Raw genomic sequence first — 57,671 nt, forward strand, 5'->3', positions numbered from 1 at the left:
CAGCTCAGCCGCGGTTGGTGCCGCCGCCACCACCCCCACCACCGCCGCGCGGGCCGCCGTAACCACCACCGCCACCGCCGCGGCTGCCGCCGCCGCCGCCACCACCGCCGCCGCTGAAGTCGCCGTAGTCGCCGCCGCCGCCACCACCGCCGCGCGCGGGCGGGCCGGAGAAGTCGGCGGGCGGGCCCATGTCATCACCGGCGGGCGCGCCGCGACCACGGCCGGCGAGGATCACGTTGTTCGCGATGACCTCGGTCTTGTAGCGCTTGTTGCCGTCGCGATCGTCGTAGCTCGACGTGCGCAGCGAGCCCTCGATGAAGAGCGACGAACCTTTGCCGAGGATCTTCGCCAGCGCCTCGCCGCGCTTGCCCCACACGACGACGTTGTGCCAGTCGGTGCGCTCGCGGCGGACCTTGTCTTTGTCGAGGTAGCTCTCGGTCGTGGCGAGGCGGAGGTTGAGCACGGCTTGGCCACCCTGGGTGAACCGAAGCTCGGGATCTGAGCCCAGATTTCCGAGCAACATGACGCGATTGAAGCCTTCCGCCATCGACTTGTCCTTCCTTACAACCCTTGCGACACAGACCGCGCGCGGACTCCGGTCTCCCTTGTTCCGCGTCGAGCGTCAAGGGAGAGGCGTCCCTCTTCAGATTGTTCGTTTTTCGGCTCCCGTTCGGCTCGTTCGTCCGCGCGGCGTTCGTCAGTGCACGGTCTTCGCGGCTTGCGCGATCACCTCGGCGAGCAGGAGCTTCGCGACGTTCAGATAGATCAGGATCCCGAGCACGTCGATCAGCGTGGCGATGAACGGCGTCGAGCTCGTCGCCGGATCGAGGCCGAGCTTGCGCAGGAGCAGCGGCAGCATCGAGCCCACGGTGCAGCCCATGATCACGATGAAGAACAACGTGAAGCCGACGGTGAACATCAACGGAAAGCCGTCGCCCCAGAGGTAGATGCGCGTCATGCCGATGGTCGCGAGCATCAGGCCGAGCACCACGCCCTGGCCGACCTCGCGCACCATGACGCGCTTCCAGTCGATCGGCTTCACGTCGCCCACGGCGAGGCCGCGGATGATGAGCGACGACGACTGCGAGCCGGTGTTGCCGCCCGTCGAGATGAGCATCGGCACGTAGTAGGCGAGCTTCGAGACGGCCTCGATGATCTCGTCGTAGTGCCGCAGCACCGTGCCCGTGATGAACTCGCTCACGAGCAGCGCCGCGAGCCACGGCGCTCGCTTCTGGATGAACGTCCAGAACCCCGTCTGGAAGTAGCCCTCCGCCATCGGCTCGACGGCGGCGAGGCGCTGCAAGTCTTCGTTCTGCTCCTGCGTGAGCACGTCCATCACGTCGTCGACCGTGATCACGCCGAGCAGCTTTCGATCCGGGCCGACCACGGGCATCGCCGCGAAGTCGTACTTCGCCATCTTCCGCGCGACCTCTTCCTGATCGGTCTCGGGGCTGAGCGCGAAGATGTTCTCCGTCATCACGTCCGTGATCCGGTCCGTGGGCGCGGCGAGCAAAAGGTCACGCAAGGACACGATGCCGAGAAGGCGATCCTCGTCCGAAAGTACGTAGACGTAATAAATCGTCTCGGCATCCTGGGAGGATTGGCGGATGCGCTCGATCGCCTCGGCGACCGTGATCGTGGGCGGCACCGAGACGTAGTCGGTGGTCATCAGGCCGCCGGCGCTGTCCTCGGGCCACTTCGCGAGCTCTTCGACCTCGGCGGCGGCCTCGGGATCGACCTTCTCCAGCGTCTCGAGCAGGTTGTCGCCGACCTCCTCGGGCAGGGCTTCGATGAGGTCGGTCCGCTCGTCGGCGGCCATCTCCGAGACGATCGGCGCGGCGTTCTCGACGCCGAGCTCCTCGACGAGCGCCTCCTGCTGATCCTCGTCGAGGCGCTCGAAGATCGGCGCGGCCTCCTCGGGCTTCAGCGTCTTGAGGATGAGGGCCGCCTCGTGCTCTTCGAGCATGCCGAGCAGGTCGGCGAGGTCCTCGTCGTGGATCTCCTCGAGCAAGGCGCCGATCTGCGCGGGATCCTCGGCGAGGAGCTCTCGCACCTCGGGCAGCATCGCGACGGCGACTCGCATCATCGGGCGCCAATCAGCCAGAGGAGCCGCGCGCCCGCAAGCAGGATCGCGGGGGGCGCGGCGATGCGCAGGGGCGCCCGGTTCGGGCCCCCTCCGGGCCTCCCGTCCCCGGCCCTGGACCGGCTCGCCCGTTGTCCATGATGCCAACTAAGTTGGCAAATGGGAGAGCAGGATCTCCACGGAGGACGAGGGCTCGGGTCGGCACGCCTGTTGCGTGGCACATGCCTTGATCGCGGACTTTTCTGCAAATGGGCCGTTCCCAGGCCGGATCTCGAATTGACAGCCTTCCCGGGAGGTCCCTAGCATCGAGGCCATCGATCACGGACGGTCCCGGCAGCATGGGTCCCGTTCGTCGCGGCAACTCCGTTTCTGGGACGAGCCCAGCGTAAGGTCGGCTAAGGAGCTCAGCATGAAAGGCTTACAGCGTCAGAAAAGCTTCCTGGGGAAGCGCGCGGCCAAAGCGGCCCTCTCGATGGTCGTAGCCACCACGGCGGCTGGCGCCGCAGGCTGCCTCGATCGGCCCGTCGAGACCGTCGAGCCCCGTATCACGGCGACGATCGTCGAGCGGCTCACCCAGAGCTCGGTCGACAAGATCGACATCCTGCTCGCCATCGACAACTCGCGGTCGATGGCCGACAAGCAGAACATCCTCGCGCTCGCGGTCCCCGACCTCGTCGCGGGCCTCGTGAACCCGCGCTGCATCGACGACAACGGCGCTCCTGCGATGACGCAGCCGAGCTACCCGACCGATGACTGCCCGGCCGGCACGAAGCGCGAATTCCAGCCGGTGTACGACATTCACATCGGCGTCACCAGCTCCAGCATCGGCGGCCACGGCGCGGACTCGTGCCCGAACTCCGACGCGAACAGCAAGGAGTGCTCGCCGCAGCCGAACACGACGAACAACGACAAGGGTCACCTGCTTTCGCGCCTCGACCAGTGCGGCGGCGCCTCGGTCGACACCTATCCGTACGGCACGGGCAGCACGGACAAGGGCTTCCTCGCGTGGGATCCGGAGCAGAAGCTCTCGCCGCTCGGTGAGAAGGACATCCCGAACCTGCAGGCGAACCTGCGCGACATGGTCATCGGCACGGGCCAGATCGGCTGCGGGTACGAGTCCCAGCTCGAGAGCATCTACCGCTTCCTCGCGGACCCCGAGCCCTACGACACGATCTCCGTCGTCAACAACCGCGCGACGCCCGACGGCACGGACACGATCCTCCTGCAGCAGCGCGCCGAGTTCATGCGGCCCGACTCGCTGCTCGCGATCGTCATGCTCACCGACGAGAACGACTGCTCCATCAAGGAGTACGGCCAGTTCTACTACGTCGGCCAGCTCCGCATCGGCGCGACGAACGTCCGCATGCCGCGCGCGCGTCAGGAGTGCGCCACCAATCCGGACGACCCGTGCTGCAAGTCGTGCGGCCAGGATCCGGGGAGCTGCCCCGCCGACGCGAGCTGCACGAACCCGCAGGGCGGCCCGGCGCTGCTCAACGTCGAAGAGGACGACATCAACCTGCGCTGCTGGGATCAGAAGCGCCGCTTCGGCATCGACTTCCTCTACCCGACGGATCGTTACGTCCAGGCGTTCTCGGCCGCGGAGATTCAGAACCGCGCGGGTGAGCTCGTCCCGAACCCGATCTTCTCGGACCTGAACCCCCAGGACAACATCACGAACATCCGCGACGCCGGCCTCGTGTTCTTCGCCGGCATCGTCGGCGTGCCCTGGCAGGACATCGCCCGCGACAAGACCGACCTGTCGAAGGGCTTCAAGAACGCGAACGAGATGAACGCGCCGATCGACGCGAGCGGCTTCTCGACCTGGGACGTCATCCTCGGCAGCTCGAAGACGCAGGACGGCAAGCCCCTCGATCCGCTCATGATCGAGTCGGTCCAGAAGCGCACGGGTACGAACCCGATCACGGGCGACGTGCTCGTCGACTCCTCGACGCCGAACGCGAACCCGCTGAACGGCCACGAGTGGACGATCGCGAACGACGACCTCCAGTACGCGTGCGTCTTCCCGCTGCCCGTCGCGGATCAGCGCGACTGCACGAACACGAACCTCACGGCCTGCGACTGCTTCGAGGTGGGCAACGACAACCCGCTCTGCCAGCAGGACCCTAACAACGGCAACCAGCCGACGCTCCAGGTCCGCGCGAAGGCGTACCCCGGCGTCCGCCCGCTCGAGGTCATGCGTGACCTCGGCGATCAGGGCATCGTCGCCTCCGTGTGCCCGTCGAAGATCGAGGCCGGCGACTTCGACAAGCCGGACTTCGGGTATCGCCCGGCCATCGGCTCGATCATCGACCGCCTGAAGAGCGCGCTCAAGGGCCAGTGCCTGCCCCGCACGCTCACGCCCGACGGCTCGGGCAACATCCCGTGCCTCATCCTCGAGGCGCGCAACACGCAGGGCGCCGGCTGCGTCTGCGACCCGGCCAAGGCCCGCGCCGAGATCCCGGCCGAGGGTCCGAAGGCGAAGGCGGTTCAGCTCGCGAAGGAGGATCCGGCGGCGGCGAAGGCTGGCTGGGACTGCTTCTGCGAGATCACGCAGTCGAAGGACGCGGAGCGTACGGCCTGCCAGGACGACTCGAGCGCGGAGCCGCAGCTCAACGGCCAGCCGGTCAACGGCTGGTGCTACGTCGACGGCACGACCACGCCGCCGACCGGCAACGTCGAGATCGTCAAGGACTGCCCGGCGAACGAGCAGCGCATCATCCGCTTCGTCGGCGCGGGCGAGGCGCAGCCGGGTTCGACGCTGTTCATCACCTGCTCGGGTGACACCGGCGGCTGAGCTCGATCGTAGCTGACCTCCTGAGATAGAAACGTGACGAGGCCCGACATCGGGCCTCGTCGCGTTTTGTGGTAAGACGGCGCCCCGAGGTGACGTCGAAAAAGAAGATCCTGATCATCGAGGACGAGCCGCACATCGTCCTCGGCCTGACCGACGCGCTCGAGTTCGAGGGTTTTTCCGTCGTCTCGGCGGGCACGGGCAACGCCGGCGTGCAGCTCGCGCGGCAGGAGAAGCCGCAGGCGATCCTGCTCGACCTGATGCTCCCCGACACGAACGGGTTCAAGGTCTGCGAGGAGCTGCGTCGCTGGGATGCGTTCATCCCGATCATCATCCTGACGGCGCGTGGCCAGGAGCTCGACAAGATCCGCGGCCTCGACGCGGGCGCCGACGACTACGTCACGAAGCCCTTCAGCGTGGGCGAGCTCATCGCTCGCATGCGCGCCATCTTCCGGCGCACCACGCGCGGGCCCGGCGATCCGACGCCCGAGGTCTTCACGATCGGGCAGGCCAAGATCAACATGACGACCCACACGGTCGCGCGCGGCTCGAAGTCGAGCCCGCTCTCGTTCTACGAGGTCGAGCTCCTGCGCCTGCTCTACGAGCGCGTAGGCCAGCCCGTCTCGCGCGAGGAGATCCTGCAGAAGGTCTGGGGCGTCGAGGGGTCTCCCACGAACCGCACCGTCGACAACTTCATCGTCAAGCTGCGCAAGAAGGTCGAGAAGTCCCCAGACAAACCGCAGCACATCCTGACGGTGTACGGGCACGGCTACAAGCTGGCGCCTTGAGGTGGGGAGCTCCGGTCGTACGGCGTTGCCGTCCTTCCTCTGCCCCCACCCCCGCATCACTCACGGGCAGGTCAACGTAGCGGGACGACGTTGCGCACGTCGATCGGGATGCTGACGATGTCGTGCCGGAGCCGCGCGGCGTCGAGGCCGCCGAGGCTCGTGCCTTCGCGGAGCTGGCGCGCTTCGAGGTAGAGGCCGGGGCGGCCGCGGAAGGCGCTGTCGCCGACGAAGCCAATCTCGTCGCCCGCTTCGAGCGGCGCGCCGACGACCGCGCGTTCACTCGGCCGATCGAGGTTTCCGTGCACGAGCAAGACCTGCCGCAGCCGGCCCCCGTCGCGCACGAGGTGCGCCGTGACGACCGTCTCGCCGAGCATGTCCCCGACAAACGCGACCTCCGCCGGCCCCTCCTGTCCTTCGAGGGACAGCGACACGACCGCATCTCCGCTCGACGCGTCGAGCAGCACGGCGCCGGGCCCAGGTGAAACCTCTCCCGCTTCGAGCGAGAGGTCGAAGGGCCGATCGAGCCCCGCGAGCACCGGCGGCGCTGCCTCGGCCGTGAGCGGGAAGCGGTAGGCCGCGACCGCGACGGGGCGCTCCGGCCGGCGCGGGACGAGCGGGCTCCGCTCCGCCGCGCTCGGGGTGTCCTCGGGGAGCTCTTCGCGGCCGTCCGGCTGCGGCGCCCGACCCGGCGGGGGCAGGGGGATGCACACGTCGCCCTCGGGCAACGTGCGCGGACCACAGGACGCGGCCACGCCCGGGGCGACCGTGGAGGGCGCTTTCGCGGGCTCGGGCGCCTTCGCCCGGGGGGTTTTCCCGAGCGCGCCGAGGGCCGCGAGCAGGGCGGCAAAAGCGGCGGCCCGGACGAGCGGCTGCATCGCCCTTCGGTATAGCCCAGGCCGAAGCGCCGTTCGAGCAGCGGGCCGCGTCACCGTCGGGGACGGGGCCCTACGAACGTTCAGGGGGTCCCTGCAGCGCGTCCGTGGGCGCCGCGGCTTGCGTCGGCACGAGGCTGTTGATAGCTCCTGTCTTCGTGCAAGACCGCTCCTCGATCGAAAAGTCTCTGAACGCGCTCTTCGACGCCGAACGCACCGTTCGCCGCGTGCATGACGAGCTCGCCGACAAAACCGAAGGCGTGCTCCTCGATGTGCTCACCGACGCGATCACGACCGCCCTCAAGGAGAGCGACGAGGACGAGTCCGCGTTGCGGCTCGTGCGGATCGCAGCGCTGCTCGGCGAGCTCCAGGGGCCGCGGGTCGTCGACGCGATGATCGACGTCCTCTCGTCCGAACATCCGGAGGCGCGCCGCGCCGCGGGCGAGCAGCTCGAGGAGCTCAGCTTCGAGCGGTTCAAGGAGGTCGCGCTGGGCGTCGAGCGCGCGCTCAGGCGCCTGCCCGTCGGCTCGCCCGCGCTGCCCGAGCTCCCGTACATCCTCGCGGAGGTCCCCGAGCCCGGCGTCCCCAAGGTGATCGGGCAGTTCTTGAAGCACGGCGACGCCGACGCGGTCGCGGCTGCGATCGAGGCGCTCGTGCAGATCGGCGACCCGGCGTCGGCCCGGCTCATCGAGCCGCTCGTCGACGACACGCGCACGGTCGAGCTTGAAGAGGACGGCTCGGACGCGACGACCGAGGTCACGATTGGCGAGCTCGCCGAAGAGGCGCTCGAGATGCTCGAAGCTGTTGGCGAGGACGAAGGAAACGGCGGGAACGGGAGAGCTTCGTGAGCCTCGGGACCCCGCTCACGGGGGCGGAGGTCGCGGTCTTCGATACGTCGATCATCCCGCGATATCTCACGTATTTCGGCACGTCCGCGGTGGAGATGGTCATCCCGTATTCCCCGGCGGCCGTGGCCGACATCGGCTGCCGCACGGGGTACGTCGAGCCCATGCTCGCGGACAAGCTGCCGGGCGCGAATATCGTCGGCGTCGATCCTTCGCCCCAGGCGCTCACGCTCGCGCGCGCGAAGGCGTCGGAGCTTTCGGGCGTGCACGTGAGCCTCGAACTCGCGACGGGCATGCCCTTGCCGCTGCCTGACGCGAGCTTCACGCACGGCCTGCTCGTGCATCCGGTCGTGAGCGCGCAGGCGCGGTATGCGCTGCTCGCGGAGCTCCGACGTATCCTCGTCCTCGGCGGGCAGGGCCTCGTTGCGCTGCCCGTGCGCGGCTCGTTCCCCGAGATTTACGACATGCTGCGCGAGTACGCGTTGCGGCAGGACCTCGCGGATTTCGGCAAGGCCGTGGAGGTCGCGGCGGCGAGCCGCCCGACGATCGAATCGCTCTCGGAGGAGCTCGAGAAGGTCGGGCTCGGCGAGGTCGACGTCGACGTGCAGCTCATCGGCGTCGCATTCAACAGCGGCAAGGAGTTCCTGGAAGATCCGATCGCGCAGATGATCGTCTTCCCCGACATGCGCGCGCTGCTCGAAGCCGACCCGGGCGCCGTCGAGGCCGGCTTCCGCTACGTGAGCGACGCGATCACGAAGTACTGGTCCGAGGGCGCCTTCGAGCTGACGGTCAACATCGGCTGCGCGAGCGGGCGTCGCTTCGAGTAGTCCGCGACTCAGCGCAGCACGAAGAACGGCACGAGCGCCCAGCCGCCCGCGTCTACTTTGACGTCAAACGTTCTCCGTTGCCCGCGCACTTCGAGCGTGATCGCATGTTTCCCCGCGGGGACACGCGTCCGTGCGATCGCGATTCGCGCCGGCAGGGTCGACCATGAGCGCGTGTCGGGCGTGTCGAGCGCCGACATCGTCAGGCTCGTGGCGAAGCCGAGCAGCATGCCCACGGCCTCCGCGCTTCCATCACGGCGCTGCCGATCGTCCTGCGCTGCGTTGATCCCCGCCGCCGTCGCGCCCGCCACGGCCACGCTCGCCGCCGTGCGCGCGAGCAGACGCGTAATCGCCGCGAGCACCAGCGTCCCCTCGCGCTTGTGCCAGGCCGACCGCACCTCGCCTTCCACGTCGAGCGCCTGCTCCAGCGGCAAGATCTCCTCGCCGATCGACGCCCTCGGCACCTCGTACCCCCCGCGGCCCTGGCCCAGCGTGGGGTAGTTGATCCACGCGACCGCGCCCTGGAGCACGAGCGAATCGACCTCCCTGCGATCCATCGGCGACAGCTCGTTCCCCACGATCTGCATCGCCATGCCGATCGGGATCCGCACCGGCGTCTTCTGCGGCACCCGCCCGAAGCCCACGACGACCAAGAGCTCCGCCTCGCCCGTCTCCTCCACGGGCGGGAGCGGCTCGGCGCCCTCCACGAGCGCGTCGACGGCCTCGTGTGTCGTCTTCTCCCCGCGCGTCAGCGCGCGGAGCGGATCGCGCAGCGACTTGTACCGCGCGTAGTCGAGCGCCTCGTCGTAGTGCAGGAGCGCCTCGTCGCGTTGCTTCGACTTCTCGAACGTGAACCCCGCGAGGTAACTCCCGAGCCCGAGCAGCGCGCCCTCGTCGCCTTGGCTCTCGATGTACTTCTGCATCACGACGAGCCGCCGCGCCTCCACGCGCGCCCCGTTGAGGTCGTGCCGCGCGAGGTAACTCAGCATGTTGAGCGTGTTCAGCAGGAGTTTTTCGTACGCAGGCGCCTTGTACGGCCCCGCGTCGTCCGAGAACACGTAGCGGCCGAGGTCCGCCGCTTTGCTCGTCGAGAGGTCGAGCACCTCCATGGCCTGATCGGCGGCGCCGAAGTCACGCGAGGCGCGCTCGTACTGGCCCATCGCGAGGTGGATGCTGCCGCGGTCGAGCAGGAGCAGCGCCTCGTCACGCGTGACAGCCGGGAGCTCGCCGGACGACTTCACGCCGAGCTCTCGATTGAGCGCGACGACGGCTTGATCCATCGAGCCGCGATCGAGCGCGGCGAGCGAGTCGCGCACGCGCACCTCGTGCCCGGCGCAGCCCGCGTTCGCGAGCGCGCCGAGCGCGAACGTGATCACACAGGCCGCGCGCCGGAGGCCAAGGAGCGGGCGCACGTCAATCCTGGTTCAGCAGGGCCTTCGTGAAGGCCGCCTTGTTTTGCCAGCGCACCGCGCTCGTCTCGGTCTCGATGACCTGCATGAACATGAAGTATTGCACGCGCCGCCCGCCGGCCGTGCGCTCGTCCGAGGTGTAGACCTTGCCCGTCATGTAGTACTTCGCGCCGAGCTGACGGCCGTACTGGGCCGCGTGGTTCGGATCGAACTGGCCGCCGTTCTGCCGCTCGACCTCGGCGATCATCTGGTTCTGCCGCTCGCGGCTCACGACCGTGACGAGCTGCGAGTTCACCATGAACGTCTCGGCGTCGGAGAGCACCGCCTGGAGCTGGCTGTCGATGTGCTGGCTCGTCTCGTTGAGCATCGGGAAGATCGCGAGCGTCGGCTTGTCGCCCGCGTCGGCCCAGGCCTTGGCGAGGGGCGAGGCCACGAGGTGCTTCATGTTCTCGTGGAGGAGCTGCTCCATGTCGCGTTTGTCGATGCCGGTGCTCATCGGCGGGTCGTCGAGACCCTCGACCTCCGAGCCGCGGACGAACACGGGGTCGCTCGAGCAGCCGGCGGCGAGCGGCGCGAGCAGGAAAGCGACAGCGGGGACGAGGCGAAGGAAGGGTGCAGTTTTCATCTGTGGGGATGTGACGCTCAGGCGACGACGAGATTCACGATCTTGCCGGGTACGTAGATAAACTTCTTCAAGGTCTTGCCGGCCGTGAACGCCGAGACACCCTCGGCTGTGAGCGCGGCGTTACGGGCCTCGTCTTCGCTGGCCTTGACGGGCAGCGTCACGCGGCCGCGGACCTTGCCGTTCACTTGCACGGCCATCTCGATCACGTCGTCGACGCAGAGCGTCGGATCGAAGGTCGGCCAGGCTTCGAGCGCGATCGAACGCTCGTTGCCCCACATGCGCCAAACCTCCTCGGCCACGTGCGGCGCGAACGGCGAGACGCAGATCAAAAGACCCCGTGCAGCCTCCCGCGGCAGATCCTTCAGGGAGCCGAGGTGGTTCAGGAGGACCATCATCGCCGAGATCGCCGTGTTGAACGAGAGCGTCTCGATGTCCTCCGTGACCTTCTTGATGGTCTTGTGGACGAGGCGCTTCGTGGCGTCGTCGATACCGTCGACGAGCGGCCGGCCCGTGAGGATCGAGAAGACGCGATCGCGGAAGCGGACGACGCCCTGGATCTGCGCGGATTGCCAGGGTTTGACCGCTTCGAGCGGGCCCATGAACATCTCGTAGAGGCGCAGGCAATCGGCGCCGTAGCCTTTCACGATGTCGTCGGGGTTCACCACGTTGCCGGCCGATTTCGACATCTTCTCGCCGTCCTCGCCCAGGATGAGGCCCTGGTGGACGAGCTTCAGGAACGGCTCGGGGTGTTTCACCTTGCCGATGTCGAACAGCACCTTGTGCCAGAAGCGCGCGTAAAGCAGGTGCAGCACCGCGTGCTCGTTGCCGCCGATGTAGAGGTCGACGGGCATCCAATCGTCGTAGGCCTTCTGGCTCCACGGCTCGGCGTCGTTTTTCGGATCGATGAAGCGCAGGTAGTACCAGCACGAGCCCGCCCATTGCGGCATCGTGTTCGTCTCGCGCGCGTACCACTGCCCGTCTTTCTGGAAGAACCTCCAATCGACGGCGCGGGCGAGCGGGCCCTGCGGGTCGTCACCGGGGCGGAAATCGACGAGGTTCGGCAGGCGCAGGGGCAGCTCGCTCTCGGCGACGGCGATGGGTTTGTCGTAGCGGATCACATGCTCGTCGCCCTTGCGCGGGTCGCCGGCCGGATCCTTCATCTCGACGGGGAAGTAGACCGGGATCGGCTCGCCCCAGTACCGCTGCCGCGAAAACACCCAGTCGCGCAGCTTGTACGTGATCTTCGGCGCGCCTTTGCCCGAGGCGACGAGCGCGTCCACGATGGCGCGTTTGCCGTCGGTCGACTTGATCCCGTCGAACTTGCCGCTCCGCACGAGGACGCCCTCGTCGACGTAGGCCGCGTCGAGCGAATCGTGGAGCCCCCCATCGGGGCTCACGACCTCGATGATCGGGAGCTCGAACGCCTTGGCGAACGCGAAGTCGCGCTCGTCGTGGGCCGGGACGGCCATGACCGCGCCCGTGCCGTAGCCGCCGATGACGTAGTCGCCGACCCAGATCGGCACGGCCTTTCCGGTGAGCGGGTGGATCGCCATCGCCCCGGTGGGCACGCCGGTCTTCGTCTTCTCCGAGGTGCGGTCGAGGTCGCTCTTGCTCGCGGCGGCCTGCACGTAGGCGCGCACCGCGTCGAGTTTTTCGGCCGACGTGATCTTCTCGACGAGCGCGTGCTCGGGCGCGAGCACGACGTAGGTACACCCGAGGAGCGTGTCGGGGCGCGTGGTGAACACGTCGATCTTCGCGCCCTCGAATCCTTGGACGTCGAACGAAATGAGCGCGCCTTCGGATCGCCCGATCCAGTTCCTCTGCGCCGTGAGGGTGCCCTCGGGCCAGTCGACGAGCGAGAGGTCCTCGGCGAGGCGATCGGCGTACGCGGTGATGCGGAGCATCCACTGGCGCAGCGGGGTGCGGATCACCGGGTGACTGCCGCGCTCGCTCTTGCCGTCCTTGACCTCCTCGTTGGCGAGGACGGTGCCGAGGGCGGGGCACCAGTTGACGAGGATCTTGTCCTGGTAGGCGAGGCCGCGTTCGAAGAGCTTGACGAAGATCCACTGGGTCCAGCGGACGTAGTTCTCGTCGATCGTGCCGAACTCGCGCTCCCAGTCGTAGCTGAAGCCGAGCATCTTGAGCTGGCGCCGGAACGTGTCGATGTTCTTGCGCGTGGTCTCGGCGGGGTGGGTGCCGGTCTGGATCGCGTACTGCTCGGCGGGCAGACCGAAGGCGTCCCAGCCCATCGGATGCAGGACGTCGAACCCCTTCATGCGGCTGTAGCGGCAGAAGATGTCGGTGGCCGTGTAGCCCTCGGGGTGCCCGACGTGGAGGCCCGCGCCCGAGGGATACGGGAACATGTCGAGCACGTAACGCTTCGGCCGACCTTCGTGGCGAACGGCGCGGAAGACGCCGGTCTCCTCCCAGAAGCGCTGCCAGCGGGGCTCGGCCTCGGCGTGAACGTAACGAGCGGGCTCCTGCGCAGCCGCAGCGCCATCCGCAGGCGTGCTCGGCGAGGGCGTGTTCGCGGTGGGGGACGTCATGGCGAACGTACGATTAGCACCGACACGGCGCGTGTGTCAGCGGGCGGGCGAGGGGAGACGCGGCGCGCGAGAGCAGCGCGAAAGCTCGCGTGGCGGTGGGGACGCACGGAAACGCCGGACGGCCTCAACGCGCGGGGGCCGGCGGCCGCCTCGACAACACGAGCTCCGCAGCCACCCACCGCCGCAGAAGCTCCGCGTCTTCTGCCCGCGCAAACCGCGCCTCGAACCTCGGCTGGGTCATGGCCGCCGCCAGCTCCTCCGCGTCGAGCGGCCTCTTTTTCGCGCCGTCGATCACGATGAACAACTTCCTCGCCGCTTTGTCGACGACGAGGCACGCCCAGCCCGGCCCTTCCTCCGCGTGGACGAGCGTCCCGGCGATCACGCTGTCGAACGACGTCGACGCGCCATCGTGCACGACTCGCATTCGCTCGCCGTCATCCGCCAGATAGGCGTGATATCGACCATTGGCGCTGAACGTCAGATCTCCCGCCCAGGCAAACGGCCTCTCCTCGCGTCCGTCGATCACCACGAATCGCGCCCCGCGGCTCGCGGCCACATAACCGAATTTCGTCCCGCGCCGCGCGAACACCGGCCGATCCACCGCGTCGTAGGCCGAGCCCTCCTCCCCATTCACGACGATGTGCCAGCCGCGCCCACGCCGCGCCGCATACGCCACGCGCCCGCTCTCGGCGCCGAAGACCAGGCTCCCGGGCGCGATTTCCTCATACGGCGGGCCCTCCACGGCGTCGAGGACGAGGACCTCTCCGTCCGCCCGCCGGCCCGCATACGCCACGTGCGCGCCGCCTTCGCTGAAGAGCACCTCCGAGATACGAGCATAAGGCGCGGATTCGATTCCATCGACCGTCACGCGCCATTGTCCATTGCGCTTCGCCACGTAGGCATGACGCCCTCCGCGCGGCCCGAGTGCATGGTGCGCGATCGCCTCCGCAGGCGGCGATTCACGCCCGTTCATCCAGAAAAACGCCTCCTCGCCGCGCCGCCCCACGTGCGCCACAGCGGCCCCGTCCTCGCTGAATCGTAATGCACCGATGCCGTCGTAGCGTGGTCCGGGTGCGCCGTCGACGACCGCGCGCACGGAGCCTCCGGTTTTCCCCACATAAGCGAAACGCCCACCCTGCCCGAAGAGCATCGTGCCCTCCAGAATGGCATCGAAGGCGGGCCCGGGTGTTTCATCCAGCACCACGAACCACACGCCTCTTCGCTGCGCGGCATACGCCACGTGCGCGCCGTCCGGGCTCAGGACGACCTCGCCCACGCCGTCGAACGTCGGGCCCGCGCGCCCGTCTACCACGAGCGACCAGCCTTTTTCGCGGCGCGCGGGGTAGGCGAGGCGGCGGCCGTCCGCGCTCCAGACGAGGGATTCGATCCCGATGCCCAGATATGCGGCCCCGTCCACGCCGTCGACGCGCACCCGCTGCTTGCCGGCGCTCTCCAGCACCTCGATGTGATGGCTTCGATCGGGGCTATGGCCCAGCCAAACCACGGAAGGCCCGCAGCCCGCCGAAACGAGCAAGGAGAGCCCGAGGAAACGCGCCTTCATCCGAAGATTGGCGCTGGCAGCGGCGGGATGCTGCGCGTGCTGGTCATCACGCCCTTCGCCACCGTGCGCCCCTCCACGCGGGCCTCGACCTCGTACCGCGCGAGGTTTTCCATGAGATGCGATTGCGCGACGATGTACTCGATCCGCTGTCCGGCGAAGACCGGCTGGAGCAGCTTCACGTCCACCGACGCGCTCATTCCGACGTGCAGATGGGAATGCGACTTCAGCGATTCGACGAGCGCCGCCGAGACCTCGGGCTTGTATCCCGGTTGCAGGCGATATCCGAGCGCCAGGTTTTGCAGGGCCTCGATCACCGCGTTCGGATCGTGCCCCTTCGCTTCCCAGGCATCCTGGTAGGCGGCGATGATGCCGAGCAGGTTCGAGCTCTGGCCGAGCCCCTCGATCGTGTACACGCCGGGCCAGAGGTGCAGGCCCGGAAAATGGCCCTCGAACACGGGTTCGTTCGCGGATACGTGGCGCGCGGCGCGCAAGGTCGGCCGCGGCCCGCGCTCGTAGGATTCGATCACGTCGACCATCGAGAAGGGGCGACGATGCGGAATCAGGAGGTTGATGACGTCCGCGCCGAGGGACAACCGGGAGCTCGTTTTCATGAGAGGCTCCACCGCAGCGCGTCCACGGTGCGCTGCATGTCATTCGCGTTTTCGGTCGCGTGGACCCGCGCTTCGGTGCCGAGGTTCGTCCGGACGAGTGATCGCAGCACCGCGCCCGGGGCAATGGTCACGAAATCCGTCACGCCCTCGTCCTTGAGCGTGGCCATGACGTCGGTCCAGCGAACGGTATGGACGAGCTGGCCGGCGAGGAGGCGCGGGACGAGCGCCTCGTCCTCGGCGCGTTTTCCCGTTGCATTGAGCACCATGGGGACTTGCATGGTCCCCCGACGCGCGAGCGTGAGCGCCGCTTCGAGGTCTGGAACGGCATCTTTCATGGATTCGCTGTGCCAGGCGCCGGAGACAGGCAACCGTCGCGCGTGGCGCCAGAGGTCGATACCGAGCGCATCGCCGAGGGTACGGATCATGCTGCGGATGGCGTTCTCATCGCCGCTTAACACCACTTCCCCGGGCGCATTCGATGCGGCCACGTGGATTCCGGGCCGCGTGGCCGCGCGCTGGAGCGTCCCCTTGAGGAAGACCTCCGAACGCTCTGTCGAAGGTTCGGAGAACACGAACATGGCTCCCGGGTGCCGCTCTGCTTCCCGCGCCATCAGCCGCCCACGCAGCGCCGCGATCGCAATCGCATCCTCGGGCGTGATGGCGCCCGTCGCCGCCCAGGCCGGGAGTTCTCCGAGCGAATGACCTGCCACGACGTCGGGCTTGATTCCCGCGGCGAGAAGCTCCGCGTGCACGAAGAGCGCGACCGCCGTGAGCACCGGTTGCTGGATTTCCGTACGTTCGAGCGCGCGCCCGCCCTTCACCAGGAGTTCGCTCGGCGCGAAGTCGGCCGCCGCCGCTGCCCGTTCGAGCAATTCTTTGCCCCGCGGCTCGCTCTCCGCGAATTGCACGGCCGCGACGAGCCCTTTCGCGCCCTGCCCGGGAAACAAAAACGCGACGGTCACAACGTGAGTCCCCCGTCCACCACGAGCGCCTGCCCGATCACGTACGACGCCTCGTCCGAGGCCAGAAACAAGACCGCCCGCGCGACCTCGTCGCCGGTCCCGAAGCGTCCGAGCGGAATCTGCGCGCGGGTCTTCTCCGCGATCCGTTTGTCCAGGCGCTTTGCCATTCCCGTGCCGAGCAGCCCCGGCACCACGGCGTTGACCCGGATCCCGCGCGGGGCGAGCTCGGCCGCGAGCGTGCGCGTGAACGCGAGGATCGCGCCCTTCGAGGCGGCGTAATTCGATTGCCCAGGGCTCGCATGCTGCCCTGCGACCGATGCGACGTTGACGATGGCGCCCCGCCGCTTCGCCATCATCGGACGCACCACCGCGCGGCAGCCGTGAAAGGCGCCGCCCGCATTGACGCGCATCACCTCGTCCCAGCTCTCCTCGGCCATGAGCGGGAAGAGCTCATCCGCCGCAACGCCGGCATTGTTCACGAGCACGTCGACCGCGCCCCGCGCGGCGAGCACCTGTTCCACGGCCGCGTTCATGGCCGCCGCGCTCGCGACGTCCATCACGAGCAATGCACCGCGCCCGCCCGCCTCTTCCAACGCTCGGAGCGTCTCCTTCGCCTCGTCCTCGCGCGTCCGGTATCCGACGAAGACAAACGCCCCCTCGGCGCCGAACGCCGTTGCAATGCTCCGGCCGAGCCCGCGTGAGGCGCCGGTCACGATCACCGTGCTGTCGTCGAATCGAGCACTCATAAAGGCAACACGAACGGCGGCAGCTTGGATTCGTCTCGCGTCCGGTAGCTATGCCGCTGGGGGCTCACGTACAGGCTGCGGTTGTTGAGGAGCGGCGCCGAGAGGGTGCGAATCGGCCGGCGTTCGCCCGCGTGACGGGCCTCGTACCGATCGATGCCGGCATACGCATACGGCCGATCGAGGAGCAAAAGCGCCACCCATTCGCCGCGGATCACGGAAAAGCCGGACACGAGGACATGGCCGATCCGTTGATCGTCCAGAAACACCTCGTCCCCCTCGGCCACGGGCGCGCCGGCGACGGCCCATACGACCCGCGCCGTCGCGTTCGCCTCGCGCCGGGCCTGCAGCGCGGCAGATCCCACGTAGTCCTTGCGGTACGAGACGCGCCATTGCAGGCCGAGCTCCAGCGGCGAGAGGCCGGCGCGTCCCTCGCGGCGAATGTTGAAGAAGCCATTTTCGAGCGCGCATTGATCCAGCGCGGGCAGGCTCGCGAGGGCGAGGTCGAACGCCGCCCCCTCCCGGAGGAGCGCCTCGCGCACGGTCGCGACCTCGTCCGTGGGAATCAGCAAATCATACCCAAACTCGCCGGTCTTGCCCGACCGAAAAAACACGGCGTCGTCGGTGCGGTAAAACGCGAGATACGGAAGGCTCCCGACGTCGGGCCCAAACACGGTCGTGCAGAGCTCCCAGGCATAAGGGCCGTGGAGCGAGAGGAGCGTCCCGTTGCATCGCTCGACCGTCACCACGACGCCCGCGGGAAAACGTTTCTCCAGGAACGCGACGAGCTCCTCGGGCGACGGCCCCTCGGCAAGCAAAAAGAACGATTCGTCGTCCCGGGCCACGTGAATGTCCGCGAACGGTCGGGCCTCCTCGTCGAGCAAGAGGCTCGGGCGCATCTGACCATCCTGCAAGAAAAGATCGCAGGCGACGACGTGGTCGAGCGCCTCGTACGCGCCTTCGCCCTCGATGCGCAGGCACGTGATGTGATCACCTTCGGCGAGCGCCACGCTCGTGCGCAAGGCGCGGATCTCGTCATCCATCGACATCGTCCGTCCTCCCGTGGGCGAGGGCCAGGTCGACCAGCGTATTCACAGTGCGCATGGCTGGTCGCGACAAACCCTCGTGTGGCAGCCTCACGCCGAGCTCGGATTCCATGCTGACCAGGAGCTCGACCGCGTCCACCGAATCCAGGCCGAGTCCCGTGCCAAAGAGCGGCGCGTCGGGGTCGATCTCGTCGGGCGCGCGGCTCACGTGCAGGCGCTCGACGAGGAGCGTGCGCACCTTGTCGAGGATACGCTCGCGACGCTGGATGTACCGGGCAAGCTCGGGGTTCATGCGGCTCCTTTTCGGCTGAAGACCACGGCGGCCGCGGCGGTGCCGCCCGCATCGGGGACCAGCACGTGCTCCCAGGTCCCTCGCAAAATCGAGGCGACGGCGAACGCGCAGGCGAACATCGCCGCGGCTGCGGGTGCGGGGCCGAGGACGGGCGCGACGTTTGGCGCCACGACAACGTCGCTCGCGTCGAGCCCGGCCATTCGAATCGCGAGGCGCGTGGCCTCCTCCACATCGCCCGGGCCGGCGAGGCCGAATCCCGAGAGACGCACGGCTTTGGATGTGTCCGGGGCCGGACCCTTGCCGAGCACGAGGCACGCCGCCCCTTCTCCCTCGTGCGCCTCGGATTCGAGGGAGACGCGCTCGTCGACGCCGGCGGCGAGGATCAGGTCGACGTCGGATCGCGTCGAGAGGTGCAATGCCGCATAAATGAGCGCGACGAGGCCGCTGCCGTCGCCCGTGGTGAGCGTCGTGGTCGGGCCCTTGAGCGCGCAGAGCTTCGTGCAAGTCCCCGCGGACGCATTGAGGACCATCCGCGTGAACGCCGTGGCCGAGAGGCGCGCGAGGCCACGCTCGCGGATGCTGTCCCTGAATTCACGCTCGCTCTCGGTCGAGGCGCGTGTCGTGCCGACGAAGAGCCCCGCCCGGTCGCGTTTCGCGCCGCGCAGCGTGATTCCCGCATCGGCGAGGGCGAGCGTCGCGGCGGCCGAGAGATACCGCGACGCAGGATCCATCCCGCGCCCGTCCGCCGTGGGAATGAGGCTCTCGATGCGGAAGGCGGGCGCGCGTCGGCGGAGCGGGACCTTCGCGGCGAGCGCCTCCCCGAGCGCGTCGAGATCCATCCCGTGCGGCCCCACGGCGGAGGCGCCGAGGACCAGCCATTCGGTGGGGGTTTTTCCGGCCGAAACGTTCGGTACTTTGCCCACGATGACGGCGGCATTCGCGCCTCCGAATGCCGAGTTGTTGCAAAGCGCGCGCTCGACGCGGGCCACGCGGGGCCTGTCGCCGGCCACCGGATCGGGCGGAGAGCGCGGCCGCGCTTTGTCGTAATGCAAGGTGGGAGGAATCTTGCCCTGCGCTATGCCGCAGAGGGTTGCGATGAGCTCGAGCACGCCCGCGGCGCCCTGCGCGTGGCCGAGGAAGCTCTTCGTGGAGCTCACGGGCAAACGCGCCACGCGCTCGCCGAAGACCTGTTCGAGCGCGCGGAACTCGGCGGCGTCGTTGGTCATCGTGCCCGTGCCATGCGCATTGAAGTAATCGATCCTGTCGGCCTCCATCCTCGCATCGAGCAACGCGCCGCGCAGCGCCCGCGCGACGCCGGCGCCCGTGGGATCGGGCGTGGTCGGATGGTAGGCGTCGGCCGAAAGACCATACCCGAGCACCGTCGCGAGCACCTGCGCGCCGCGGGCGCGGGCGGTATCGCCGCGTTCGAGCACCAGAAAACCCGCGCCCTCGCCAAGCGTGGTCCCCACGGGCTCGCTGAACGGCGCGCATTTCGAGAGACAAAGTAGCCCGAGCGCGTGAAAACCGGCAAAAATCTCCGGCGTGAGCTCGTCCGTGCCGCCGGCAAGGGCTATGTCGCAGAGCCCCGCTTCGAGCAGATCCCGGCCGAGCCCGATCGCATTCGTCGAGGAGGAGCAGGCCGTCGAAAGGGTGAGCGTCGGGCCCTCGATGCCGAGGGCGCGCGCGACCTCCGCTGCGACGCGGTGCAGGCCGTCCACGTGCATGCCGAGGCTCGTGCCGAGGATCAGGGCGACACGCCGCCCCGCGACGCCGCCCGGCCCGATCTGCAAGGCTGCATGCGCGAGAGCTTCGCGCGCGGCGGCCGTGGCGAATTCGACGCAACGATCCCCGGTGCCTGCGCCGGGCACCATCCCGCCGAGCGACACGGAAAAACCTTCGGTCGAGAATCGTTCGATCGGGCGAATCCCATCGCGGCCCTCCTCGATGGCGGACCACAAGGCGGACGTACTTTCGCCGAGCGCCGAGACGGCGCCCATTCCCGTGATGGCAATCGGAGAGCCCGATTCCGGGGGTTCGGCGGTCGGTCGCGGGAGCATGCAGCGGGGCGAGATCAGTCCTCGGTCGCCCGGAGGACCGCGCCGACGATGAGCGTGATGAGCCCTGCAATGCCGAGGATCGCGCCGACGGTCACCGCGAAGACGCCGCCGCCGGACGCGAAGATGCCGCCGATCACCATGGCAAGCACGCCGACGCCGAGGAGAATGCCGCCCACCGCGAGCACCGTGTTGCTGCGGCCATGCGGGTTCACAGCGGGAGGGCCCTGCGACGCGCCGTCATTGGCGGTCGCGCCCGTGCTGGCCACGTTCCAGCGCCGCGCGTGGGCCTCGGTGCGCTCCCGGAGCTGGAAAAATGCCTCCTCACCCATTTGCGCGACGAGGCGGCGCTCGAAGTCGGCGACCGTCACCGGCCGAGCCGCCACCTTGTTCACCTTCGTCACGTATTCGTCGATGAGCAGCGGCGTCGATTGCTTCATGCGGGCGCACGCCTCGACCGCGATCGAGCGCAAATGCAGCCGCCGCTCCATCGAGATCCCGGCCCTGGCCGCGTCCTCGTCGATCGCCTCGACGATTCGCATCCCGAGCCCCGGATCCTTGCGCATCCGAAGGCCGATGTCCGCGCGTTCGGTGGGCGTCAAAGCTTCGAGCTCGCTCGTCATGCCGAGCATCGCTTCATCCATCTCGTCCATCCCATTCCACATGCGCGCTTGCATGCCGGGATGTGCGCGCCCCTCTTCGGGAAGATCGTTGAACGAGCCCACGAGGAGGAGCGAGCGGAGCGTCTTGCGGACGAGCAGGTCCTGCTTCTGAACCTTCGAATCCGTAGCATCGAGCTTCGGGAAGAGCGACGTGATGGGGCTGTCGCCGGTCTTCAGCGAATCGAGACCCCTATCGAGGCGCGCGAGGAACCGATCCATTTCCTCGGGGCTGACCAGCGTCACCGGCGACGCCGCCGCGCCCGTCGTGCTCGCGCAACCCACGCTGCCTGCTGCCGCGGTCCCCGCCCCACCGATCACGCCGACCTTCAGAAAATCACGTCGTTCCATGGCCCCCACCCCGAACGTTGCAGAAGAAAGTTGTTTCCGGAGGATGCCCGCTCCGGGCGGGCGGCGTCAAGCCGTGCCCGGTGACGCAGCGAGCCATGCCGCCGCAAGCTCCAGCGTGCGGGCGTTGTCCGGAACGGCACGCAAGAATCGCTCCCGCCGCGACGGATCGCCGATCTTCCCGGCCCGGCCGAGGAGATGCGCGCGCGCGGCGGAGAGCGCTTCCTTCGCGCGCTCGTGCTCGCCGTTCGCGTGGAGCGCCTCGGCATACACGAGCCGCACGAGCGGCTCGTCCGAGAGGAGCGCGCCGATCTGTTCGAGGAGCTGCTTGCCCTCCTCCGCCGCCGAGAGCGCCTCTGCAGGGCGGCCACACGCGAGCAGCACACGCGCCAGCGTCGCGAGGTACGAGCAGCGGCGGTTCGGCGGCGCGTCGACGAGCGCCACAGCCTCGATCGCAGCGCGCTCGGCGGCCTCGCTGTCGCCTTGCCGCACGAGCACGAGCGCGAGGAACTGCCGCACGTCGTGCGCCGAGAGCACGAGGCCTGCGTTCGTGAGCGTCTCCAGGATGTCTTCGAGCAGCGCGCGCGCCTCGGCGAGCGCCCCGCGCGCCGCGAGCGCCTCCGCGAGCCCATGCCGTGCGCTCGCCGCGAGCATCGGCAAGCACTGCGCCTCGGCGCGCGCGACGAGCGTGGCGAGCCCCTCCTCGGCGCGGGCATGATCGCCGAGGTCGCAGAGCACGAGCGCCGCGTAGATGCGCATCGAGATGCCGAAGCGATCGACCTTCGCCTCCTCGAAGCACTGCGCGGCTTCGAGGAAAAATTCATACGAGGGTTCGAGGTCGCCCTCGACGAGCGCGCGCGTTGCCGAGACGGCCGCCCACTCGGCCCGCACGATGGGCTCGCGCCGCGCCTCCTCGGGCGCCTGCGTGAACCGCTCGGTGAGCGTCTCGGCCGCTTTCCGTTGCCCGGAGCGCAGGAGCATGCGCGCGATCCAGCCCATCGCCGCGAGCCTGCGCGTGAACGGCGAGGCCTCGCGATCGGCGCGCTCGAGCATCGACTCCGCGATCCCGAGGAGCTGGCGGCGCTCGCCGCGCGAGCTCTCGGCCCACGCCGCCGCGCTCGCCGCGCCGAACCAGAGCGGGCTGTCGGGCGAAAGATGCTGCATCGCCTCGCGCGCCCGCCGCGCCGCCTCCGCGAGCTCGCCGCGGTAGAAATGCGCCTCGGCCTGCGCTTGCCGTACCTCGCCGAGCAGCCCGCCGTCCGCGCCGCACGCCTCGGCGCGCTCGCTGCGTTCGAGCACCGCCTCGAAGTCGTTCGCGCTGAGGGCCTGCGTCGCTGCGCGCACGAACCACACCGCGGCTTTCTCGCGATCCTCGCCGCGCTCGCAGTGCTCGGCGAGGGCCATCGCGTCGCGCTCGCCCGCGGTCTCGAGCCACTCCGCCGCGAGCCGGTGGCCGAGCGCTCGATCGACCTCCGTGAGCGCCGCATAGGCGACCTCGCGCAGGAGGTCGTGCCGGAACGCGAGCTCCTCCTCGCCGGGAAAACGGCTCTCGCGGCGACGCATGAGGAGCTCGCGGTGGACGAGCGTCTCGATCCAGCGGCCTGCGTCAACGACGCTGCTCTCGCCGCCGAGGAGCGCGCGCACGCCGCCGCTCCAGAACGTCTCGCCGAAGATGCTGCCCGCGCGGAGCAGCCAGCGCGCCTCGCTCGGCAGCGCTTCGAGCCGCGCCTGCAGCATGGCGAGCACCGTCTTCGGCAGCGCGGTCTCCTGGCCCTCGGCCACCGCGCGCAAAAGCTCTTCGAGGTAAAACGGGTTGCCCGCGGCCTGCGCCACGACACGCGTGAGCAAGGACGGCGGCGCCTCATCGCCGAGCACGTGCCGTGCGAGTCGCTCGCTCGCGCGCCGCGACAGCTCGCCGAGCCGGATCTCCTGCATGCCGCGGTCCGCCCAGAGCCCCGGGAACCTGTCGTGCACGTCGGGTCGCGCGAACGCGAGGACGAAGAGCGAGCGTTCGCGCGACACACGGAGCGCCGCGTCGATGAGCTGCACCGTCGGCGTGTCGGCCCAGTGCAGATCCTCGAGCACCAGCACCACCGGCCGGGTCGCGCTCGCCGCACTCACGAAGTCCTCAAAACCGCGGCGGATCTGATCCCCCATCAGCACGGGATCTTTTCGCGCCGCGCGCAGGAACGTGCTCGCCTCCTCGGCCGCCCACGGCGCGCCCACGAGCTCGCCGTAGAGCTCCATGACGCGCCCCGCGTCCGCGCCAAGGTGCCGCGTCACCGCGCCGCGGATCTTTTCCCGCCGCACCTCGATCGGATCCTCCTCGTGCAGCGACGAGGCCCGCCGCAAGAGCTCGCCGGCCATGCCGAAGGGCGCGCCCGTGCGCGTCGGATCCCCCTGCGCGAGCCAGATATCGGGGCGAGGCTCGGACTCGGCGAGCTTCTGCAAGAGCTCATGCCGGATGCGCGACTTTCCGATGCCGGCCACGCCCGTCACGAGCACCGCGCGCCCCGCGGGCTCACTCACGCACTCCTCGTAGAGCGCGAGCAACGTCGAGAGCTCGCGCTCGCGGCCTACGCACGGCGTCACCCGCCCGAGCAAGAGCCGCGATCCCTCCTGCGTTTGCGCCTCCCCGAGGAGCGACCGCACCTCCTCGCTCCCGTCGATCACGAAGCGCCCTTCGAGCAGCTCTGCCGTCAGCTCGTCGAGCCGCACCGGCCGCCGCGCCCCGCTCTCCGAATCGTCGCGTTTCGCCGTGCGCTGCTCCTCCTCGCGCAAGAGCTTCGCCGCGCGATCGATGCCTTCTCCGACGGGCAGCGCGTGCGAGATCACCCCTCGTCCCGTCACGAGCACCATGGGCGCCTCCGGCACCATCGCCTGCAGCGCGAGCGCGCACCGCGCGGCTTGGGTCGCCTGGTCCGTCGCCATGCCCGCGCCCGAGAGCACGAGCGCCGCCGACCCGTCCACCAGCGCCTCCACGCGCGCCCCGTACGATCGCGCCACCGCGCGCAGCGCCGCGAGCGGCGCGATGCCGGCCGAGTCCATCGTGCCGCCCAGCGGATCGACGGGCAGGCCCTCCTTCGGCGCCGACAGCAGGATCACGCTCACGAGGCGCTGCTCGCCGCTGCCAAGCGCGCCCTTCGATCGCAGCGTATGCGGCGGCTCGCTCGTGTACTCGTCGTTCGCCACCCGCGCGAGCGCGCCCATCACCGCGTCGCCGTCCGCGAGCCTCTCTTCCGGCTGCTTCGCGACCATCCGCGCGATGAGCAGATCGAGCGCGAGCGGCACGCCGGGCCGAAGCGCCGAGACCTTTGGCACGTCCTCGAAGAGCACCTTCGCCAGCACCGCCACCACGTGTTGCCCGGTGAACGCGGGTTTTCCTGCGAGGCTCTCGAAGAGCACGCAGCCGAGGGCGAACACGTCGGCGCGCGCGTTCACCGCGCGATCTCCGCGCGCTTGCTCGGGCGCCACGTAGCCGGGCGTCCCCATGAACACGCCCGTCCTCGTCACGACGTGCGGGTCCGAGGCGCGCCGCGCGATCCCGAAGTCGAGCAGCATCGCGCGCCGCACGTCCCCGTCGCGCAGGAAGATGTTGCTCGGCTTGATGTCGCGGTGGACGATCCCGTGCCGGTGCGCGATCGCGAGCGCGCCTGCGATGCGCTCGGCGAGCGCCATCGTCTCCTCGACGCTCAGCCGCTCCCGCATGATGCGCGTGTCGAGGCCCTCGCCCGAGAGCCACTCCATCACGAGGTACGGCTCGCCGGAGTCGAGATTGCCGTAGCCGAGGTAACGCACGATGGCCGGGTGCGAGAGCGCTGCGAGCACACGCGCCTCGCGATCGAACCGCGCGCGCTCCTCGACGCTCGCGCCGTTCATGATCTTGATCGCGACCTTATCGCCGGTCTCGCGATCGCGGGCCTCGAAGACGGCGCCCATGCCGCCTTGGCCTGCGAGACGTACGAGCTCGAAGCGCTCGCCAACCGACACACCTACCCGCATCTCCAACATTGTCGCACGTCACGCGTGGACTCCAAGAAGGCAGTTCGGCTGCGCTGCTTCTTTCCCGGTCTTTCGCGACCGGTTATCTTGCGCGCTCTTTTCCCCATGTCCATCCCGCTCGGAGAACTCGCGGCCCTTGGCACGGCCCTTTGCTGGACCGCGAGCTCGCTCGCGTTCTCGGCTGCAGGGCGCCGCATGGGCTCCTTGTCGCTCAACCTCGTCCGCCTCGTCCTCGCGTTCGTTTTTCTCGGCGTGTACAATTTCGTCCGTCGCGGCCTTCCATTGCCGCTCGACGCCTCCGCCGAGGCGTGGGGCTGGCTCTTCGTGAGCGGCCTCGTGGGGTTCGTCTTGGGCGACATGTGCCTCTTTCGGGCCTTCCTGCTCATTGGCCCGCGCGTCGCGATGCTGATCATGTCGCTCGCGCCGCCGATCGCTGCCGTCCTCGGGTGGATCGTCCTGGGCGAGCGGATCTCCGATCTCGGTATCGTGGGAATGGGCGTGACGCTCGTCGGCATCGCGGTCGTCGTGCTGGAACGAGCGGGCGATACAAATGCGGCGGGCGCTGGACCGAAGGGGGAATCGGGCAAAGGAATCCTGCTCGCGTTCGGCGGCGCCGTGGGCCAGGCCGTGGGGCTCGTGCTGAGCAAGATCGGCATGAAGACCTACGACCCGTTCGCCGCGACGCAAATTCGCGTTCTTGCGGGCATCATCGGTTTTTCCCTCCTGTTCACGTTCATCGGTTGGTGGGGGCGCGCGGCCGTGGCGGTCCGGGACCGCGCGGCGCTCGGATTCGCGTCGCTCGGCGCGATCGCGGGCCCGTTCGTCGGGGTATCGCTCTCGCTCCTCTCCATTCAGCACACGGAGACGGGCGTCGCGGCCACGATCATGGCAACGACCCCCGTCCTCGTCATTCCGGCCGTCATCTTGCTTCACAAGGAACCCGTCAGCCTGCGCGCGATCCTCGGCGCGCTCGTGGCCGTCGGCGGCGTGGCGCTGCTCTGGATCAGGTAACGGAATGCGGTAACCGCCTCCGGTAACGGAATGCGGTCACGGGGTTTGGGGCGAAGGACGCCGATTGCCGGCGGGAAGCTGCGCGAGCCCTCTCCCGGGACTCAGCTCTTCGGGCTCATCTTCGTGATCCGCGCAATCATCTTCCCCCGCCGCCGGGCCTCTGCCCGCGCCCGCGCGTCGTGCTTCTCGCGCAGGTGCCGACCCTCCGCTGCCAGCTTGCGGAACCCCGCGAGCCTCCCTTCCTCGAGCGCTCCGCGCTCCACCGCCTCCGCCACCGCGCACCCCGGCTCGCCCTCGTGCGCGCAGTCACGGAAGCGGCATTCGGCGGCCAGCTCCTCCACATCGCCGAACCCCGCCGGCCCGCCCTCATCGAGATCCCACGGTTCCAGCTCGCGCAGCCCCGGCGTGTCGACCAGGAGGCCGCCGTTTGGCAGCACGAACAGCTCGCGGTGCGTGGTCGTGTGCTTGCCGCGATCGTCGTGCGCCCGGATCTCCCCCGCGCGCTGCGCGTCATTGCCCAGGAGCCGGTTGGCGATCGTCGATTTCCCTACGCCTGACGATCCCAGGAGCACCAACGTCTCGCCCGCGCGCACGTGCGCCGCGAGCGCGTCGAGCCCGGCCCCTTCGGTCGCGCTCACCGCGATCACCGGCGCCGACGGCGCAAGCGCGCGCGCCGCCTCCACGAAGCGCTCGGGCGCGTCGCAGAGATCGGCTTTGTTGAGCACGAAGACCGGCCGCGCCCCGCCCTCGATCGCGACCTCCAGATACCGCTCCAGGCGCCGCGGGTTGAAGTCGGCGTTGAGCGAGCTGACGATCATCACCGTATTCACGTTGGCGGCCAGCACCTGCGCCTCGAAGCGCCGCCCGGCGGCCTTGCGCAAGAGCGCCGTGCGGCGCGCGAACACATGCGTGATCACCGCCGGATCGGCGGCGTCGGGCCGGATGCCGACCCAGTCGCCGACCGCCGGCAACGCCGCGCCGTCGCTCTCGTGGAGCAGGCGGCCGCTCACCTTCGCGCGGCGCGGGCCCGCGGCGGTGAACACTTGCAGTATGCCCCGCCCGCCGGCGGACACGCGGGCGGGCTCGAAGGGCTCGGCGAGCGCGGCGCGCTGCCGTTCGAAGAAGGAGTTCCAACCGAGACTATCGAGCGAATGAGAGACGAGACGATTCGAGTCGAGATCCATCGTGGTGCGAGCTCCGGAGCGCCGCGGGCTCGCGAGGCGAGGCGCGGCGGGTCACGGCCACGGAGCGGACGGCGCACAGGCCGGCCAGTCCGAACGGAGCCTCGGCTCTTGCCGAGGACGGAAGCCCGTCCGGCGCCCGCTGGATCAACACGCAATCGCCTGGTCAGCGATGAGGAGACCGGCTCATCCGGTTCCGTACCGGACCGAACGCCGGCAAAGCCGGCGTGGGGAATGGGACCGCTTGCGGCCCCATCGTGACCGGTGACCGGTGACCGGTGACCGGTCACCGGTCACCTAACTTGCGTGGCTCGCGGCGGCGACGACGGGCAGGGAGACGCGCTCGGTGCAGCTCGGGACAGTCATATTCGCAGCCTCCTCCGTGGGGCTCGCTGTTGCGAGGCAGCCGCAATCATGAAGCGCCACGGGCGGCTCGTCAACCGCATACCGGGCCCTTCCTCCCGGAACATCTCCTCGAATCCCAGCGTGAGCGTCTCGGTCACCACCATCGGCGTGTGGAGATAGAGCCCCTGCTTCACGCAATCCCCGAGCCGCGCCCGGGCTGCCTCGTAGCTCCCCCACGCAGCCCTGTGCACGGTGCCTCTTCCGGGCATATCCGGCCCGATCTCGAACACCGAGGAGCTCCGCGGCGTGTTCTACGTAGACGTCATGCCCTGAAAAGGGTCTCTCCCGCCAAACCCACTCTACCTATTCGCCTGGGCCGAGCCAGGCCTGGGCGAGCTCCAGCGTCCGCGCGTTCTCAGGCACGTCTTCGAGGAAGCTCCGCCGGTACTCGGGGTTCGGCGTCCGCTCCGCAATCCGATAGAGACGCTCGCGCGCCACCCGAAGCACCGCCCGCGCCTCGCCCCGCGCGCCCGCCGCGTCGAGGCATTGGGCGAGCGTGACGAGCAAGAACCCGCCTCGATAACCGAATCCGCGCACGGCCTCGTACCGCGTATGCGACGCGCGCGCCTCCACGAGCGCCTCGTCCACGCGCCCCATCGCGCGGAGGGCGCTCGCGAGCACCGCGCCCGCCGCGGCGTGATCGAGCGGCAGCACCCCGCCAAGCTCCATGGCCGCCTGCGCGTGCCGCGCTGCCTCCTGGTGCTGGCCCGCGCGCCGCGCCACCTCGCCGAGCGCCCAGCGCCCGCGCGCCTCGTCCGCCTCGTTGCCGTTCATCTTCGCGGCCGCGAAGAGCCTCGTCGCCTCGTCGCGCGCCTCGTCGAGCCGTCCTCCGTCCGAGAGCGCGAGCACCCGGAAGAGCGCCCGAAGCGAGGCCACGATCGCGAAATCCTCGTCGTGCCGCGGCTCCGGGCAGAGCGTCTCGGCCGCGCGCGTGTTCGCCCCGAGCATCCACTCGTTCATCCCGACGAACACCCGCGCGAGCACCCCGCCGCGCCGCGAACCCGCCTCGTTGAAGGCCTGGAGCGCCGCGCGCGACCGTGACAAACTCTCCCACGGGTTTTCTTTGATCCACGCCTCCCAGCGCGGATAGGAGAGGTGCCAGAAGGCCCGGGCCATCGGGTCGCGATCGGCCGCGGGCCCGACGAGCGCGTCGAGCCTCCGTTGAATGGGCTCGACGATATCGATCCGCCCCTCCGTCAGGAGCAGGACCGTGGCCATCGCGAGCGCGAGCGACACGGTGCCGAGGACCTCGGGCGCGGGCTCGATCGAGGCGATCGCGTCGAGGATCCCGATCGACTCCTCGACGTGCTTCATGCGGAGCGCATAGGTGAATTGCGCCAGCGCGCCGCGCACCCAGGGCGCGCTGCCGGGCGGGGCCCTGCGCGTGAGCCGCGCGCCGTGCGTCGCCGCCTCTTCGAGGTGGTTTTGCCACATGCGCGCCTCCGAGACGATGCCGAGCAGCCCGATTTCGGTCTCGGGATCGGGGCCGAGGGCGAGGGCACGCTCGGCGCGGCGAACGGCGTCCTCGTCGTCGCCTGCGCGATGCGCCTGCTCGGCCGCGCGCAGGAGGTGGCGCACCGCGCGGCTCGGCTTCTGGCCGCGCTCGAAATGGGTCGCCAGGACGAGCGGGTCCGTCTCGCCGTGGGATTCGAGCCACGTCGCCGCGAGCCGATGGCCGAGCTCGCGATCCTCCTCGGTCAGCATCGTATAGGCGCCCTCGCGCACGAGCGCGTGCCGGAAGGCGACCTCCTCCTCCCCGGGGAGGCGACTCTCGCCGCGGAACGACAAAAGCTCCCGCTCTTCGAGCGCCACGAGCCGCTCGCGGACGACGTTCTTGCTGACGCCCTCGCCGAGCAACGCCCGCGCGCCGCCGGCCCAGAACACGTCCCCGAAGACGCTCGCCGCGCGGAGCAGCCGCCGATCCTCGTCGTCGAGCGAAGCGAGGCGTGATTGCACCATCGCCACCACCGTCTCCGGCAGCTCCGCGTCCCGCCCTTCCGCCGCGGCGCGGATGAGTTCTTCCAGGTAAAACGCATTTCCTTGCGCACGCTGGACGATCCGATCGACGACCTCTTGCGACGCGGCCTCGCCGAGCGCCCCGCGCACGAGCTTCTCGCTCGCCCGCTTGCCGAGCTCCGTGAGGCTGATCTCCTGCAACCGGCGCCCTTCCCAGAGTCGCGGGAATCGCTCGCGCACGTCGGGGCGCGCGGTGGCGAGGACGAAAAATGGTTTGTCGGAGAGCGTGCGCAGCGCCGCGTCCACGAGCCGGACGCTCGGCAGGTCGCCCCATTGCACATCCTCGAGCACGAGGAGCACCGGCGCCGCGTCGCACTCCGCTCCCAGGAAATCGAGGAACGCCGCGCGGATCTGGTCGACCATGAGCTGGACGTCCGCGCGCGCCGCGCGGAGCGGCAGGTCGTCCTCGTCCGGGAACGGCGCATCCACGATTTCGCCGAGGAACCGCGCCACGCGCCGCGCCTCCGACGCCGCGAAGCGCGCCGACACGCGCGTCACGAGTTTGTCACGACGCACATTCGGACCATCGCCGGCGGCGATGCCGAGCGCCATGCAGAGCGCCTGCGACACGAGCCGGAACGCCGAGCCGGCCCGGCGCGCGTCTCCGCCCGAGATCCACGCGTTCGCGAGCGGCGCGTCGCGCAGCGCGGTCTGCACGAACTCTTGCGCGAGCCTCGATTTGCCGAGGCCCGCGGCCGCCGTCACGAGCGCGGCCTGCGCGGCCGGCTCCTCGATGCAGTCCTCGAACAGGCCCGCGAGCGTGCGCAGCTCGCGGTCACGCCCGACGCACGGCGTGGGATTGCCGAGGAGCGTGCGTGTGCCGAGCAGCGCCGCACGCTCGCCGTGGAGCGAGAACCCCGCGCCGTCCTTTTGCACCTCGAAGCGCGCGTCGAGCAGGCCCGCCGTGAGCTCGTCGAGCGCGATCGGGCACTCCACGTCGCTCGCGCCGCGGTGCTCCGAGAGCGCGTGCGCCGCCCGATCGATCGCGTCTCCGAGCGGGCTCGGCCCCGCGAGGGACCCCCAGCCGACTGCGAGGGCAAACGGCCGGCCGCCGCCGAGCGCCCGCAGCTCCATCGCGATGCGCGCCGCCCGCGCCGCCAGATCCTTCGCCCCCGCGCCCGCGGTCCAGAGCGCGAGGGATCCGTCGCGCAGGATCTCACACGGCACCCCGCGCGCTTCGGCCTCGGCTTGCAGCGATCGATCGAGCTCCGACGCGCGCCGCTCGCGGCTCTCGAACGATCGGCCGAGCGCCGGCGGCGGCAGCGAGTGCTTCGATCGCCCGATGAGCAGCGCCGCGACGGGCCGGCGCTCGGTGGTCGTGAGCGAGGGCGGGCGGAGCGAGGGGGGCGCGACGGCGCGCACCGTGGCCGCGCCGCTCTCGAGCATTTGAAGCTCCTCCACCACCGCGCGCCCATCCCGAGGTCGGTCCGCCGGATCCTTCGCGAGCATGCGCATCACGAGTGCTTCGAGCTCGTACGGAATTTCGGGCCGGAGCTCCACGAGCGACGGCGGTTCGGCGAAGAGCACCTTCGCGAGGATCGCGTGCAGGTGATCCCCGGGGAACGCGGGCGCGCCGGCGAGGCATTCGAAGAGGACGCAGCCGAGCGCGAAGACGTCGGCCCGCGCGTCCACCTCGGCCTCGCCGCGCACTTGCTCGGGCGCCATGAAGCCCGGCGTGCCGACGATGCTGTCCGTTCCGGTGATGCGCGTGTGCCGGCCGAGCTTGGCGATGCCGAAGTCGAGCAGCTTCGGCTGGTCGGGCCGGGCTCCCACGAGGAAGATGTTCTCGGGCTTGAGATCGCGGTGAACGATGAGCTTTTCGTGGGCCGACGCGAGCGCCTCGGCGACCTTGCGCGCGAGGGCGATGGTGTCCTCGACCGAGAGCCGCCCGCGCGCGAGCGTGCGCGCGAGCTCCTCGCCTTCGAGCCATTCCATCACGAGGTACCGCGTGCCGTTCGCGAGCGTGCCGTGCCCGAGGTAGCGGACGATGCCCGGGTGATCGAGCGATCCGAGCGCCTCGATCTCGCGGTCGAAGCGCGCGTCGTCCACGGGGCTCGCATCCGAGACGAGCTTCAACGCGACCGGCGTCGCGTTTTGCCGATCCATCGCCCGGTGCACCTCGGCCATGCCGCCGGTCCCTGCCAGGTGCAGGATCTCATACCGCTCGGCGAAGACCGTGCCTTCCCTCATCCGTAACGAATCAGTCTACCGGCAGCGCCTGGACCTTGCAAACCCGGAAGCACGCTCCGGCCGGGCGCCGCGCCGCCCCGGGCGCCCCCGCAATTCCTGCGCTCAGCGCGCAGGTGGCATTTTGGCAATCTTGCGCTGGAGCGAACGCCGGTGCATCCGCAGCCGCCGCGCCGCCTCGGAGATATTGCCGCCGCAATCGCCGAGCACGCGATGCAGATACTCCCACTCCACACGATCGAGCGAAGGCACATCGTCCGGCGCGCTCTCCGTGGAGGTGCGGCCCGCGAGGGCACGCTCACACGCTGCCGCGTTCACCGGCTTCGTCAGGTAATCAAAGGCTCCCGCGCGCATCGCCTCCACCGCATTCGCGATCGTGCCGTATCCGGTGAGCACCACGATTCGTGTCCCCTCGTCGAGGGATCGGAGGGAGCGCACGAGGTCGATCCCGCTGCCGCCCGGCATTCGCACGTCGACGAGCGCATATTCGAAGACCTGCCGCTCGGCGAGCGACAGCGCCGCCGGGGGCCCCTCGGCGAGCGAAACGGAAAAACCTCGCCGTTCGAGGGCTTCTCCGAGCGCAGCCCGGAACGCGTCGTCGTCGTCCACCACGAGCAGCGTGGGTTTTCCCTCGGCCCCCGTCACGCCCGCGCCTCCGCGAGCCGGATCGTCACGCGTGTCCCCCGCGGCTCTCGCGGCCCGATATCGAGCGTCCCTCCGGCGATCTCCACGACGCGCCGCACGAGCCAGAGCCCGAGGCCCATTCCCTCGCCCGGCTCCTTCGTCGTCAAGAACGGCTCGCCGAGCCGCTCGCGGAGATCCGCCGGCACGCCCGCGCCTTCGTCCTCCACCGCCACGAGGATCCGCTCGCCCTCGCGCCGCACGTGCACGCCGATCGGCGCCGTCACCGCCCCGGCCCGACACGCGAAGAGCGCGTTGTCGAGCAAGGCCCCGAGCGCGCCCTCCAGTTCGGCCGCGGACAAACCCACGCGCGCCCCTGGATCACACGACACGGAAATCGTGACCTTCGCGTCGGGGTGCGCCGCGCGCCAGGCCTCGACCGCGCGCGTCGCGGCGTCCGTGATGCTCGCGTGTTCGCCCTCGGCCGAGCGCGTGCTGCCCGCCGAGAGGCGCGTGATCACCTGCCGGCATCGCTCGACCTGCGCGCCGATCGCCGCGCCGTGCCGCTGCGCCGCTTCAGGCTCGCATCCGTCGCCGATCTCGTAAGCGAGGACCGCGATCGTCCCGAGCGGCGTGTTGAGCTCGTGCGCCGTACCTGCTGCGAGCGTCGCGAGCGCGCGGAACCGAGCGTTCACCTCGGCCTCGCGGCGGAGGCGCGCGATCTCGCGGCCGCGCGCCGCGAGCGCGCTGCGCACGTGCGTGACGAACGTGGCGATGATCCCCGCCGAGATCGCGAAGGCGAACCACATCCCGTAGAGGTGCGTCGAGAACGCCCCGTTCTCTGGGTGGCTCGGGCAGCAAGCCCCGGAAGGAACGCTGAAGAGCGCGAGGAAGAGGCACGCAGCGAAGCCCGAGAGCGCGAGCGTCGTGCCGAGCGGCAAGACCGCGGCGGCGAGCGCGACGTGGATCAAAAAGAGCGCGCTCCAGGGATTCGCCGCGCCGCCCGAGCATGCGAGGACCACGAAGATCCCAGCGAGATCGAGCGCGAGCCCGGCCGCGAGCGCGCGGCGCGAGGGCGGCGGGCGGCCCCGCCCCGCGCGGGAGGCCACGAGGGCATTCGCCGCGGCGACGAGCAGCGTCGCGGGCACGGCGATCTCGTAGCGGACGTGAAAGCCGAGGACGTATGCGCTGAAGGGCAGCGTCGCGAGCAGGAGGCCGGAGACCGCGATCCGCAGCCCGGAGAGGCCACGCTCGACGACCCCGATCGCGTCGTCTTCCTCGTGGGCCGCGGGCAGGCCGAGGGGGGAGCCGGACATGAGGCGCGAGCGTAGCAACCGCGGGGCGCGGCGGGGTGCGTCGGATCGTCGCACCATCCCGCTCGGACGTCTGCGCGATGCGACAACGTGTCTCATGGATCTTTGCGCCGCGCGGCTCCATGGATGCACCGTGCTCGGCGCCTGCAAAACCTTCGCTTCGGCTCTGCTCGGCTGCGTGCTTTTCCTTGCCACGCGTGACGCCTCGGCGTCGGCTTGTTGCGGCAGTGGTCACGGCCTCGGCCAGCGGCTCGGCCCGCTCGAACGCGGGGCGATCGGGCTCTCGTTTCGTTTCTCGGATCGGTTCGGCTCGCACGGACACGCGGGTGCGTTCACGCTCGCGCCGCCTGGCACGCTCGACGCCGAAGGCCGCGCCGAGCTCGGCTGCCTTTTCGCGCCGATCCCGCGCCTTCAGCTCGGCCTCATCGCGCCCGTTCTGCTCAACATCCGCGGCGCGCGCGACGGCACGGACGTCGGCGGTGGCTTTGGCGATCTCTCGTTCTCGGCGCGCTTCGACATCGTCTCGCTCACCACGACGAGCGCTTGGCCCGCGATCGCCCTCACGGCCGGCGTGAGCCTCCCGACGGGCCGATCTGCGGCGGACGCGAAAGACCCGCTCGCCACGGACGCCACGGGCCTCGGCGCCGCCGAGGTTCGTCCGGGCGTGTTCGTCGAGAAAAACTGGGCCAACGAGGCCACGGCTGTCTTCAGTGCGTCGATGGGCTTTCGCACGCCGATGACGGGGGCACGCGGTGAGCGCATCGAGCTTGGCCCGCGTTTGCGGCTCGTCGCGGCAGCGGGGCCGGTGTTTTCCACGGGCTGGTCGCTCTCGGCGGGGCTCGTGCACGAGTACGAATCGGCGCCTGCCATCGGCGGCGCGACCAGCCCCGACGCGGATCGGCGGCGTACGGCCGCGCTGCTCTTTGCTGGATACGATATCTCCGAGCGCTTCACGGCGCTCGCCTCGCTGGAGGTGGACCTGCCGGTCTCCTCCCTCGGCAAGAACGAACCATCCGCCGTGGCATTCGCCATCGGCCTACGGAGATCATTTCCGCGTTATGAATGACACGAACCGCATCTCCCGCGCTCGTTTTTCGAGGCTCCTCCTCTGCTCGCTCGCCTTTTCGTGGCTCGCCGCATGCGGCGGGGAGGGAAGCTCCGCGAGCCCGGACCAGGAATCGATTGGCCTGCGCGGCGCGATGCAATTCAAGCTCGTTCCCGAGGCGCCGCTCGTGCAGGGCGAAAACGACCTACGATTGACCTTGCGCGACGCGGAGACCGGCGCGGTGGTGGAGGGGGCCTTGATCGAAGTGACCGCGATCATGCCGGCGATGGGTCACGAGGCGACGTTCGCGCCTGCGATCGAGGAGGCGGGAGACGGCGCCTACGCCGTACGAGGTCTTGCCCTCTCCATGCCGGGCCGCTGGGACGTCCACGTGAGGGTCGAGCACCAGGGCACGATCGACGAGGTCCATTTCTTCTACGACGTTCCCTGATTCCGCCGCAGATCCTCGAGCACCCCGCGCAGCGCCTCCGTGAACGCCGCCTTCGACTGCTCGAACAGATAAAAATGTCCGCCTTCGAAAAACCGCGACGTGAAGGCGGCGCTCGTGTGCTCGCGCCACGGCTCGATTTGCTCGGTGCGCGTCGAGTGATCCCGGTTCCCGCCGAGGGCCACGATGGGGAGCGCGAGCGGCGCTTCGGGGCCGAAGGTGTTTGTCTCGTAGATCGTGAGGTCTGCGCGTAGCGGAGGCAGGAAGAGGTCCATGAGCTCGTCGTTCGACAAGACGGCCTCCGGGGTGCCGCCATAACGGCGAAGCTCGTCGATGAGCCGCGGCCTCGGAAGGTCGTGCAAGGGATTGCGCCCGAGCGGGAGGTGCGGCGCGCGGCTGCCGGAGACGACGAGGGCCCGAGGCTCCGCGGATCCTCGCGCGCGGAGCGCCCGCGCCACTGCGAATGCGACGTGTCCGCCGAAGCTATGGCCGAGAAACACGAACGGGAGGTCGAGCTTCGGCGCGAGCACGGAGACGAGCGCCGAAGTGAGCGGGAGCATCGACCGGTAAGGTGTCGCGGTGAACATTGCCTCGCGGCCGGGGAGCTGCACGGCATGGAGTTCGACCCAGGGGGGCAAACCAGCGGCGAGCGCGCGGTAGGGAAATGCGCCGCTCCCCGCGTGCGGGAAGACGAAGAGGCGAAGCGCGGGCGCCTCGCGGGCGGGGACGGTGACGAGGGCAGGGGGCGGAGGCGGGATTTCGGCCATGGGATGCGTGAGCCCTAGGCATCACGAAAGGCCCGCGGAGGTCAAGCCCGCCGTGGAGTTGACGGCCCGCGCGGCTGTCCGTAGCCTCACCCGCGTCATGAAAGACCGCTCCGAGGCGCTCGTGAACGATCCGATCCTCGCCCGGCTCGTGAACGAATTGGTCACGCGGCACGGCTGCCACACGGTCGTTCTTTATGGCTCGCGCGCGCTCGGAGCGGCGACGGCGGAGAGCGACTGGGACATGCTCGGGATCCGCGCGGAGGGCGAGGCGACGCGGGACGCGCGGCTCGTGGACGGTGTGTTTTTCGACGCATTCATCGTGCCCGAGAAGGACGTCGTGGACGCGGGGGCGAATTATCTGCACGTGCGCGGGGGCATTCCCGTGCTCGACCCGCGCGGGCTCGGCGTGCGCCTCGTCGAGGACGCCGCGGCCGCGCTCGCCCTGCCGCCGAAAGGTTTGCCCGAGGCGGAGATCGCGGCGCGGCGGGCCTGGTGCCGCAAGATGCTCGGGCGCATCCGCCGCGGCGGGCCCGCGGACGTGGAGGCGCATTACCGGCGCGCGTGGCTGCTCTTTGATCTGCTGGAGCTCTATTTCGTGTTTCGGGGCCGCCATTTCCTCGGGCCCAAAGAGAGCTTCCGCTGGCTCGCGGCGGAGGACGCGCCCGCGCATGCGGCGTTCTCGGCTGCGCTCGCGCCTGGCGCGCCCGTCGAGGCCATCGAGGCGCTCGTCGAGCGCGTGCTCTCGGCTTGAGGGGCGCCCGTCAGAGCCCGCAGAAGCTTCCGGGCCGCACCCGCAGGGGGCGAGGGAGCTCGGCGTGGGCCGCGCCGCGCTTGGCCCCTCGCGACTGAAGGAGGAGGCAGGCGGGCGTGTCGCGGACGATCACCGCGTGCTTGCCGAGCGTCTTCACGAATTGCACGGCCGTCTCGACCACGGTAGGCTGCGTCCGGTTCGTCACGGACACCTCGCAAAACCCGGCCAGCACCGCGGGGGCGAAGAAATGCAGTCCCACGAAGTTTTCACGTACGTCGAGGCGCGTCGCGAGCGCCCGGAGCAGCGCGGTCGGGGCCGTCGTGGCCAGAATGGCGTGTCCGTTCGTGGCGCGCTCGGCCTGCGCGAGCAGGGTTTGTCGCGTTTTCCAGGACAAATCGGTCGATTCCAGGACGAGGTCGGCGCTCGCCGCGGCCCCGATGTCGCCGGTCGCGCGGAACAGGCGGAGCGCGCGCGTGACGGCCTCCGGGTCGAGCCGGCCGGCGTGGCGTTTGTCCTCGAGCGCGGAGGCCAATCGCTTGCGCGCCTCGGAGGCGCTGCCAGGCGTGGTTCGAATCATCGTGGCGGACAAGCCGGCGAGCAGGCAAGCCTCGATGACGCCCAGGCTGCCCGCGCCTCCGCCGATGACGGCCACGTCCGTGATCGCGCAGGTTGTCGCGTCGCCGTTCGCGTTTTCCAGCGGCTCCATGGTTCCTTTCCCCCAACACCTCCGGCACGCTCGCGGTCGAGCGCTCGGGGTACGATGTCGTATGGGTCCTACATGAGCACCGTCAATCCAGCCGAGTTCGTCTGGACCAGCCGACGCCGCGGGCGCAATCGCGGCGGCGCATGTGTACGAGGCGTAGGCGAATGAGCCGCGGCGGATCGTCTTTGCGAGGGGCAGACGAGGCGCTCCGGCGCGCGCTCGACGACGTGCGGGCGCGTTGCGACGTGGAGGCGCGCAAGGCTGCCGATCCAGTGCATTTCGTGCATCGTTATGCCCGCCGCGACGACCAGGAGATCGTCGCGATGATCGCGTCGTCGCTGGCCTTCGGCAACGTGAAGGCGCTCTGCGCGAAGATCGAGGACGCGCTCGCGCGGCTCGGCCCACGCGTCGCGGAGATCGCCGACGATCCGGCGGCGGTGCGCGCGCGGCTGGCGGGGTTCCGGCATCGCGTCTACCGGGACGAGGATCTCGCAGGGCTCGTGATTGGCACGCGGGCGGTGCAGCGCGCCCATGGCTCGCTCGGCAAAGCGCTCACGGACAAACTCGCGGCGTCGGGCAATCTACGGGAGGCGCTCGGGGCGTGGGTTCGCGAGATCCGGGAGCGGGGCGAGCTCGGCGCCGGCGCAGGCGGGCGGCGCGGCGCGGAGCATATTTTGCCGGATCCGAGCAAAGGCAGCGCGGTGAAGCGAATCTTGCTCCTCGTCCGGTGGATGGCGCGACCGGCGGACGGGGTGGATCTCGGGTTATGGGACGTGCCGACCTCGCGGCTCATCATTCCCGTGGACACGCACATTCACAAGCTCTCGCGAAACCTCGGGCTCACGGAGCGAGCATCGGCGGATTTTCGGGCGGCGGAGGAGATCACGGCCGCGCTTGCGCGGCTCGACCCCGAGGACCCGGTGAAATACGATTTTTCGTTGTGCCATATGGGCATGCTCCAGACCTGCCCATCGAAGCGGGACCCGCAGGCGTGCGAGGGGTGCGGGGTCAAGCCGGTCTGCCGGCACTGGCGGCGTGACGCGCGACGGCGTTCGTGACCCGAGCCAAGCCGGGCGAATTCGTATACCATGCGTCCTTCCCGCGACCGAGGAGGACTTTCCATGCTTCAATTGATTCGCCCTGCATTTGCGACAGCGTTTATTTTTTGCACTCTCGCCGCCTGCTCGGGCGGCGGGAGTGGTGACGACGGCGCCGGTGCGTCCGGCGCATCTGGGGGCTCGGGCGGCGCCGGTGCGTCCGGCGGCTCGGGGTCGTCCTCGGGCGGCGGTGGATCGGGTGGATCCGGGGCCGGGGGCGGGGGCGCGCTCGGCGGACCGTTCCGGTATGGCGTCAATTATGGATTTCCGAACCCTGGCTGGAACGACCAGAACCTCGCCTTCCTGTCGCACGAGGCGGGCTCGAACAGCGCGCGCCTGAAGCTCTCCGAGCAGCACCTCGATACCTGGGGCTACGACATCGAGGTCGGGGACATGAAAGGGTACGCGGAGCTCGGCATGGGCGAGCACGTGGCGTTCCTCGGCGTGCCCACGCCCGAGCACGCCACGGCGCCGGCGGGCACCCCGAACTGGGAGCTCGAGCATTACATTCCGAAGAACCTCTACGAGCCTGTCTTCAATGGGGACGGGTCGATCAACCCGAACAATTACTGGGGCTCGTACGTGTACCAGACCGTGACCACGTACAAGCCCTGGGTGCGCGTGTGGGAGGTGTGGAACGAGCCGGACTGGGTCCCCGATTGGCAGGTCACGCAGACGTGGGATACGGAACCGCCGACGAAGGAGCAGCTCGTGCGGTTCGGCGGGTCGATCTACGATTACGTGCGCATGCTGCGCGTGAGCTTCGAAGCGGCAAAGAAGGCCGATCCCGAGGCGCGGATCGCGCTCGGCGGGATCGGGTATCCGAACTTCCTCTCGGCCGTGCTGCGCTACACGGACAACCCCTCCGGCGGGGTCGTGACGAACGACTATCCGAAGACGGGCAGCTCGTATTTCGACGTCGTGAGCTTCCATTATTATCCGGTCTTCGGGCCAGGCAGCTCGGACGAGGGCGTGACGGGGTTCTTGAAGCTGAAGTCGGACCTCGACAAGAAGCTCACGGACGCGGGCGTGACGGGCAAGGGGTGGATCGTGACGGAGACCGGCGCGCCGCACGTGGCCGTGGGCGGCGCGCCGGGTGGAGCCGAATACGCGCCGAATTACCTGGTGAAGGTGATGACGGCCGCGCAAACGGTGGGGATCGAGCGGATCGATTGGTTCTGCCTGTCCGATGGAAAGGCCGTCGGGGCAAGCACGAATTCGTTCGATTACATGGGTCTTTACGTGGACGTGTCGAAGCTCGGACAAACGAGCGAGGCCGTGCGCACCGAGGCGGGTCGCGCGTACCGGACGCTCGGCAAGCTCCTCGAAGGCGCGCTGTTCGACAAGACGGGCACGACGGCGCTCGGTTTGCCCGATACGGTCGGGGGCGCGGCCTTCCGCTTGCCCGACATGCGCCGCGCGTTCGTGTTGTGGGCGCGCACGAAGGGCGGCAACGAGACCGCGAGCGCGTCGTATTCGCTCGCCGCGGAGGGTTCGTACGAGTCGTACGGGCTCGATTTTGGCGACACCGGCGCCGTGGAGACGCTGAGCCCCGACGGAGGCAAGATCTCGCTCACGCTCGGCGGCGCGCCGCGGATCTACGTGCAGAAGCCCTGATCAGCCCGGCCAATCGATCCGGAACTGATCCATCGGTGAAACACGGGTCGCGCCCTTGGCCAGGCCGAGGGCGCGCACGTCGAGGCCGGTGTCGTCCGGCGCGAGGGTCAGGAAGTGAAAAGGGCGAATCGAGGGGCCGTCGAAGAGGTCGCGGAACATCTGCCGCTCCTTCGGGCGCAGCCGATGCCGCGGCCCTCCGCCGCCGCCGCAGACGACGAAATGGCGGCTTTCCCGGACGAAATGCTCGTAGGCGTGCACGTGCCCCGAGAGCATCAAGACGGCCTTGCGGGAGCGGAAGAATGCAGGGACGAACGCGCGCTGGGTGAGCGCCGATGGGCCCGTGACGGTGCCATTCGTGAACGGCGGGTGGTGGACGAGCACGAGAATGCCCCGCACGTCCGGGTCGGCGTCGAGGTGGGCGAGCATTTCGTTGTAAAAGAGCGATTGCTCGTCCCATTGCCGTGAGGGCATGAAGAGCCGGTTCGAATCGAGCGCGACGATGCCGAGGGGCCCGAGGCGCGCCGTGTAGAACCGGCTCCCTTCGAGCCGGGGGAAACGCGAAAAATAATGGCGGAGCCCCCGCGGCCCGATCGACCAGCAATCGTGGTTGCCGAGGATTGGTAAGAGTTCGACGCCCGCGGCGCGGAGCGGCTCGACCAGCCGATCGAAAAACGCCCAGGCCCTGGACGAGGCGCCCAGGAAGACGTGATCGCCGAGCAGGAGCGTGGCGTCGGGGCGCGCCGCGGTGAGCGCCGCGAGGATGCCCGTCCGCTCGGCGTCGTTCTGCTCGGCGCGCCGGAAGAGGCGCTCGACGAGGGCCGTGCGTTGCAGATCGGAGACGACGGCGACGCGCCCGCCCTCGCGGAGAGGGACGACGATCGGTGCCGCGCGTGTCGGGGCAGGGGCCATGGGCGAGGGGAGGCATCCTAGCGCGCGCCTCGCGCGGAAGCCGTTGACCAGATGCCCGCGCGCTGGGACGTTCGTAGCCGAATGATCACCCCCGATGCATCCGGCGTCCCCGCCGCGCCCGTCCAGGGCCCGTCCGCAGCGCTCGTCCCGTTCGAACGCCCCGGCTTCGGCGCGGGCCTCAAGGCGGTGCTCGGCGGATACGGCTACCTCTTCCGCACGCCGGATCTCTGGCCGCTCGCGCTCGTCCCCACGGGCATCGCGCTCGTGCTCTCGATCGTGCTCGGCATCTCCGGCGTGAAGCTCGCGCCTGCGCTCGTCGCGCTGATCGTGAAGGAGCCCGGGACGGGCGCGCTGTGGACGGTGCTCGGCTTCGTGCTGCAAGTTCTCTCGGTCGTGGTGATGCTCGTGGCCGCGCTCGCGACCTCGTTCGCGGTCGCGAAGCCGCTCTCGGGGCCCGCGCTCGAGCGGATGGTGCGGCGCGCCGAAGCCGATATGGGCGCACCCACGTGGCCTGAGGTCGGGCTCCTCGACGACATGTGGCGCGCGCTGCAGTCGTCGCTCGTGGCGCTCGCGGTCACGGCGCCGATCCTCATCATGCTCGGCCTCCTGAGCTTCTTCTTCGCGCCGATGAGCGTCGTCGCGTTCCCGCTCCAGCTCGCGGTGGCGGCGCTCGGGGGAGCGTGGGATCTCTGCGATTGCCCGCTCTCGATTCGCGGCGTGCCCGTGGGCGCGCGCATCGACTTCGTGCGCCGGAACATCGGCGCCGTGATGGGCTTCGGCTTCGGGCTCGCGTTGCTCTCGTTCCTGCCGTGCACGCTGCTCATCGTGCTGCCGGCCGGCGTCCTCGGCGCGGCGCGGCTCGTGGTCCTGCTGGAGCGATACGAGGCCGCGGGACAGCAGCCGCGCTGAGCTTCGGCGGGCCGCGCTTCGTCGTTGCCACGGGCGGGGCCCGAGGTCACTGTTTGGGCCATGTTCGATCGGTTTTTGCGCGCCTGCCGTCGCGAGAAGACGGACGTCACGCCCGTCTGGTTCATGCGACAGGCCGGCCGCTACATGGCGGAGTACCGCGCGCTTCGCGAAAAACACACGCTGCTCGAGATCTGCAAGACGCCGGAGCTCGCGCTCGAGGTCACGCTGCAGCCGCTGCGGCTCGGTGTCGACGCCGCCATCCTGTTCGCGGACATCCTCCTGCCGCTCGAACCGATGGGCGCGCCGTTCTCGTTCGAGAAGGGCGAGGGCCCCGTGATCCACGCGCCGGTGCGCGACCGCGCGGACATCGATCGGATGCGCGTCTTCGAGCCGGAAGAAGGGCTCGGCTACGTGCTCGACGCGATCCGCCTGATCCGGCGCGAGCTCGACGGCAAGACGCCGCTCATTGGCTTCGCGGGCGCGCCGTTCACGATGGCGAGTTACCTCGTCGAGGGCGGCAAATCGTCGGACTACTTCCGCACGAAGCAGCTCATGTGGGGCGACCCCGCGTCGTTCTCGTTGCTCATGAGCAAGATCTCCGAGGTCGTGCGGCGTTACCTGCACGCGCAGGTCGAGGCCGGCGCGCAGGCCGTGCAGCTCTTCGACTCGTGGATCGGCGCGCTCTCGCCCGAGGACTACCGGACGCACGTGGCGCCGCACGTGAAGAACATCCTGCAGAGCATCGAGACGACGGGCGTGCCGGTGATCCACTTCGGCACGAACACGTCGACGCTGCTCGAAGCGCAGCGCGATTGCGGAGGCACGGTGATCGGCGTGGACTGGCGTTTGCCGCTCGGCGAGGCGTGGAAGCGCATCGGCTACGATCACGCGATCCAGGGCAACCTCGATCCGCTCCTGCTTTGCGCGCCGCCCGACGTGGCCGCGGCGCGCGCGCGGGCCGTGCTCGCGGAGGCCGCCGGCAGGCCGGGGCACATCTTCAACCTGGGGCACGGGATCGTGCCGCAGACGCCGGTCGATCACGTGAAGGCGCTCGTCGACGTGATCCACGCCTACCGGCACGAGGGCGCGGCGTGACGGCTCGCCGCGTCGTCGTGGTCGGCGGCGGCGTGACCGGGCTCGTCGTCGCCTACCGCTTGCTCTCCGCGCAAAAAGGTCCGCGATGCGAGGTCACGCTGCTCGAATCGCGGGCGCGGCTCGGCGGCAACATCCAGACCGAGCGCGAAGGCGGGTTCGTGATCGACGGCGGGCCCGACTCGTTCGTCGCCGCCAAGCCCTTCGCCACGGATCTCTGCAAGGAGCTCGGCCTCGGCGAGCGGCTCATCGGGACGACGCCGAAGAACCGTCGCGTGTACATCCCGCGCCGCGGCGCGCTGCACACGATGCCCGAGGGGCTCGTGCTCGCAGTGCCCACGCGCTTCTTGCCGTTCGCGCGGACGCCGCTCTTCAGCCTGCCGGGCAAGGCCCGGATGGCGCTCGACCTCGTCTTGCCGCAGCGCCCGAGGGAAAAAGGCGACGAGTCGATCGGAAGTTTTTTGCGCAGGCGCCTCGGCGCGGAGGCGCTCGACGTGCTCGGCGAGCCGCTGCTCGGCGGCATCTACGCGGGCGACGTCGACCTGCTCAGCATCCGCAGCACCTTCCCGCAGCTCGCCGACCTCGAAGATCGCTACGGCAGCCTGATCCGCGGCGCGCTCGCCGAGCGCCGGAAAAAGCCGGCGACGAAGGGACCACCGCCGAGCCCGTTCCATTCGCTCCTCGGGGGCATGGGCGAGCTCATCGAGGCGCTCGCCCGGCGCATCGAGAAGGCGGGCGGCGACATCCGCGTGGGCGCGCCCGTCGTGTCGGTCGAGCGATCGAGCGCCGCGGAGGCGAACGCCCCTTCGCGCTGGGTCGTGCGGTACGGCGCGCGGGACGGGCAGACCGAATCGATCGAGGCCGACGACGTGGTGATGGCGGCGCCCGCGCACGCGGCGGCGAGCGCGCTCGGCGAGATCGACGCGGAGCTCGGCGCGCTCCTCCGCGGCATCCCGTATGTCTCGACGGGCACCGTCGTCCTCGCGTACGCGCGGCCCGACGTCCCGCACCCGCTCGACGCGGTGGGCATGGTCATCCCGAAGGACGAGCGGCGTCGTATCCTCGCGGCGACGTTCATCTCCAGCAAGTGGGCGGGACGCGCCCCGCAGGATGCGGCGCTCGTGCGCGTGTTCGTGGGTGGGCACCGGGATCCCGGCGCGCTCGCGTCGAGCGACGAGGCGCTCGTGTCGCTCGCGCGTGAGGAGCTCGGCTCGCTCCTCGGTATCCGCGCCGCGCCCATGCTCGCGCGCGTTTTCCGCTACGAGCAGGCGAACGCGCAGCCGATCGTGGGGCACGCGGCGCGGGTGTGGCGGATCCGCGACATCGCGCGCAGGTTCCCCGGCCTCCACTTCGCGGGCGCTGCGTTCGACGGCGTCGGCATCCCCGACTGTGTGCGGCAGGCGAACGAGGCGGCAGCGGCCGTCGCGGCGCGCTGAGTTTCGCCTATACTCCCAGGCGCGCGGAGATGTGCGAGTTACTCGGGATGGAGTGCAACGTCCCCACGGACATCGTCTTCTCGTTCTCTGGCTTGTGCCAGCGAGGCGGGAAGACGGGCCCGCATGCGGACGGCTGGGGCCTGTCGTTTTACGAGGGGTACGCCGCGCGCGTGTTCCTCGAACCGACGTCGGCGTGCGCGAGCCCGCTCGCGCGGTTCCTCGGGCAAAACCCGATCAAGACGATGCTGGCGATCGGCCACGTCCGCAAGCGGACGCGCGGGCCCACGAGCCTCGCGAACACGCACCCGTTCGTGCGTGAGCTTTGGGGCCGGCACTGGGTCTTCGCGCACAACGGCACGCTGCCGCGCGTGCGCCAGCGCAAGCTCGGCCGCTTCACCCCGATCGGCACGACCGACAGCGAGTACGCCTTCTGCGTCCTGCTCGAAGAGCTGCGCCGCACGTTCGACGATTATCCGCGCAGGCCGAGCGAGCTCTGGCGGGTCGTGGCGGACGCCGGCGCGCGTATCGCGAAAGACGGCACGTTCAACTTCCTGCTCGGGGATGGGCGGCACCTGTTTGCCCGTTGCGGCACGCGGCTCTGCTACATCATCCGAAAGGCGCCGTTTGGCCTCGCGCACCTCGCGGACGACGACCTCGCGGTCGACTTCTCGGCCGTGACCACGCCGCGTGATCGCGTGGCGGTCGTGGCGACGGCGCCGCTCACGAAGAACGAGACGTGGACGCAGGGCAAACCCGGGGAATTGTGGGTCTTCGACCACGGCCGGCTGCTCGCGACGTTGCCGTCGGGCACGCCGGATCGGCGGCCCGCGCGGGCCGAACGCGAGCTACGCGCGAGCGCGGCGCGAGACCTCACGGCTTGAGCGGCTTCTTCGCGTCGTATGGGCGCACGGGTCCGTCGCTGCTGTCCGGGCCACGCGCCTTGCATTCGTACAATCGCCGCACAACAATGTCGCAAACCTCGCCGTGGAGCCTCGGCAACCAGGCCCCGGAGACGAGACACGGCAAGGACGAAACCCAGTAATCGAATTCACCTTGACGCCTGTGCGGGGGGATGGATACGCTGAAGCTGGAAGATCGGCTGGATCCGGGTGATTGAGCTTGGAACGGGCCGCTTCCGAGGGGCCCCCCTTCGATTGCTTCCCGACGTAACCGAAGTAGCAGGCAGACCGGGCTGAAACCGCGTGAACGACTTCGACGAAAAGACTCGCGTTACCACGGTGGTGCAGCCCCCGCCGGGTGGGGGTGAGGCGCCTCGGCTCGGGACCGACTGCCTCGTCGTCATTTACACGAAGGAGCCGACGCTGCTCGGCAAGCGCTTCGTGCTCGAGCACAACCCGACGCGGGTCGGTCGCGGCGCGGACAACCAGGTGGTCCTCGACGGCGACTCGGTGTCGCGGCGCCACGCGCAGTTCCGCCAGCAGGGCGGCTACTGGGTCGTCGTCGACGACGGCAGCACGAACGGCACGTACTGCAACGACGAGCAGATCTCGCGCGAAGTCGTCCTGAAGAACGGCGACCGCGTGAAGATTGGCCCGACGATCTTCAAGTTCCTCTCCGGGGCCGACGTCGAGGCGCAGTACCACGAAGAGATCTACCGGATGACCATCATCGATGGTCTCACGCAGATCTACAACAAGCGCTACCTCTACGAGGCCCTCGAGCGCGAGATCATCCGCGGCCGCAGGCACGATCGGGATCTGTCGATCCTGATGTTCGACATCGACCACTTCAAGCGCATCAACGACGTGCACGGCCACCTCGCGGGCGACTACGTGCTGAAGGAGGTCGCGCGTGTCGTGCAGTCGCGCATCCGCCGCGACGAGGTCTTCGCGCGGTACGGCGGCGAGGAGTTCTCGATCGTCCTGCCCGAGACCTCGCTCGAAGGCGCCGTCGCGCTCGGTGAGACGCTGCGACAGAAGGTCGCGGACAACGCGTTCGTTTTTCAAGCCGACAGCATCAAGGTGACGATCAGCCTCGGGGCCGCACTCCTGCAGGAGAGCGATCGCTCGGCGCAGGACCTCATCAAGCGCGCCGACGAGAAGCTCTACATGGCGAAGAGGACCGGCCGAAACAGGCTGTGCTCGTAACCCCGAGGTCCTTGGTTCCGAGGGGACGCTCGTGTCCAGTCCACCGCTGCTCGCCGCGCTCGTGCGTGCTAGTTGAAACGTCATGCCCCTGAGCGAGTTTCCCGCCCCCGCAGAGGAACTGACGGGTGATCAGCTCCCCGAGATCCGTGTGCCGCCTCCGGGCCCTGCGTCGCGTAGCCTCCTCGGCAGGCTCGAACGCGTCGAGTGCCCGGCGTTCGGCACGCGGCGCAAGACCCGCGAGGAGACGAGCGGCGCAGAGATGGCGCCCATCGTGCTCGCCTCGGGGAAGGGCGCGAACCTGTTCGACGTCGATGGCAACCGCTACGTCGACCTCGTGGCCGGCTTCGGATCGCTCCTGCTCGGGCACGGCGCGACGAGCGTGACGCGCGCGATCGAGGCGCAGTCCGATCGGCTCATCCAGGCGCTCGGCGACGTGTACGCCGCCGACATCAAGGTCGCGCTGCTCGAACGGCTCGCGTCGTTGCATCCAGGCGTGTCGCCGCGCGTCTTGCTCTGCCAGAGCGGCAGTGACGCCATCACGGCCGCGCTGAAGACGGTGACGCTCGCCACGGGCAAACCCGGCGTCGTCGCCTTCGAGGGCGCGTACCACGGCCTCGGATACGGGCCGCTCGCCGCGCTCGGGCTGCGCGAGAGTTATCGCGAACCGTTCCACCACCAGCTCAACCCGCACGTCTCGTTTGCGCCGTATCCCGTGGCGGAGGGCGATCTCGATCGCTCCCTCGGCGCCGTGGAGAAGGCGCTCGCGGCCGGCAACGTCGGCGCGGTGCTGGTCGAGCCGATCCTCGGCCGCGGCGGCATCATCGTGCCGCCTGAGCGGTTCTTGCGGGACCTCTGCGAGCTCGCGCATCGGCACGGCGCGCTCGTCATCGCCGACGAGATCTGGACCGGGCTCGGTCGTTCGGGCTCGATGGTGCGATCGACGGCCACGGGCGCTGCGATCGACGTGCTCGTGTTCGGCAAGGGCCTCGGCGGAGGCTTGCCGATCGCGGCGTGCATCGCGGCCGACGAAGTCATGCAGGCGTGGGCGCGCGAGGGCGAAGTCGTGCACACGTCCACGCACGCGGGTGCGCCGCTCGCGTGCGCGACGGCGATCGCCACGCTCGACTCGCTCCGGTTCCGGCAGCTCGTCAACAAGACGCGTGAGATCGGCGCGCGAACGAAGGAGTACCTCACGGCGGTGCTCGCGGGCGCGCCGGGCGTCGTCGAGGTGCGCGGCGAGGGCTTGATGCTCGGCGTCGCGTTCGAGAGCGGGGCGCTCGCTTTGCAGACGATGCGGCGCATGCTCGAAGCCGGGTACGTGGTGATCACGGGCGGTCAGAAGGGCGAGGTGATCACCTGGACGCCGCCGCTCACGATCGCCGAGGAGCAGCTCACGGCGGCGGCGAACGCGATGAAGGCGTCGCTCGCCTGACGGCTCGCACGAAGGCCGCTCGCTTGGCGGCCTTGCCTCGCTCCTGCTAGGAATCGCCGCGTGACGGTCCGGCCTACGAGCGAAGCGCTGCATGGGCGCGTGCAGGCGTTCGTCGAGGGGATCTTGCGCGGCGCGCCGCCCGAGCCCTTCGACGACCTCGCGCTCGCGCTCGCGCGCTTCCAGGCCGCGCACGTGCCTGCCCTCGGGCGCCTCGTCCGCGCGCGAGGCATCGACCTCGCGAGCGCGCGTGACGCTGCCGTGATCCCCGCGCTGCCTTGCGACGTCTTCCGGCTCGCGCGCATCGCCGCGCACGCGCCCGACGAAGACACGCTCGTGTTTCGGACGAGCGGCACATCCCAGGGCAAGGAAGCGCGCGGGGAGCACCCGTTCCGCACCACCGCCACGTACGAGCTCGTCGCGCTTCGTTGGGGCGAACGGATGCTTTGGCCCGATCGTCAAGACCTCGGCGTCCTCGTGCTCGCGCCGTCCGTCGAGGAGGTCGCCGACTCGTCGCTCGGCTTCATGCTCGATCTCTTCACCCGCGAGCTCGGTGGCCCTGTGAGCTTCCACGTGCGCGGCGGCGTGCTCGACCTCGACGGCGTGACGCGCGCCGCGGCCGAAGCACGCGCCGCAGGCAGGCCCGCGCTCGTGCTCGGCGCGTCGTTCGCGTTCGTGCACCTGCTCGACGGCGCCGGGGCGCGGGATCTCTCGCTCCCGCCGGGCAGCCGCGTCATGCAGACCGGCGGCTTCAAAGGTCGCTCGCGCGAGGTCGAGCCGACCGAGCTCCGGCGCGCGATGGCATCCCTGTTCGCCGTCCCCGAGGCTCACATCGTGGGCGAGTACGGCATGACCGAGCTTTCGAGCCAGCTCTATGAAGGCACGCTCGCCGCCGCGCTCGGCGCTCGTTCCCCGGCGCGGCATGGCGTATACGCGCCGCCGCCGTGGATGCGCGTGACCGCCTGCGAGCCCACGACGCTCGCGCCGCTCTCGCCGGGCGAGACGGGCATCCTGCGGTTCGTCGATCTCGCGAACGTCGACTCGTCCGTGGCGATCCAGACGTCGGACCTCGGGCGCGTGACCGACGAGGGGGTCGAGCTCTTCGGCCGCGCGCCGGGCGCCACGCCGCGCGGATGCTCGCTCGCGATCGACGAGGTTCTCTCGCGCGGTTCGTCATGAGCGCCGAGGCCGAAGCGAGGGCGCGTGTCCTCCGCGTGATCGCCGCGGGCAGGCGCATTCAGGATCCGAACGATCCGCTCGGCGCCGAGGCGCGGGCGCGTTTGCCCGAGGTCACCGGCCTCGATCCGAGGGGCGTCGAGCTCGCGCTCTCCGCGCACCTGGAGACGCAGCCGACGGACGCCGAGATCGACACGCTGCTCGTGCGCACGGGCCGCGCGCCCCGCTGCCACGTCGTCCTCGCGGCCAACGTTTGCACCGCGCCGCTCCGCGCGCTCGTGCTTGCCGCCGCGACCTCACCTGACATCGTCGTGCGTCCCTCGCGCCGTGATCCCGTCGTCACCGACCTCCTCGTCCGCGCGCTCTCCGCCGACGAAGCGTTCGTCCTGACGCACCACGCCTCCCTCACGCGCGCCTCCACCATCGCACCCGCGCCGGGCGACGAGCTGCACGTCTATGGCTCGGACGCCTCGATCGAAGCCGTCACACGAGGCCTTCCGGCAGGTGTCTGCGTGCGGGGACATGGCACCGGCATCGGTCTCGCGATCGTGGGTGCCGACGCCGCGCTCGACGCCGCTGCCGAGGCCCTCGCGTGGGACGTCGTCCCCTTCGATCAACGCGGCTGTTTGTCTCCGCGTTTCGTCCTCGTCGAGGGAGGAGAACCCCACGCGGAACGGTTTGTCCGAGCGCTCGACGCTGCCCTCGCCCGCGCCGCCGAGCGTGTCCCGCGCGGCCCCCTCGACCCCGCGCTCGCTGCCGAAATCACGCTGTATGGCGCTTCCATGGAGGCCATCGGCCTCTTCCTCGCGCGCCCCTCGCACGCCGTCGGCTTCGATCCTTCCCCACGGGCGCTCGTCTTGCCGCCGGCTGCGCGCGTCGTTCACGTCGTCGCGCTCGCGCCCGAACAAGCGCCGAAGCTCCTTGCCCCGTGGGCCCCGTTCGTCACGGCCGTCGGCGCGTGGGACGACGGTGCTCTTGCGCGCGTCGTCCTCGAACGCGCACCGTTTGCGCGCTGCTCGCCGCTCGGCGCGATGCAGCGCCCGCCCCTCGATGGGCCTGTGGACTTGCGCCCGTCCCGCGCATGATCGGGACCTCTTGCGACCGCTTTCCAAGACCGTCCCTCCTGGTATGGTACGGCCCGAATGCCGTCGCGTCCCTCCGACGAAGTCCTCGCCAACGACCCCGCGGTGACGCCGGTCGTCTCGACCTTGCCCCCGCCGCCGGAGTCGCAGAACCCAGTGCGCCGCGAGGTTCGCCTCGACCGCGTCCTCGACTTCGTTTCGTTCGTGGCCAAACCGATGCCGCTCTCGGTCCTCCTCGACGAGGCCCCGAAGCGCATCGCTGCCATCGTCCAGGCCGAGATCGTCTCGCTCTACCTGCTCGAAGGTGACGGCGACGCGCTCGTCCTTCGCGGCAATGTCGGGTTTCCCGTGGGCGCGCGCGGCACCGTGCGCATGTCCGTCGGCGAGGGCCTCACGGGGACGGCCGTCGCGACCCGGCGGCCCGTCGCTGTCGTGAAGGCGCCCGGCGATCAGCGCTGGCGCGCGTTTCCGTTCATCGACGAGGACCGTTACCCCGTCTTTCTTGCCGTCCCCATCCTCGGCCACGACCGCGTGCTCGGCGCGATCGTCGTGCAGCGCTCGGGCGACAGGGCCTACCGCCCGAGCGACGTTCGGCTCCTCGTCGCGCTCACCGCGCCGATCGCCTCGGCGATCCGGCATGCCGAGGTTCTCCGCGAGTTACGCGACAAGAAGCTTCGCCGTACGGGCGGCGGCACGCGCAAGGTCACGCTCCCCGGCGTCCCTTCGGTCCCGGGACGATCGCTCGGCGCCGTCGCGGCCTTGCGCCGCCCGGCCACCTCGCCGCACCGCAAGGCCACGGGCGAGGATCCGAAGCTCCTCCGTGGTGCGTGGAGCGCGGCCGAGAAGGCGCTCTCGGCGCTCGTCGCCCGCGCGGGCAAGCTCGGGCTCTCGCGCGAGGCGGCGTTCCTCTCCACGTACGAGCTCATGATCGGCGACCTGCGGCTTCGTCAGCGCGCGTCCGAGCTCGTCGCCGAGGGCCACGGCGTCGCGCAGGCGCTCGGCCTCGTCGCGCGCGAGGGCGTGCGCGCGGCGAATGGCATCGTTGGAGATCCCTTCCTGCAAGAGCGCGCGCGCGACATGGAGGACCTCTGCGATGCGCTCGTCATGCTCGCGTCGCCCGACGCGCGCGCCGAGCTTCCGACGAAGGCGGTGCTCATCGGTGATCGGCTCACCGTCTTCGACCTCGTCGTCTCGGCGCGCACGCATCCTGTGGGCGTCGTGCTCAGCGAGCGCGCCTCGGATCCCCGCACGCCCGTGCTCTTGAGGCTGCTCGGCTTGCCGTCGATCACGCAGGTCGAGGGCCTCTTCCAGTGGGCGTCCCCCGGCGACGTCGCGCTGCTCGACGCGGATCACGGCTTCCTCGTGATCAACCCGTCGCGCGCGGAAATGGCCACGCTCCGTGCCGAGCGGAAGAAGGGCAAAGCGCTGCCCGACGCGTCCGAAACGACCGAGGCTGAGGTCGAGGTGGACAGCGGCGAGATGGAATGAAACTCCGGCGCGCGGCGTGATCACGCGCGCTTCGTGGATCGTGCCGTCGAAAATGTCCGTCCGGTGCCGTGCGCGCGGGACGCACGGCACGGACGTGACTTCAGGACGCCGACTTCTGCGCGGGGCTCTGCTGCGCCTGCGTCTGGGCTTCGGCAGCCTTCTTCGCGCGCCAGCGGGCGAGCCTGCGCGTCTGGCGGACCTTCTCTTTGGCACGAACCTGCGGTTTCTGAGGCATGCGCCCCATATAGCCGATCCCCCCGGGGGGGCGCTACCATCCCGCGAGAGGTTCGTGCATGAAAACCCTGGTTTGCCGCTGTGAGGACGTGACGCTCCACGAGCTCGAAGCGGCCCTCGATCGTGGCTACCGCGACATCGAGTCGGTCAAGCGGTACACGGGCTTCGGGACCGGCTGGTGCCAGGGCAAGTGGTGCCTCGCGCTCTGCGCGCGGCTCGTACACGAGCGCGGCGGTGACGTCGACAAGCCCATCACCCCGCGGCCGCCGTATCACCCCATCTCGCTCTCCGTCCTCGCGGGCCTCGACGACCTCGACCTGCCCGGCGGCGGCCCGCACCACGGCGAAGACCACGACCCCAAGGGCTGATCACGCAGGCACGGCGCGCACCTCGTCTGCGCCGTGCCGCTCCACGTAGTCCGGGCGCAGCCCCGGGCACGTCTCGAAGTGCCGACAGCCCTCGCAACCCGCGGGCTTCACGCCGCCCGTGAGGCGCGAGTTTTTCAGGTCGAACACCTCGTCCGGCGTCACGACCCGCACGACGTCCGCGCCCGGGTGCCGCACGTGATCCTCGTACCCCGGCAAAAAGCACCGCGGGATGTGCAGCGCGTGCACCTCGTAGCCACCTTCCCGCGCCGCCTCGAACGCCTCGCGCGCCTTCGCGGCCACGTCCGAGAGCCGCGGGAGCTGGTCCACGTTCGCGCGGTTTCCATCCGTCAACGACACGAGCCACAACCGAAAATGCCGGATCCCCTGCGCGAAAAGCCCCTCGACCCAAGCGCGCACGTCCCGGTACGTGTCCTCCTTCAGGATCAGATCCGCGATCGGATCGAGCCCCCGCGCGACGAGGTTCTCGATCGCCTTTCGCCGCAGCTCCGCCGTTCCTTCGCGCTGCACCGTCTCCTCGTAGGCCGCGTCGCTCGGCGCGTGCATCGACACGTGGAACTGATCCACGCCCGCTTCGGCGAGCAGCGCGAGGTACGGCGCGTGCGCGTACCTGAGGCCGTTCGACGCGACCTTCACGTGCTCGAACCCGCGCTTCTTCGCGTACCGCACGAGCGCCGGCAGATCGCTCCGGATCGTCGGCTCGCCGCCGGTGAACGCGACATCGCGGAAGCCTCGTGTGGCGGCCCGATCGATCTCCCGCGCCACCTGCTCCGTCGACAGCGCGCGACGCCGCATCTCCTCGGTGATCGTGCAGTAGGTACACGCGAGGTTGCAGTCGTAGCCGAGGACCACATCGAGCAGCGGCACCCCGTCATCGTACCAGACGACGCCCCGAGCCTTTCGACGCTCGGGGCTACGCTCGGACAAGCCGAGCTACTCCCCGAGCCTTTCGACGCTCGGGGCTACGCTCGGACAAGCCGACCGATCTACGCCCCGAACCCCCTTGCGCGCTCGCGGCCCCTGGTCCACGTTCCCGCCCCATGGCAGCCCTCGCTGGCCGAGTTTCTGTTCTCCTCGCGCTCGCGTTCGTCTGTCCCGCGTGCACCTCGCTCGCCACAGGGCCGGACTGGACGGGGGGCGGGCTCGAAACGATCGGCCCTGCGCGGGCGGCCGAGCGCGAGGCCGTCGAGGAGCGCGAGCGGCAGCGGCTCGCCCGCCTGCCGACCCGTATTGGTGCGCGCCACATCCTCGTCATGCACCAGCGCTCCCAGCAGCGCCCCGAGGACGTCACCCGCACCCGCGACGAGGCGAAGCAGAAGGCGCAGGAGTGCCTGCGCGCGTTGCGGTCGGGCGCGGCGTGGGCGTCGGTCGTCACCGAGTGCTCCGACGAGCCTGGAGCGGGCGATCGCGGCGGGGATCTCGGCCAGTTCGAGCGTGGCGCCATGGTCAAGGCCTTTTCGGACGCCGCGTTCGAGCTCCAGATCAACGAGATCAGTGAGGTTGTCGAGACCGCTTACGGATTTCACATCATCCAGCGCACCGAATGATCGTGCCTCGGGCGCTTGGGGGTGCCTCGAACCCTGATATGTTCGAGGCATGCAGGCGTGGAAAACCGAGGAGCACCATCGACTCGCCCAGGCGCGCGAGCGTGTTCTTCGCTGGAAGGACTGGGGACCCTACGTCGCGGATCGCGCCTGGGGCACCGTCCGGGAGGACTACAGCGCGAGCGGGGATGCCTGGGGGTATTTCCCGCACGATCACGCGCGGAGCCGCGCCTATCGCTGGAACGAGGACGGCCTCGCGGGGATCTGTGATCGCGCGCAGATCCTCTGCCTCGCGCTTGCCCTGTGGAACGGCCGCGATGCCATTCTGAAAGAGCGCCTCTTCGGCGTCACCGGCCCCGAGGGCAATCACGGCGAGGACGTCAAGGAGGTCTACCATTACGAGGACGCGACCCCGACGTCGAGTTACCTCCGTTTCCTCTACAAATATCCCCAGCGCCGTTATCCGTACGAAGAGCTCGTCGCGGGGAATCGAATGCGCGGCGGCGACGAACCCGAGCTCGAGACCTGGGACATCGGCCTCTACGACGAGGGTCGATACTTCGACGTCACCGTCGAATACGCGAAACGCGCGCCCCAGGACATCTTGATGGTCGTCACCGTCGAGAACCGCGGCCCCGAGGACGCCCCGATTCACGTCCTGCCGCACCTCTGGTTCCGCAACACCTGGTCGTGGGACGAAATCGTCGTCGCGCCGCCCGAGATCCACGAAGGCGAACGCGGCGAGGGCTTCGCCTCCCTCCGCTGCACCCACCACGACCTCGGCGCCTTCCATCTTTACATCGAGGGCGACGACACGACCCTCCTTTTCACGAACAACGAGACCAACACCGAGCGCCTCTTCGGCTCGCCCTCGCGCACGCCTTACGTCAAGGATGCCTTCCACGCGCGCGTCGTCCACGGCGACGAATCCAAGACAAACCCCGCCGGACGTGGCTCGAAGGCGGCGGCGTGGCGCGTGTTCAATGTACCCGCCGGGGGCCGTGTCGTTCTCCGCGCGCGGCTTTGCCCCGAGCCCGAGCGAGCTCCGTTCGAGGGCTCGGATGAGCTCCTCGCGAAACGCAAGGCCGAGGCGGACGCGTTTTACCTGGCCATGCAAGGCCCGCACATGTCCGACGAGCGTCGGGCGATCCAGCGCCAGGCCTCCGCGGGTTTGCTCTGGTCCATGCAGCTTTACCATTACGACGTCGACGTCTGGCTCCGCGGCGACGCGATCGCGCCGCCGGCCGAGCGGCTCCGCGGCCGGAACAAGGACTTCCGGCATCTCTCGGTCGCCGACGTCATCTCCATGCCCGACAAATGGGAATACCCCTGGTTCGCGGCCTGGGACCTCGCCTTCCATGCGCTCGCGCTCGCGCCGATCGACATGGACCTCGCGAAAAACCAGCTCAAGCTGATGGTCAAGGAGTGGTACCAGCACCCGAACGGCCAGGTTCCGGCCTACGAATGGGAGTTCGGCGACCTCAATCCCCCGATCCTCGCTTGGGCCGCCTACCAACTCTACAAGATCGAGCGCAAGCAGCGCGGGAAGGGCGATCGGCTCTTCCTCGAACGCATGTTCCACAAGCTGCTCATCAACTTCGCCTGGTGGGTGAACAAGCGCGACGCCGAGGGAAACAACGTCTTCGAGGGCGGCTTCCTCGGCCTCGACAACATCTCCGTCTTCGACCGCAGCGAGCCGCCGCCGCCCGGCATGAAGCTCGAACAGGCCGACGCCACCGCGTGGATGGCGATGTATTGCATCGACCTCATGCGGATCGCCCTCGAGCTCGCAATGGAAAACTCCGCGTACGAGGACGCGGCGAGCAAGTTCTTCGAGCATTTCCTCCGCATCGCCTACACCTTCCACCACGCCGAGCCACCCGAGATCCCGCTCTGGGACGACGCCGAGGGGTTTTACTTCGACATCCTCACGGTCCACGGCGAGCCCCACCACCTGCCCGTGCGCTCCATGGTCGGCCTCATTCCCCTCTTCGCCGTGCACGTCATCGGCCCCGAGGTCTATCGCAAGCTGGACAACTTCCGTCGCCGCATGGAGTGGTTCCTCGGGAAAAAACCCCATCTCGCCGAGGCCCTCGTCAAGCGCCCCGACGGCCGGTATGTCCTCACGGCCGTCCCGCCCGGCAAGCTCGAACGCGTCCTCGGCCACCTCTTCAACGAGGACGAGTTCCTCTCGCCGTTTGGCCCGCGCTCCCTCTCGAAGGAGCACCAGAAACGGCCTGTCGTCCTTTGGCAGGGCGAACGCCGGCTGGAGGTGAGCTACGAGCCGGGGGAATCGAAGAGCCGCATGAAAGGCGGGAACTCGAACTGGCGTGGTCCCGTCTGGATGCCCACGGCATACATGATTTATCGCTCGCTCCTCCGTCTCGACCACGGCTTCGGCGATGTTTTGTGTATTCCCGCCACGCGCACGCATGGGCCCCGCACGCTCCGCGAGGCGGCCGACGAGATCGCGACGCGCCTCGTCGCCCTCTTCGAGCGCGGACCCGACGGCAAGCGCCCCGTGTATGGCGATTCCGACCTCTTCCAGTTCGACCCGCATTTCCGGGACAACCTCCTCTTTTACGAATACTTCCACGGAGACACCGGCGAGGGGCTCGGGGCCTCGCACCAGACCGGCTGGACGGGCCTCGTCGGGGATCTCGTGCTGCGACTCGAACGACATCGGAGGGACGACTCGGCATGAGCCGCTTGGGGAAAGGAGACGAGCGTGGACAATCGACCCTCGCCGCCCTCCTCGCGTCTGGAATGCAAACCCCCGAGGTGGCCGCGCGCGTCACGCTCGCGCTCGCCCTCGTGCTCGACGAGCTTCATCGCGCAGGCCGCGCGCACGGTGATCTCTCGCCCGCGACCATCCTCGTCGAGCCCGCGTCGGACGACGCATTCCTCGCCGACGCCGGCCCTCGCAGCGGCGCCGATGGGCGTGGCCCGGTCCGCGAGTCCTCGCTCGCGTATGCAGCCCCGGAGCGCACGCGGCGCACGAGCCGTGGCTTCGATGGGCGCGCCGATCTCTATTCCCTCGGCGCCATTCTTTATGAAATGCTCACGGGCGCGCCGCCGTTCGTCTCCGCCGATCCCTTGGCGCTCGCCCACGCGCACCTCGCGCGCGCGCCCGTGCCCGCGCACGAGCGGGATGCGGCTGTCCCGCGCGTGCTCTCCGACATCACGCAGAAGCTCCTCGCGAAGGCGCCCGCGGCGCGATACCAGACGGGCCGCGCGCTCGCGCTCGACCTCGAACGATTCTTGCGCGAAGGCCCCGCCGCCGCGCCGTTTCCCCTCGGTACCCGCGACGGCCCCGACGATCGGCGTATCTGGGACAAAACCTTCGGCCGCGAGGCCGAGGCCCGCGCGATTGCTGCATGCGCGCGGCGAGCCATGGCGGGCGCGCCCGAGCTCGTGCTCGTCGTGGGCCCGGCCGGCTCTGGCAAATCCACGCTCGTCGCCGAGGCGCGTGAGCAAATCATCCACCAGGGCGGCCTGTTTGTCGCGACGAAGCCCAAGGAAGGAGCCGCGCCCCGCGCGCCCCTCGCCGAGGTCGTCACGGCCCTCGCGCGCCGCGCCCTCGCCGAGCCGGAAGCACGCCTCGATGCGATCCGCGCGCGTCTCCTCGAGGCCCTCGACGGTCAGGGCGCGCTGC

At 69.6% G+C, this 57,671-nt stretch carries 47 protein-coding genes (1 of these 47 running past the window's edge); 23 read left to right on the plus strand and 24 right to left on the minus strand.

What is annotated here, in order from left to right; genetic code table 11:
- Positions 1 to 4: 4 nt before the first annotated feature.
- A complete protein-coding gene (locus QHF89_RS19400) occupies positions 5 to 547 on the minus strand; it encodes a single-stranded DNA-binding protein (RefSeq protein ID WP_284720695.1) in 543 nt (180 codons plus the stop codon).
- Between the two features lie 150 nt (positions 548 to 697).
- The gene (gene mgtE / locus QHF89_RS19405) at positions 698 to 2,086 is read right to left on the minus strand and encodes a magnesium transporter (protein WP_136966468.1); all 1,389 of its coding nucleotides are present in this window, start codon (positions 2,084 to 2,086) and stop codon (positions 698 to 700) included.
- 406 nt (positions 2,087 to 2,492) lie between these two features.
- On the opposite strand from mgtE, the gene QHF89_RS19410 reads away from it, so the two are divergent.
- Both QHF89_RS19410 and QHF89_RS19415 read left to right on the plus strand, forming a co-directional pair.
- Positions 2,493 to 4,877, plus strand: a complete 2,385-nt coding sequence (locus QHF89_RS19410) for a hypothetical protein (protein WP_284720696.1) — start codon at positions 2,493 to 2,495, stop codon at positions 4,875 to 4,877.
- An 89-nt stretch (positions 4,878 to 4,966) separates the two neighbouring features.
- Positions 4,967 to 5,662, plus strand: a complete 696-nt coding sequence (locus tag QHF89_RS19415; RefSeq protein WP_136927041.1) for a response regulator transcription factor — start codon at positions 4,967 to 4,969, stop codon at positions 5,660 to 5,662.
- Positions 5,663 to 5,733: 71 nt separating this feature from the next.
- On the opposite strand, the gene QHF89_RS19420 is transcribed toward QHF89_RS19415, so the two are convergent.
- Complete coding sequence (locus tag QHF89_RS19420; RefSeq protein WP_136966467.1) at positions 5,734 to 6,537, minus strand: hypothetical protein; 804 nt, start codon at positions 6,535 to 6,537, stop codon at positions 5,734 to 5,736.
- A 155-nt stretch (positions 6,538 to 6,692) separates the two neighbouring features.
- Between QHF89_RS19420 and QHF89_RS19425 the strand changes: the two genes are divergently transcribed.
- Both QHF89_RS19425 and QHF89_RS19430 read left to right on the plus strand, forming a co-directional pair.
- Positions 6,693 to 7,382 carry a hypothetical protein gene (locus QHF89_RS19425; RefSeq protein ID WP_136927043.1) on the plus strand — a complete coding sequence of 230 codons (690 nt, stop codon included), beginning with the start codon at positions 6,693 to 6,695 and terminating at the stop codon, positions 7,380 to 7,382.
- A complete protein-coding gene (locus tag QHF89_RS19430; protein ID WP_136966466.1) occupies positions 7,379 to 8,206 on the plus strand; it encodes a class I SAM-dependent methyltransferase in 828 nt (275 codons plus the stop codon). The genes QHF89_RS19425 and QHF89_RS19430 overlap by 4 nt, the downstream gene beginning before the upstream one ends.
- A gap of 8 nt (positions 8,207 to 8,214) precedes the next feature.
- On the opposite strand, the gene QHF89_RS19435 is transcribed toward QHF89_RS19430, so the two are convergent.
- The 12 genes from QHF89_RS19435 to QHF89_RS19490 form a co-directional block, all read right to left on the minus strand.
- Positions 8,215 to 9,615, minus strand: coding sequence for a COG3014 family protein (locus QHF89_RS19435; protein WP_136966465.1), 1,401 nt, complete (start codon positions 9,613 to 9,615; stop codon positions 8,215 to 8,217).
- Position 9,616: 1 nt separating this feature from the next.
- Entirely contained in the window at positions 9,617 to 10,237 is a 621-nt protein-coding gene (locus QHF89_RS19440) for a penicillin-binding protein activator LpoB (RefSeq protein ID WP_136927046.1), read from the minus strand.
- 17 nt (positions 10,238 to 10,254) lie between these two features.
- Entirely contained in the window at positions 10,255 to 12,783 is a 2,529-nt protein-coding gene (leuS, locus tag QHF89_RS19445; RefSeq protein WP_136966464.1) for a leucine--tRNA ligase, read from the minus strand.
- A gap of 124 nt (positions 12,784 to 12,907) precedes the next feature.
- Positions 12,908 to 14,344, minus strand: coding sequence for a TolB family protein (locus QHF89_RS19450; protein ID WP_136966463.1), 1,437 nt, complete (start codon positions 14,342 to 14,344; stop codon positions 12,908 to 12,910).
- Positions 14,341 to 14,955, minus strand: a complete 615-nt coding sequence (locus QHF89_RS19455) for a 3-hydroxyacyl-ACP dehydratase FabZ family protein (protein WP_136966462.1) — start codon at positions 14,953 to 14,955, stop codon at positions 14,341 to 14,343. The genes QHF89_RS19450 and QHF89_RS19455 overlap by 4 nt, the downstream gene beginning before the upstream one ends.
- A complete protein-coding gene (locus QHF89_RS19460) occupies positions 14,952 to 15,917 on the minus strand; it encodes an ACP S-malonyltransferase (protein WP_136966461.1) in 966 nt (321 codons plus the stop codon). The genes QHF89_RS19455 and QHF89_RS19460 overlap by 4 nt, the downstream gene beginning before the upstream one ends.
- Entirely contained in the window at positions 15,914 to 16,663 is a 750-nt protein-coding gene (gene fabG / locus QHF89_RS19465; RefSeq protein ID WP_136966460.1) for a 3-oxoacyl-ACP reductase FabG, read from the minus strand. Before fabG ends, QHF89_RS19460 begins: the two co-directional genes overlap by 4 nt.
- Positions 16,660 to 17,709 (minus strand): glycine cleavage T C-terminal barrel domain-containing protein, encoded by a 1,050-nt coding sequence (locus tag QHF89_RS19470; RefSeq protein WP_136966459.1) that lies wholly within the window; start codon positions 17,707 to 17,709, stop codon positions 16,660 to 16,662. Before QHF89_RS19470 ends, fabG begins: the two co-directional genes overlap by 4 nt.
- Complete coding sequence (locus tag QHF89_RS19475; RefSeq protein ID WP_136927053.1) at positions 17,696 to 17,998, minus strand: acyl carrier protein; 303 nt, start codon at positions 17,996 to 17,998, stop codon at positions 17,696 to 17,698. The genes QHF89_RS19470 and QHF89_RS19475 overlap by 14 nt, the downstream gene beginning before the upstream one ends.
- Positions 17,995 to 20,055, minus strand: coding sequence for a beta-ketoacyl synthase N-terminal-like domain-containing protein (locus tag QHF89_RS19480; protein ID WP_136966458.1), 2,061 nt, complete (start codon positions 20,053 to 20,055; stop codon positions 17,995 to 17,997). The genes QHF89_RS19475 and QHF89_RS19480 overlap by 4 nt, the downstream gene beginning before the upstream one ends.
- A gap of 14 nt (positions 20,056 to 20,069) precedes the next feature.
- Positions 20,070 to 21,062 carry a hypothetical protein gene (locus QHF89_RS19485; RefSeq protein ID WP_136966457.1) on the minus strand — a complete coding sequence of 331 codons (993 nt, stop codon included), beginning with the start codon at positions 21,060 to 21,062 and terminating at the stop codon, positions 20,070 to 20,072.
- A gap of 66 nt (positions 21,063 to 21,128) precedes the next feature.
- Complete coding sequence (locus QHF89_RS19490; protein ID WP_284720697.1) at positions 21,129 to 25,061, minus strand: serine/threonine-protein kinase; 3,933 nt, start codon at positions 25,059 to 25,061, stop codon at positions 21,129 to 21,131.
- 105 nt (positions 25,062 to 25,166) lie between these two features.
- Between QHF89_RS19490 and QHF89_RS19495 the strand changes: the two genes are divergently transcribed.
- Positions 25,167 to 26,072 carry a DMT family transporter gene (locus tag QHF89_RS19495; protein WP_136966455.1) on the plus strand — a complete coding sequence of 302 codons (906 nt, stop codon included), beginning with the start codon at positions 25,167 to 25,169 and terminating at the stop codon, positions 26,070 to 26,072.
- A 101-nt stretch (positions 26,073 to 26,173) separates the two neighbouring features.
- Here the strand turns inward: QHF89_RS19495 and rsgA are convergent, their stop codons facing one another.
- The 4 genes from rsgA to QHF89_RS19515 all read right to left on the minus strand — a co-directional run bounded on the left by rsgA (position 26,174) and on the right by QHF89_RS19515 (position 33,798).
- Positions 26,174 to 27,256 (minus strand): ribosome small subunit-dependent GTPase A, encoded by a 1,083-nt coding sequence (gene rsgA / locus QHF89_RS19500; RefSeq protein ID WP_136966454.1) that lies wholly within the window; start codon positions 27,254 to 27,256, stop codon positions 26,174 to 26,176.
- Positions 27,257 to 27,961: 705 nt separating this feature from the next.
- Positions 27,962 to 31,864, minus strand: a complete 3,903-nt coding sequence (locus tag QHF89_RS19505; protein WP_136966453.1) for a serine/threonine-protein kinase — start codon at positions 31,862 to 31,864, stop codon at positions 27,962 to 27,964.
- Between the two features lie 102 nt (positions 31,865 to 31,966).
- Positions 31,967 to 32,506 (minus strand): response regulator transcription factor, encoded by a 540-nt coding sequence (locus QHF89_RS19510; RefSeq protein ID WP_136966452.1) that lies wholly within the window; start codon positions 32,504 to 32,506, stop codon positions 31,967 to 31,969.
- Positions 32,503 to 33,798 (minus strand): sensor histidine kinase, encoded by a 1,296-nt coding sequence (locus tag QHF89_RS19515; RefSeq protein WP_136966451.1) that lies wholly within the window; start codon positions 33,796 to 33,798, stop codon positions 32,503 to 32,505. The genes QHF89_RS19510 and QHF89_RS19515 overlap by 4 nt, the downstream gene beginning before the upstream one ends.
- A gap of 94 nt (positions 33,799 to 33,892) precedes the next feature.
- Between QHF89_RS19515 and QHF89_RS19520 the strand changes: the two genes are divergently transcribed.
- Positions 33,893 to 34,861, plus strand: a complete 969-nt coding sequence (locus QHF89_RS19520; protein WP_136966450.1) for a transporter — start codon at positions 33,893 to 33,895, stop codon at positions 34,859 to 34,861.
- Positions 34,854 to 35,291, plus strand: a complete 438-nt coding sequence (locus QHF89_RS19525) for a FixH family protein (protein WP_136966449.1) — start codon at positions 34,854 to 34,856, stop codon at positions 35,289 to 35,291. Before QHF89_RS19520 ends, QHF89_RS19525 begins: the two co-directional genes overlap by 8 nt.
- Here the strand turns inward: QHF89_RS19525 and QHF89_RS19530 are convergent.
- Positions 35,276 to 36,055 (minus strand): thioesterase II family protein, encoded by a 780-nt coding sequence (locus tag QHF89_RS19530; protein ID WP_136966448.1) that lies wholly within the window; start codon positions 36,053 to 36,055, stop codon positions 35,276 to 35,278. The two genes, QHF89_RS19525 and QHF89_RS19530, sit on opposite strands and share 16 nt — an antisense overlap.
- 97 nt (positions 36,056 to 36,152) lie before the next feature.
- On the opposite strand from QHF89_RS19530, the gene QHF89_RS19535 reads away from it, so the two are divergent.
- A complete protein-coding gene (locus QHF89_RS19535; RefSeq protein ID WP_136966447.1) occupies positions 36,153 to 36,806 on the plus strand; it encodes a nucleotidyltransferase domain-containing protein in 654 nt (217 codons plus the stop codon).
- A gap of 10 nt (positions 36,807 to 36,816) precedes the next feature.
- On the opposite strand, the gene QHF89_RS19540 is transcribed toward QHF89_RS19535, so the two are convergent.
- A complete protein-coding gene (locus QHF89_RS19540; RefSeq protein WP_136966446.1) occupies positions 36,817 to 37,512 on the minus strand; it encodes a 3-hydroxyacyl-CoA dehydrogenase family protein in 696 nt (231 codons plus the stop codon).
- A 161-nt stretch (positions 37,513 to 37,673) separates the two neighbouring features.
- Here QHF89_RS19540 and QHF89_RS19545 point away from each other — a divergent pair, with 161 nt between their 5' ends.
- Together QHF89_RS19545 and QHF89_RS19550 are read left to right on the plus strand one after the other, a co-directional pair.
- On the plus strand, positions 37,674 to 38,567 hold the full coding sequence (locus QHF89_RS19545; RefSeq protein WP_284720698.1) for a TIGR02757 family protein: 894 nt from the start codon (positions 37,674 to 37,676) through the stop codon (positions 38,565 to 38,567).
- A 63-nt stretch (positions 38,568 to 38,630) separates the two neighbouring features.
- Positions 38,631 to 40,223, plus strand: coding sequence for a hypothetical protein (locus QHF89_RS19550; protein WP_284720699.1), 1,593 nt, complete (start codon positions 38,631 to 38,633; stop codon positions 40,221 to 40,223).
- Here the strand turns inward: QHF89_RS19550 and QHF89_RS19555 are convergent, their stop codons facing one another.
- Positions 40,224 to 41,132 carry a metallophosphoesterase family protein gene (locus QHF89_RS19555; protein ID WP_136966444.1) on the minus strand — a complete coding sequence of 303 codons (909 nt, stop codon included), beginning with the start codon at positions 41,130 to 41,132 and terminating at the stop codon, positions 40,224 to 40,226.
- 81 nt (positions 41,133 to 41,213) lie between these two features.
- Here QHF89_RS19555 and QHF89_RS19560 point away from each other — a divergent pair, with 81 nt between their 5' ends.
- The 9 genes from QHF89_RS19560 (at position 41,214) to QHF89_RS19600 (ending at position 51,852) form a co-directional block, all read left to right on the plus strand.
- Positions 41,214 to 42,041 (plus strand): EI24 domain-containing protein, encoded by an 828-nt coding sequence (locus QHF89_RS19560; protein ID WP_136927069.1) that lies wholly within the window; start codon positions 41,214 to 41,216, stop codon positions 42,039 to 42,041.
- Positions 42,042 to 42,101: 60 nt separating this feature from the next.
- Entirely contained in the window at positions 42,102 to 43,136 is a 1,035-nt protein-coding gene (hemE, locus tag QHF89_RS19565) for a uroporphyrinogen decarboxylase (RefSeq protein ID WP_136966443.1), read from the plus strand.
- A complete protein-coding gene (hemG, locus tag QHF89_RS19570) occupies positions 43,133 to 44,569 on the plus strand; it encodes a protoporphyrinogen oxidase (RefSeq protein ID WP_136966442.1) in 1,437 nt (478 codons plus the stop codon). Before hemE ends, hemG begins: the two co-directional genes overlap by 4 nt.
- Before the next feature lie 29 nt (positions 44,570 to 44,598).
- On the plus strand, positions 44,599 to 45,450 hold the full coding sequence (locus QHF89_RS19575) for a class II glutamine amidotransferase (RefSeq protein WP_136927072.1): 852 nt from the start codon (positions 44,599 to 44,601) through the stop codon (positions 45,448 to 45,450).
- 321 nt (positions 45,451 to 45,771) lie between these two features.
- Entirely contained in the window at positions 45,772 to 46,677 is a 906-nt protein-coding gene (locus QHF89_RS19580) for a GGDEF domain-containing protein (protein ID WP_136927073.1), read from the plus strand.
- Between the two features lie 82 nt (positions 46,678 to 46,759).
- Positions 46,760 to 48,109: an aspartate aminotransferase family protein gene (locus QHF89_RS19585; protein WP_136927074.1), complete on the plus strand. Its 1,350-nt coding sequence runs from the start codon at positions 46,760 to 46,762 to the stop codon at positions 48,107 to 48,109.
- Positions 48,110 to 48,169: 60 nt separating this feature from the next.
- Positions 48,170 to 49,285 carry a LuxE/PaaK family acyltransferase gene (locus tag QHF89_RS19590; protein ID WP_136966441.1) on the plus strand — a complete coding sequence of 372 codons (1,116 nt, stop codon included), beginning with the start codon at positions 48,170 to 48,172 and terminating at the stop codon, positions 49,283 to 49,285.
- Complete coding sequence (locus tag QHF89_RS19595) at positions 49,282 to 50,367, plus strand: acyl-CoA reductase (protein WP_136966440.1); 1,086 nt, start codon at positions 49,282 to 49,284, stop codon at positions 50,365 to 50,367. The genes QHF89_RS19590 and QHF89_RS19595 overlap by 4 nt, the downstream gene beginning before the upstream one ends.
- A 57-nt stretch (positions 50,368 to 50,424) precedes the next feature.
- A complete protein-coding gene (locus QHF89_RS19600) occupies positions 50,425 to 51,852 on the plus strand; it encodes a GAF domain-containing protein (RefSeq protein ID WP_284720700.1) in 1,428 nt (475 codons plus the stop codon).
- A gap of 100 nt (positions 51,853 to 51,952) precedes the next feature.
- On the opposite strand, the gene QHF89_RS19605 is transcribed toward QHF89_RS19600, so the two are convergent.
- Positions 51,953 to 52,087, minus strand: coding sequence for a hypothetical protein (locus QHF89_RS19605; protein WP_284720701.1), 135 nt, complete (start codon positions 52,085 to 52,087; stop codon positions 51,953 to 51,955).
- Positions 52,088 to 52,145: 58 nt separating this feature from the next.
- On the opposite strand from QHF89_RS19605, the gene QHF89_RS19610 reads away from it, so the two are divergent.
- On the plus strand, positions 52,146 to 52,454 hold the full coding sequence (locus QHF89_RS19610; protein WP_136966439.1) for a (2Fe-2S)-binding protein: 309 nt from the start codon (positions 52,146 to 52,148) through the stop codon (positions 52,452 to 52,454).
- Here the strand turns inward: QHF89_RS19610 and QHF89_RS19615 are convergent, their stop codons facing one another.
- A complete protein-coding gene (locus tag QHF89_RS19615; RefSeq protein ID WP_284720702.1) occupies positions 52,455 to 53,339 on the minus strand; it encodes a radical SAM protein in 885 nt (294 codons plus the stop codon). It lies immediately after the preceding gene.
- Positions 53,340 to 53,512: 173 nt separating this feature from the next.
- On the opposite strand from QHF89_RS19615, the gene QHF89_RS19620 reads away from it, so the two are divergent.
- The 3 genes in view from QHF89_RS19620 to QHF89_RS19630 are tightly spaced (at most 49 nt apart) and all read left to right on the plus strand, a layout consistent with a single transcriptional unit that may run on beyond the window.
- Entirely contained in the window at positions 53,513 to 54,019 is a 507-nt protein-coding gene (locus QHF89_RS19620; protein WP_136966437.1) for a peptidylprolyl isomerase, read from the plus strand.
- Positions 54,020 to 54,068: 49 nt separating this feature from the next.
- Complete coding sequence (locus QHF89_RS19625) at positions 54,069 to 56,720, plus strand: MGH1-like glycoside hydrolase domain-containing protein (RefSeq protein ID WP_136966436.1); 2,652 nt, start codon at positions 54,069 to 54,071, stop codon at positions 56,718 to 56,720.
- Positions 56,717 to 57,671 carry the start of an AAA family ATPase gene (locus QHF89_RS19630; RefSeq protein WP_136966435.1) on the plus strand. 3,689 nt of this gene lie beyond the right edge of the window, so the window shows 955 of its 4,644 coding nt (coding positions 1-955); its start codon is at positions 56,717 to 56,719; its stop codon lies off the right edge, out of view. Before QHF89_RS19625 ends, QHF89_RS19630 begins: the two co-directional genes overlap by 4 nt.

The organism is Polyangium sorediatum (assembly GCF_029946465.1).
Classification (GTDB): Bacteria; Myxococcota_A; Polyangia; order Polyangiales; family Polyangiaceae; genus Polyangium; species Polyangium fumosum.

Bases quoted from the DNA above. Each gene is read 5' to 3' on its own strand.
- QHF89_RS19400 (WP_284720695.1), bottom strand. From the start codon at position 547: ATGGCGGAAGGCTTCAATCGCGTCATGTTGCTCGGAAATCTGGGCTCA.
- QHF89_RS19475 (WP_136927053.1), bottom strand. From the start codon at position 17,998: ATGAACCCCGAGCTTGCCCGGTACATCCAGCGTCGCGAGCGTATCCTC.
- QHF89_RS19600 (WP_284720700.1), top strand. From the start codon at position 50,425: ATGCCGTCGCGTCCCTCCGACGAAGTCCTCGCCAACGACCCCGCGGTG.
- QHF89_RS19595 (WP_136966440.1), top strand. From the start codon at position 49,282: ATGAGCGCCGAGGCCGAAGCGAGGGCGCGTGTCCTCCGCGTGATCGCC.
- QHF89_RS19490 (WP_284720697.1), bottom strand. From the start codon at position 25,061: ATGCGGGTAGGTGTGTCGGTTGGCGAGCGCTTCGAGCTCGTACGTCTC.
- QHF89_RS19440 (WP_136927046.1), bottom strand. From the start codon at position 10,237: ATGAAAACTGCACCCTTCCTTCGCCTCGTCCCCGCTGTCGCTTTCCTG.
- QHF89_RS19520 (WP_136966450.1), top strand. From the start codon at position 33,893: ATGGATCTTTGCGCCGCGCGGCTCCATGGATGCACCGTGCTCGGCGCC.
- QHF89_RS19535 (WP_136966447.1), top strand. From the start codon at position 36,153: ATGAAAGACCGCTCCGAGGCGCTCGTGAACGATCCGATCCTCGCCCGG.
- QHF89_RS19575 (WP_136927072.1), top strand. From the start codon at position 44,599: ATGTGCGAGTTACTCGGGATGGAGTGCAACGTCCCCACGGACATCGTC.
- QHF89_RS19605 (WP_284720701.1), bottom strand. From the start codon at position 52,087: ATGCCTCAGAAACCGCAGGTTCGTGCCAAAGAGAAGGTCCGCCAGACG.
- QHF89_RS19585 (WP_136927074.1), top strand. From the start codon at position 46,760: ATGCCCCTGAGCGAGTTTCCCGCCCCCGCAGAGGAACTGACGGGTGAT.
- QHF89_RS19420 (WP_136966467.1), bottom strand. From the start codon at position 6,537: ATGCAGCCGCTCGTCCGGGCCGCCGCTTTTGCCGCCCTGCTCGCGGCC.
- hemE (WP_136966443.1), top strand. From the start codon at position 42,102: ATGTTCGATCGGTTTTTGCGCGCCTGCCGTCGCGAGAAGACGGACGTC.
- QHF89_RS19470 (WP_136966459.1), bottom strand. From the start codon at position 17,709: ATGTCGATGGATGACGAGATCCGCGCCTTGCGCACGAGCGTGGCGCTC.
- QHF89_RS19485 (WP_136966457.1), bottom strand. From the start codon at position 21,062: ATGGAACGACGTGATTTTCTGAAGGTCGGCGTGATCGGTGGGGCGGGG.
- QHF89_RS19495 (WP_136966455.1), top strand. From the start codon at position 25,167: ATGTCCATCCCGCTCGGAGAACTCGCGGCCCTTGGCACGGCCCTTTGC.
- leuS (WP_136966464.1), bottom strand. From the start codon at position 12,783: ATGACGTCCCCCACCGCGAACACGCCCTCGCCGAGCACGCCTGCGGAT.
- QHF89_RS19480 (WP_136966458.1), bottom strand. From the start codon at position 20,055: ATGCTCCCGCGACCGACCGCCGAACCCCCGGAATCGGGCTCTCCGATT.
- QHF89_RS19525 (WP_136966449.1), top strand. From the start codon at position 34,854: ATGAATGACACGAACCGCATCTCCCGCGCTCGTTTTTCGAGGCTCCTC.
- QHF89_RS19550 (WP_284720699.1), top strand. From the start codon at position 38,631: ATGCTTCAATTGATTCGCCCTGCATTTGCGACAGCGTTTATTTTTTGC.
- QHF89_RS19625 (WP_136966436.1), top strand. From the start codon at position 54,069: ATGCAGGCGTGGAAAACCGAGGAGCACCATCGACTCGCCCAGGCGCGC.
- mgtE (WP_136966468.1), bottom strand. From the start codon at position 2,086: ATGATGCGAGTCGCCGTCGCGATGCTGCCCGAGGTGCGAGAGCTCCTC.
- QHF89_RS19515 (WP_136966451.1), bottom strand. From the start codon at position 33,798: ATGTCCGGCTCCCCCCTCGGCCTGCCCGCGGCCCACGAGGAAGACGAC.
- QHF89_RS19560 (WP_136927069.1), top strand. From the start codon at position 41,214: ATGATCACCCCCGATGCATCCGGCGTCCCCGCCGCGCCCGTCCAGGGC.
- rsgA (WP_136966454.1), bottom strand. From the start codon at position 27,256: ATGGATCTCGACTCGAATCGTCTCGTCTCTCATTCGCTCGATAGTCTC.
- QHF89_RS19540 (WP_136966446.1), bottom strand. From the start codon at position 37,512: ATGGAGCCGCTGGAAAACGCGAACGGCGACGCGACAACCTGCGCGATC.
- QHF89_RS19450 (WP_136966463.1), bottom strand. From the start codon at position 14,344: ATGAAGGCGCGTTTCCTCGGGCTCTCCTTGCTCGTTTCGGCGGGCTGC.
- QHF89_RS19620 (WP_136966437.1), top strand. From the start codon at position 53,513: ATGGCAGCCCTCGCTGGCCGAGTTTCTGTTCTCCTCGCGCTCGCGTTC.
- QHF89_RS19530 (WP_136966448.1), bottom strand. From the start codon at position 36,055: ATGGCCGAAATCCCGCCTCCGCCCCCTGCCCTCGTCACCGTCCCCGCC.
- QHF89_RS19545 (WP_284720698.1), top strand. From the start codon at position 37,674: ATGAGCCGCGGCGGATCGTCTTTGCGAGGGGCAGACGAGGCGCTCCGG.
- fabG (WP_136966460.1), bottom strand. From the start codon at position 16,663: ATGAGTGCTCGATTCGACGACAGCACGGTGATCGTGACCGGCGCCTCA.
- QHF89_RS19455 (WP_136966462.1), bottom strand. From the start codon at position 14,955: ATGAAAACGAGCTCCCGGTTGTCCCTCGGCGCGGACGTCATCAACCTC.
- QHF89_RS19505 (WP_136966453.1), bottom strand. From the start codon at position 31,864: ATGAGGGAAGGCACGGTCTTCGCCGAGCGGTATGAGATCCTGCACCTG.
- QHF89_RS19610 (WP_136966439.1), top strand. From the start codon at position 52,146: ATGAAAACCCTGGTTTGCCGCTGTGAGGACGTGACGCTCCACGAGCTC.
- QHF89_RS19555 (WP_136966444.1), bottom strand. From the start codon at position 41,132: ATGGCCCCTGCCCCGACACGCGCGGCACCGATCGTCGTCCCTCTCCGC.
- QHF89_RS19410 (WP_284720696.1), top strand. From the start codon at position 2,493: ATGAAAGGCTTACAGCGTCAGAAAAGCTTCCTGGGGAAGCGCGCGGCC.